This window comes from Gordonia sp. NPDC003504 (assembly GCF_053587995.1).
Genome location: NZ_JBSFPC010000017.1, coordinates 1 through 57,172, shown reverse-complemented (window position 1 = coordinate 57,172; position 57,172 = coordinate 1). Strand labels below are relative to the sequence as shown.

Below are 57,172 nucleotides of genomic sequence, written 5' to 3'. Positions count from 1 at the left end.
GGCGTGCGCTGGCGGGCAACGCCATCGACTACGCCTTCTGGATCGTCGGCATCCTGATCTTCTGGGGGTGCGACGGCTTCGGGCTGGCATCACAACGCAACGCCTCCCCGCCGCCGTCGTCGCCGTTCGGCGGCGTCGGGGGTCACGGCCAGGGTTACGGCACGCAGGGTTACGGCACGCAGTGGCCGGGCCAAGCCGGTCCGACACCGCCCGCGCAGGGGCAGGGATGGCCACCGCCGCAGCAGTCGTGGCCACCGCAGTCCTGAACGACCGCGGCTTGAACCACTGCGGCTTGAACCACTGCGGCTTGAACTAGTACGGCTTGAACTAGTACGGATCGAGTCCCCGCGAACGACGCCGGAGAGGTGATGTGACGATGGCAGCTCCGTACCCCCTCGGGACCGCCACTCCCGGCGATCCCGGCAATTTTGGCACCCGGCGCATCGGAATCACGCTGCTGATCGGCCCCATCACCGGATGGGGTCTCGCACGACACCGGATGCCCGCCGCCTGATCGGCGTTCTACCCGCCGTCGGCGTGGTGTGGCTCGGCGGTTGGCCGCTCACCTTCCAGCCGCGATCTCTGGATTCCCTGGGACGTCGCGGTGTACGCGGCGACGGCGAACTGAGCCGCGTTCCTCGGCCTCGCATTCGGGCTGACGGTCCTGGGCATTCTGCTCGTGTGGGCCTACGACGGCATCGGCCTGCTCCTGCGCCGTGGGATCACCGACCACCAGAAGTCTCCCTCGACGCCGTTGCACGGTACTGTCACGGACCCGGACGGTCACGGACCCCGCTGGTACGGCCATCAACCCGGACCCGGGCCCTGGCCACCACAGCAGCCACAGCAACCACCGGGGTGGCCGTCGCAGCAGTGAACACCGCGCGTCAGCCGACTCCCACCCGCCGCCAGCGCCCCGACGCGATCCGCCACCCGACGGCGGCCAGCCGCAGGATCATGAACACGACGAGGCCGGTCCACACCCCGGCCAGTCCCCAATCGAAAATCAGCGACAGCCAGATCAACGGCAGGAACCCGCACAACGCGGCGATCAGGGTGGCAGTGCGCAGGAACGCCGCGTCGCCCGCACCGAGAAGCACGCCGTCGAAGGCGAACACCACACCCGCGATCGGCAACATCGCGACGAAGAACCACCACGGCACACCGATCGCGTCGAGCACCGCGTCGTCGGAGGTGAACACCCGAGGCAGGACCGACGAGCCGGCGGCGAACACCCCGGCCATGAACACCGCCGCCGCCACCGACATGATCGTCACCCGTCGGGCCACCGAAACGGCCACGGACACCGAACCGGCGCCGAGCGCGGCACCGACCAGCGCCTGCGCGGCGATCGCCACCGAGTCCAGGAACAACGACATGAACTCCCACAGTTGCAGGACCAGTTGATGCGCCGCGACCTGCGCGACGCCGAATCGGGCGGCGACGGCGGCCGCGGAGACGAAGCAGATCTGGAACGAGAGACTGCGCACGATGAGGTCGCGGGCCATGACCAGTTGTGCCCCGATCATGGCGCGATCGGGCCGGAATGCCGCCCAGCTCACCCCCGAATCGCGGGTGTGTTCGCGGATCACCCGCGTCGCGAACAGGACACCGGTGATGGACTGCCCGATGACATTGGCGATCGCGCTACCGACGATGCCCAGACGCGGGAACCCCCACAGTCCATGCACCAGCCCGACCACGAGAACCGCCGAAAGTGACAGTCCGACAAGCACATAGATCACCGGACGACGGGTCTCCTGCACGCCACGCATCCAGCCGTTGCCGGCCATCGACAGCAGGATCAGCGGGACGCCGAACACCGCCACACGCAGCCATTCGGTGGCGTCGGTGGCCACCGTCGCCGACGATGAGGACGCATCACCCACCAATGCCCGCATCACATACGGCGCGATCGGCCAGGTGACGGCGACGATCAGCAGACCTGCGCCGAGCGCGATCCAACTCGCCTGTACGCCTTCGGAAATGGCGCCGGCACGATCACCGGAGCCGAACCGTCGAGCCGAGCGTGCCGTCGTTCCGTACGAGAGGAACGTCAGCTGGGTGCTGATGATCGACAGAACCAGGGTGGCGACGGCGAGCGCGGCGAGTTCGTCACCGCCGAGCCGGCCGACCACGGCCAGGTCGAGCAGTAGGTACAGCGGCGGGGCGATGAGCACCGCAAGCGCCGAGATGGTGAGGGTCCCGACGCGTCGCATCCCGGCATCGATGTCGGGGCCGGTCGTCGTCGGTGATCCGCTCAGAGTGACTCCCGCAGCCGGGCGATCACCTCGTCGGCCGAACCGGTGTCGCTGTAGCCGGAGGCGTTTCGATGGCCGCCGCCGCCGTGCGCTCGCGCGACCGGGACCAGATCGACGGTATTCTTCGACCGCAGCGACACTGTCCAGCTGTCGGCGTCGACTTCCTTGAACACGGCCGCAACCTCGGCCTCGGCGGTGGTGCGCACGATGTCGATGACGCTTTCGGACTCTTCCCAGCTCATCCCGCTCAACGCCGCACGGTCGACCACGGCGTACACCAGTCCCTCGCCGTCACACGCCGCAGCGTCCAACTGAGCCGACGCCAGAACACCGGCGACCATCCCCAGCCAGGCGAAGGGATGCGTGTCGAACAGCCGCCGACTCCAGGTGCGGGAGTCGACGCCGGCGTCGATCAGTCGGGCCGCGATGCGGTATGAGTTCGGGCGCGCCCACCGGAAGGACCCCGTGTCGGTGGTCAGACCCGCATACAGGCACGTCGCGATGTCACTGTCGAGGTCGACACCGAGATCGTCGAGTATCCGCAGCACCAGCACCGCGGTGCAATCTGCTTGCGGATCAATGAAGTTCAGATCGCCGAAACCCTTGTTGGAGGCATGGTGGTCGATGACGAGGGAGGTGGCGGCCGCATCGAAGAGAGGCCCCAGGACGCCCAGCCGCTCGACGCTGGCCGCGTCCACCGAGATCACGAGATCACTTCCCCGGACGCCGGGGGCGTCGACGAGCAATTTCGCGCCGGGAAGTGCACCGAGGGCCGCGGGCAGGGTCTCCGGACCCGGAAAGGCGATCTCGACATCCACGCCGAGACGGTCCAGTGCCAGTCCGAGGGCGAGACCACTGCCGATGGTGTCGGCGTCGGGGCGGACGTGACACAGGATCGTCGCCGCACCGCCACTCTCGGCGGTACGGCGAAGCGTGTCGGCGACGGCCGCACTCGAGGCGTCGACCACTACTGCTCGACTTCGCCGGTCACGGCATCGGATTCGTCGGCGTCCTTGCTGCGGTACGGGTCGGCGTCGCCGGCCGGTTCGGCGCCCGCGGCACGACGTGCGACGAGCTCGTCGTTGGCCCGGGCCCGCGCCACCAGTTCCTCCATCTGCCGCGCGGCATCGGGAACGGTGTCGAGGACGAAGGTCAACGTCGGGGTGAACCGCACCCCGGTGCCCGCGCCCACCTTCGATCGGAGGATGCCGGTCGCCTTGGCCAGGCCGGCCGCGGCGGCGACGAGGTCGGGTTCCTCGTCCAGGGTGGATCCCATCACGGTGTAGAACACCGTGGCGTCGTGCAGGTCATTAGTGACCCGCGCGTCGGTGATCGTGACATGCGCCAGACGCGGGTCCTTGATCTCGTTGGCGATCGCCGACGCGACGATCGACGAGATCCGCTTGGCGAGACGTTGTGCTCGTGCCGGATCGGCCATCGGTGTCCTCCCAGAGGTCAGAAGATACTCCCCTCCCGGCGGGCGGTCCGGGCGAACCCGGACACCGCCCGCGGGAGGGGAGCCTCGATTGTTGCGCTGCGCGTCAGTCGCGCGCCTTCTCCTGCAATTCGTAACTCTCGATGACGTCGTCGACCTTGATGTCGCTATAGGTCAGCGTGAGACCACATTCGTAGCCTTCGCGAACCTCGGTGACATCGTCCTTCTCCCGTCGCAGCGAGGCGATGGTGAGATTCTCGGCCACCACGACGTTGTCGCGGAGCAGACGTGCCTTGGCGTTGCGGCGGACGATGCCCGACTGCACCAGGCAACCGGCGATGTTGCCGACCTTCGACGACTTGAAGATGGCGCGGATCTCGGCGCGGCCGAGTTCCACCTCTTCATAGATCGGCTTGAGCATGCCCTTGAGCGCGCTCTCGATCTCGTCGATGGCCTGGTAGATCACCGAGTAGTACCGGATATCGACGCCCTCGCGGTTGGCCAGCTCGGTGGCCTTGCCCTCCGCGCGGACGTTGAACCCGATGATGATCGCATCCGAGGCGGCCGCCAGGTTGACGTTGGTCTCGGTGACGCCACCGACACCGCGGTCGATGACGCGCAACGACACCTCGTCGCCCATGTCGATACCGAGCAGCGCCTCTTCGAGGGCCTCGACGGTACCGGAGTTGTCGCCCTTGAGGATCAGGTTCAGCTGGCTGGTTTCCTTCAGCGCCGAATCCAGGTCCTCGAGGCTGATCCGCTTGCGGCTGCGTGCGGCCAGCGCGTTGCGCTTGCGCGCATTGCGGCGGTCGGCGATCTGCCGGGCGATGCGGTCCTCCTCGACGACGAGCAGGTTGTCGCCCGCCCCGGGCACCGAGGTGAAACCGATCACCTGAACCGGACGCGACGGCAGGGCCGCCTCGATGTCGTCACCGTGTTCGTCGACCATGCGGCGCACACGTCCGTAGGCGTCGCCGGCGACGATCGAATCGCCGACCCTGAGCGTGCCGCGCTGGATGAGCACGGTCGCCACGGGTCCACGACCACGGTCGAGGTGCGCCTCGATGGCCACACCCTGGGCGTCCATGTCCGGGTTCGCCCGCAGGTCGAGCGACGCGTCGGCGGTCAGCAGCACCGCTTCGAGTAGTTCGTCGATGTTGGTGCCCTGCTTGGCCGAGATGTCGACGAACATGGCGTCGCCGCCGTACTCCTCGGGGATCAAACCGTACTCGGTGAGCTGACCGCGGATCTTCTGCGGATCGGCACCTTCCTTGTCGATCTTGTTGACCGCCACCACGATCGGCACGTCGGCCGCCTGCGCGTGGTTGATGGCCTCCACCGTCTGCGGCATGACGCCGTCGTCGGCGGCGACCACCAGGATCGAGATGTCGGTGGCCTTCGCACCGCGGGCACGCATGGCGGTGAACGCCTCGTGACCCGGGGTGTCGATGAAGGTGATGAGCCGATCATCGCCGTTGAGGTGCGTATTCACCTGGTAGGCACCGATGTGCTGGGTGATGCCGCCGGCCTCGCCCTCGCGGACGCTGGCATTACGGATCGTGTCCAGCAGTCGGGTCTTACCGTGATCGACGTGGCCCATGACGGTGACCACCGGCGGACGCTGCTCGAGGTCTTCCTCGTCGCCCTCGTCCTCGCCGTAGGACAGGTCGAAGCTCTCGAGGAGTTCGCGGTCCTCGTCCTCGGGGCTGACCACCTGGACGGTGTAGTTCATCTCCGAGCCGAGCAGCTCCAGCGTCTCGTCGTTGACCGACTCCGTCGCCGTGACCATCTCGCCGAGGTTGAACAACGCCTGGACCAGCGATGCCGGGTTGGCGTCGATCTTGTCTGCGAAGTCCGACAGCGAGGCGCCACGGGCGAGACGGATGGTCTCACCGTTGCCACGCGGCAGCCGGACACCACCGACCGCTGGTGCCTGCATGTTCTCGTACTCGGCGCGCTTCGCCCGCTTCGACTTGCGGCCCTTGCGGGGCGCACCGCCGGGACGTCCGAACGCACCCGCGGCACCGCCGCGACCACGTCCACCACCGCCGGGGCGGCCGCGGAAACCGCCGCCACCTGCGGGTGCGCCGGCACCGGGAGCACCGCCACCGCCGCCGCGGTAGCCACCGCCGCCACCACCGCGGTTACCGGGACCGCCGCTGCGGCCACCGGGCCGGGCGTCGGGTCGGCTGGCACGGCTGGGCATCGCACCCGGGTTCGGGCGCGGCGGCATGTTGCCGGGGCTGGGACGGGGACCGCCCTGGCCGGGAGCGGGACGTCCGCCACCCTGACCGGGTCGATTCTGCGCGCCGGGACGTCCACCGCCGGGACGGGGACCGCCCTGACCGGGGCCGGGACGCGGACCCTGCGGACGCGGCGCGGGGGCCGGTGCCGAGGAGTACGGGTTGTTCCCGACCCGTGGTGCACGCGGACCGGGCTTCGGTCCGGGGCGCGGACCGGGACTCGGGGCCGACGGCGCTGCGGGCGCGGGTGCCGACGCAGCAGCCGGCTTGGGTGCTGCGGGCTTGGCTGCCGGAGCACTCGGCGCGGGAGCCGGGGCCTGCGGGGCCGGGGCCGCCGGGGTGGCGGCCGCGGGACGGGCCGGGGCTGCCGGCGCGCTCACCTCGGGTGCCGGAGCGGGACCGGGCTTGGGCGCCGACGCATTGCCGCCGGGCTTGGGGCCGGGACGCGGACGCGCACCGGGCTTGGGTGCGCCGCCGTTACCGCTGGGCTTGGGTGCGGCGGAGCCGCCGTCTTTCTTGGGGAATGATTCGCGAAGTCGACGGGCCACGGGGGCCTCGACGGTCGACGACGCGGATTTGACGAACTCACCTTGTTCTTTGAGTCGCTCGAGCACTTGCTTGCTCGTCACGCCCAGTTCCTTGGCCAGTTCGTGCACGCGGGCCTTGCCTGCCACTGCTCTCCTCACTTGGAGGCCGAGCGGGCTGCCCGCTACGGCCTCGGATTATGTCCGATACGTGCTCATCGTGGGGACTTCACGGTGTGCTCATGTCTTCTGCTACCTGTTCCGGCTCGGTGTCGAGCCTGCTGTCGTCCGCGATCGGGAACCGATCCCCGGCTCCGATCGCTTCGGCGAGGTCATCTGGGTTGGCGGCCAGATTCGTCGTCCTCAATGCCACTGCGAATGCCCGTCGTCGCACCGCCGCGGACACACAGTCCACGCTCGGATGCAGCCACGCACCTCGTCCCGGCATGGTCTTCGCGAGATCGACCACGACCGTCGGTCCGTCGGCACCCTCGCGGGCGACCAGACGAACCAGTGCGGTGATCTCGGCGCGTTGCCGACATCCGATGCACATTCGGACGGGACGATCCCGACGGCCATCGTCGGAGGACGTGGTCGACGGCTTTCGCTGAACCATCGCTCAGTCTAGCGTGAGTCGCCGCTAAGAGGACAATCGGCCACCACTCGGTGTGCGGGAGCCGGTCGCGGCCGACCCGTCGGCATCGGATCGGATGTCGATTCGCCACCCGGTCAGCCGTGCGGCCAGCCGCGCATTCTGTCCTTCCTTGCCGATGGCGAGGGACAGTTGATAATCCGGTACCACCACTCGTGCGGCTTTCCCCGCGAGGTCGACGACCTCGACGGAGACAACCTTCGCCGGCGACAGTGCATTCCCGACGAAGGTGGCCGGATCGGTGTCGAAGTCGATGATGTCGATTTTCTCGCCGGCGAGTTCACTCATCACGTTGCGCACGCGCTGACCCATCGGGCCGATGCAGGCCCCCTTGGCGTTGAGGCCGCTGACACCGGTGTGCACCGCGATCTTCGACCGGTGACCCGCCTCACGGGCGACGGCGACGATCTCCACGGAGCCGTCCTCGATCTCCGGGACCTCCAGCGAGAACAGTTTGCGAACCAGGTTCGGGTGCGTGCGCGACAAGGTGATCTGCGGTCCACGCTGTCCTCGGGTGACTCCGACGACGTAGCACTTGATGCGATCGCCATGGGTGTAGGTCTCCCCCGGCACCTGCTCGGCGGGCGGGATGACGCCTTCGGTGGCGTTGGCCTCGCTGCCGATCTGCACCACGACCATGCCGCGGGCGTTGGCGCGGGCGTCCTGCTGGACGACGCCGCCGACGATCTCCCCCTCGTGGGCGACCAGATCGCCGAAGCTCTTCTCGTTCTCGGCGTCACGCAGCCGCTGCAGGATCACCTGGCGTGCGGTGGTCGCCGCGATGCGGCCGAATCCCTCGGGGGTGTCGTCGTATTCGTGGACGACGTCGCCGTGCTCGTCGAGTTCTTGGGCCATCACGCGGACCTCACCGGATTTGCGGTTGACGTCGATGCGCGCGTGCGGGGCGAAGCCGTCGGTGTGGCGGTAGGCGGTGAGCAGGGCCGTCTCGATGGCGGTGATGACGGTGTCGATCGAGATGCCCTTGTCGGCCTCGATCATCCGCAGGGCGTTGATGTCGATGTTCATGTCGTGAGTGCTCCTATTCATTTGTCGGTTTCACTTGTGCCGATATTCAGTTGTGTGTGCCCAGTTGTGTCGAGTCCAGTGTCCGCCGCGGGACCCGTCCTTCACAATTCCGTCGGACCGGGTTCGCGGCGTCGCGCGATCTCGGTGTCGTCGAGGCCGCAGCGTTGCAGTTCGGCCACGCTCGGGCGGGAGAAGTCGACCTCCACCACGGCGCGTTCGATCGCGGTGAGCGGGATCGCTTCGGCACCGATCCGGCCGCGGGTGTTGGTGACGACGGTGACCTCGTCGTCGGTGCTCGCCCCGATGCGTCCCTCGACCTTTCGGCCGTCGTGCAGCGTGATGCCGACCTTGCGGCCCTGCGCCCGTCGCCAGTGCCGCGCCAGGGTGAGCGGACGCCCGATGCCGGGTGAGGTGACCTCGAGTGTGTAGGGGGTGTCGGAGATGTTGGGACCGGCGTCGAGGACCTCGTTGATGTCGCGGGTGAGCGCACCCAGAACGTCGAGATCGGCGCCGCCGTCCCGATCCACGACGAGACGGACCTCGTCGGTGCCGGCCGCGGACGAGATGATCACGTCCTCGAGGTCGAAGCCGTTCTCGACGACCAGATGTTCGACGAGGTCGTGAACCCGTTGCTTCTCGATGGCCACCGCATTCTCCTCGTCTTCAGTTGTCTCTGGCTTCGGTTGCCTGTTCGGTCGGCTCGCCCATGGTAGTGGATGGGCCGAGCGGATCCGACCACCGTGTGCACGGCCGGTGCGGACTCCGACCGGGCTGGCATCATGTGTCGGGTGATGCGTCCACCACCCGCCGACCCCGTTCACGGCGATACGCCCCACGTCCGCACCGGCCCGTCCCGTCGCACCGTTCTGCGCGGCGGTGTGATGCTCGGTGTCGGCGCGACGGTGGTGGCCACCGCCGCGGGATGCGATCGAGGGCCCACGCCAAGTCAGGTGACCGCACAGGCACTGGTGCCCTTGGCCCGGTCGGCGCTGGCCGACGCCGCGGCAGCCCGGGCGCTGGCCCCGCAGGTGACCGACTATTCCGCGGCACTCGGGGTCGTCGCCGATCAACGCGGTCAGCATGCGCAGGCTTTGCGGGAGGAGATCATCCGTCTCGATCAGGACATCGCCGGGCAGATCGATACGCCGGCGTCCGGCACCGCATCGAGTGCACCGACGTCGTCGGGTGCCGGCCCCAGCGCGACAAGCGGTCCGGCGGCGCCGTCGGCGACCACCCTCGACGGGCTGCGATCGGCGCTGGCGGCGTCGGCCAAGGCGGCACGGAGTTCGGCGATCGACCTGAGCGGGTACTCCTCGGGCCTGACCGGTTCGATCAGCGCGTCGGTGACAACCCTGGTGGAGGTGCAGCTCGGATGAGTTCGGTCGATGCGATGTCGGCGGCCGTCGACACCCAGAACGCCGCCATCTTCACCTATGGGGTGGCCACCGCATTCATCTCCTCCGCACGGCGGCCGATGCTCGAGGAGTTCATCGCCGAGCACCGCACCGAACGGGACCGGCTCACCGCGGCGATCACGGCGGCCGGCGGCACTCCCCCCGAGGCCGCGGCCGGCTATACGTTGCCGATCACGGTGAATGACCCGGTCAGCGCGGCGCAGGTGGTGCTCGATTCCGAAATCGACTGCACCGTCGCCTATCGCGCCCTACTCGAGCAGGCCGACGGCGCCCCGGCACGCGCCCTCGGTGTCGACGGACTGACATCGTCGGCATTGCGGGCCGCGCGGTGGCGTGTGGTGCTGGGTGAGCGGCCCGCCACGGTCGCATTTCCCGGTCGTCGGTAGTCTCGCGACACCCGTGAACGGTCGTCACCCGACGCCGGTGGGCGTCACCACCTACGCTTCCGGGGGGCGACACCCGACGCCGCGGTCAGAAGAACGGACAACGCCAGATGACGACACTCGAGAGCGTTCGCGACCTCGCACGTCGCGCACACGCGGGCCAGGTCGACAACATGGGCCGCGACTACTACACCGCCCACCTGGAACCGATCGCGGAACGCCTCGCGCCGCTCGGCCCCGACGCCGAGATGGCCGGACTCCTGCACGACATCCTCGAGGACACCGACGTCACGGTGACGGAGTTGACCGACTTCGGGATTCCGGCACATGTCATCCGGGCCGTCGTCGCGGTGACCAAGAACGACGGTGAGGACTATTCGGCCGCCATCGAGCGCGCCGCGGCCGATCCGCTCGGCCGGCAGGTCAAACTCGCCGACAACGCCCAGAACCTGTCGGGCAACGCCGCACTCGCCGAACGCGATCCGCAGACCGCGGCGCGCCTCAAGCAGAAGTACGAGACGGCGCGCGAACGCCTGCTCGCGGCGGGGCGTGACGATCCGTCCCGCTGATCCGGCGTTTGTCTGATCCGGCCTTTGTCTGATCCGGCCTTTGTCTGATCCGGCCTTTGCCGAACCGTCGGGTCAGCCGCGCACTGCCGCGGTGATCGCCTCGACCGCGTCGTCGACGGGAACCTCGGTGCTCTCGCCGGTGAACCGGTCACGCACCTCGACGACACCGTTGGCATAGCCACGCCCGACGACGACAACCGTTGGCACACCGAGCAGTTCGGCGTCCTTGAACTTCACACCGGGTGAGGCCTTGCGGTCGTCGAGGAGGACCTCCAAACCGGCGGCGTCGAGATCAGCGGCCAGGGTGTTCGCGCCGTCGATCGCGCCCTGGTCCTTGTTGGCGATCACCAGGTGCACGGCGAAGGGCGACACCGCACGCGGCCAGCGCAGCCCCTTGTCGTCGTGGTTCTGCTCGGCGAGCACCGCCACCAGACGCGACACCCCGACGCCGTAGGAGCCCATCGTCAGCCGTACCGGCTTACCACTCTCGCCGAGGACGTCGACCTCGAAGGCGTCGGTGTACTTCTGACCGAGCTGGAAGATATGACCGATCTCGATGCCCTTGGCACTGACCAAGGGGCCCTTGCCATCCGGCGAGGCGTCGCCGTCGCGGACCTCGGCGGCCTCGATGGTGCCGTCGGCGACGAAGTCACGTCCGGCCACCAGGCCGACGACATGCTTGTTCGGCGCGTCGGCGCCGGTGATCCACGATGAGCCGTCACCGATCCGCGGATCGACGAGATAGCGAACCCCGTTGTCCTGCAGACCCTTCGGTCCGATATATCCCTTGGTGAGGAACGGGTTGGCGGCGAAGTCGGCCTCGGTGAGTAGCTCCACCTCGGCCGGCTCGAGGGACGCCTCGAGTCGTTTGAAATCGACCTCGCGGTCACCGGGCACACCGACGCCCAGCAACTCCCAATCCTTGCCCGGCTCACGGACTTTCACCAGGATGTTCTTGAGTGTGTCGGCGGCGGCGTAGCTGCCGTCGAGGGTGTCGTTGGCCCACGCCACAAGGGTGTCGATGGTCGGGGTGTCCGGGGTGTCGTGCACGACGGCGGCGGGCGCGTCGTCGAACGGAATCGGCTCTGCCGCAGGGGTGATCACGGCTTCGACATTGGCGGCGTAACCCGACTCGATGCACCGGACGAAGGTGTCCTCACCGACCTCGCTCTCGGCGAGGAACTCCTCGGAGGCGCTGCCACCCATGGCTCCCGAGGTGGCCGCGACGATTACGTACCGTACGCCGAGGCGCGCGAAGATCTTCTGATACGCCTCCCGGTGGGCCTGGTAACTGACCTTGAGCCCGTCGTCGTCGAGGTCGAAGGAATAGGAGTCCTTCATGACGAATTCACGGCCACGCAGAATGCCGGCGCGGGGGCGTTCCTCGTCGCGGTACTTGGTCTGGATCTGATACAGCACCACCGGCAGATCCTTGTACGAGGAGTACTCCCCCTTGACCAGCTGGGCGAACAGTTCCTCGTGGGTGGGCCCGAGCAGCATGTCGGCGCCCTTGCGGTCCTTGAGCCGGAACAGCGCCGGGCCGTATTCGGTCCACCGGCCGGTCTCCTCGTACGGATCGCGCGGCAGCAGCGCGGGCAACAGGATCTCCTGGGCGCCGATGGCGTTCATCTCGTCGCGGACGACCTGCTCGACGGCCTTGAGGACCTTGAGGCCCAACGGCAACCAGCTGTACACACCGGGCGCTGCGCGTCGCACGTATCCGGCGCGGACGAGCAGCTTGTGGCTGGGAACCTCGGCGTCGGCGGGGTCGTCGCGCAGGGTTCGCAGGAACAGGGTCGACATGCGGGTGATCACGGGAGCCGAGTCTAGTCGGGTGCTGCAACCGCATTGTCGCGCCCGTCGGCGCCGCCGATACAGTGTGGCGGTGCTCGTCATCCTCCCCCCTTCGGAAACCAAGTCCGACGGCGGTTCCGGCGCCCCGCTCGACCTCGACGCGCTGTCCTTCACCGAGCTGAACCCGACCCGTAAGCGCATCGCCGACGCGATCGTCGACCTCGCCGACGACCTGGACGCCAGTCAGAAGGCACTCGGCCTCGGCAAGACCCAACTCGCCGAGGTCGACCGCAACGCCGACCTGTGGCTCTCCCCCACCCGCCCGGCGATCGAGCGCTACACCGGCGTGCTCTACGACGCCCTCGATCACCGCTCGCTGACGAAGGCGGGCAAGAACAAGGCCGCCGAGCGTCTCGCCATCGGCTCGGCACTGTTCGGCGTGGTTCGGGCCACCGACCCGATCCCGGCCTATCGCCTCTCCGGGGGATCCAAACTCCCCAGGCTGCCGCCCCTGACCGCACTGTGGAAACCGGAGCTGTCGGCGGCCCTCGACGCGGTCGACGATTTCGTCGTGGATCTGCGCTCGGGTATCTATCAGCAGCTCGGCCCGGTGTCGGGGGCGGTGACCGCCACCGTGGTCACCGAGGCCGCCGACGGCACCCGCAAGGTGGTCAGCCACTTCAACAAGCATTACAAGGGACTGATGGCGCGCGAACTCGTGCGAACCCGCCGCACCGTGCGCGACATCAACGGACTCGCGTCGGTTCTCGGTGACGCCGGTCAGCGGGTGGAAATCGCGCGCGGTGATGAGATCGTCGTGATCACCGACTGACCGTGAGTCGGGACCCGAACCGATGTCCAGAAGACGCCATTAACTATGGTGAATCGCAATGTCTGAACCGTTGTTCGTCGTCAACCTCGATCCGCGCACCCACGATCTGCGTGACCAGCCGTTCGATCCGTCAGCGCTCGAGGCGTTCGCCGCGCGGCGGCTGACGGACCGCCCCACCGACCGGTCAGCGGAATCCAGTGGCCGCACGCTGGTCGATGCGCCGTGGATCCGGCTGGACCTCGCCCCCGACACCGCGACCTTCGCCGTCACACCCGGGCCGGCGGAGGCCGCCGTCGTCCACGACGTGCTCTCGACTGTGGGAGGCACCGCCCTCGGTGCCGGGATCGGTGTGAACATCACGTGCGACCGGGCCTGGCTGGGTGCCGACCGGGGGCCGACCGACACCGCGCTGATCGTCGTGCGCAGCGAGGCGGAGGTTGCCGAGTGCCTCGTCCTCGACGGTGTGCATCCCGGGATCTACGACGGCCCGCGCGCCGCTGTACGCACCCTGCCCACCTTCGGTTCCGAGGCCCACGTCGCCAGGGCGCTCGGCGATCGGGTGTCGATCACGCTCGATGACGAGGGTGTCCTATTGACCGGAGTGTGGTTCGACCCGCCGATGCGGTTGCGGGACGACGGAACCCTCGTCGACGAAGCCCCGCCGGCGACGATCACCATGCGGTGGGGTGCCGCGACGACGGTGTTGGACGTCGGGCTGCGCTATGCGGCACGCGGTTGGACCCTGCAGGCGGCGGCGAGCCATCTGCGTGTCTGGGGGCACGGTGCGAATCTGATGGTCACCGGCCCGCGTCAGGCCGTCCTGTCCGAGCCGGACTGAGGGCGGCGCGCCACGGCCCGTGTGTCGGGGCCGGTGTGTCAGGGCCGATGTGTGACGGCGTCGTCGACGTCAAGGGTGGTGTTCGCGGCTTCCTGCGCGGCCTGCCCCTCGGCGACCTCCTCGGGGGTGAACCTCATGAACATGACGACGACCGCCGCGATGACGGCGATCCCCGCGCAGCACGCGAACGCCAGGCCGTAACCGTCGGCCTGCGCGGCGAGTTGGGTGGGGTTCATGGTCTCCACCGGCCCGGTGGTGCCGCCCTGCGACAGGGCCCGCGAGGTGACCATCGCGCCGACGGCGACCAGTCCGATGGCGCCACCGAGGTTCTGGGCGACCTGCGCGAGCGCGGTCAGTGGTCCGATCTCGGTGGGCGCGACGCCGGCGACCACCGACAGGGTCAACGGGATCACCGCCAGTCCGACGCCGAAGCCGATGATGATGACCGTCAGTCCGATGCCCGGGAAGTAGTGCGGCGTGTCGGTGGCGATCGAGGACGCGTACAGGCATCCCGCGAGGATGATCGCGCCGCCGACGAGCACCAGCCACCGCGGCTGGATCATCAGCGAGAGCTTGGACGCGATCGCCGCGGCCACCCCCAGCCCCACGGCGAACGGCACCACGGCCAGGCCGCTCTCGATCGGCGAGTACTCCAGAATGCCCTGCAGGTACAGGGAGATGAACACCGCCATGCACATCATGATCATGCTGGCCAGGAAGATCGCGGCGAGGGCGGCGACCCGGCTGGTGTTGTCGAAGAGGACGAACGGCAGGATCGGGTTGGCGGCGCGGCGTTCGACCACGATGAATGCGGCGAGCGCGATCGCGCCGAGGAGGAAGGATCCGACGACGAGGGGCCGTCCCCACCCGTTGGGGCCCTCGCTGACCGCCAGCACCAGCAGCGTGCAGCCGACCGTGGCGAGCACGGCACCACGGACGTCGAGTGCCAGACGTTCACCCTGGGACTCACGCAACGCGAACACGGCGCCGACGGCCACCGCCAGCCCGATCGGCACGTTGATGAGGAACACCAGCCGCCAGGACATCTCGGTGAGCACACCACCGAGGATGAGGCCCGCGACCGACCCGACGCCCGTCATCGCCGCGTAGATGGCGAATGCCTGACTGCGCGGCTTTCCCGGCGCGAAGGTGGTGGCCACCAGGGCCATCGCCGTGGGTGCCGCGACGGCCGCCGACGCGCCCTGCAGGGCTCGTCCGACGATCAGGCTCGCCTCGTTCCAGGCCACCCCGCACAGCAGCGAGGTGAGGGTGAACGCCGTGACACCGACGATGAACATCCGCTTGCGGCCGAAGGTGTCGCCGAGTCTGCCGCCGAGCAGCATCAGACCGCCGAAGGCCAGGACGTAGGCGGTGATGACCCAGTTCGCCGACGATTCGCCGAGATCCAGGTGATCGCGGATGCTCGGGAGTGCGAGGGCGGCGACGGTGCCGTCGAGAACCATCAGCAGCTGCATCCCCGACAGCACCAGGATCGCGAAACCGAAGACCGGTCGGTACTGACCGGGCACCACCGTGGTGCCGTGATCAGACGGAGCTGATAGCGACATAAGGGTCGACGCTACCGTTCGCCTTGATCAATATGCCAATCGTTGTTGGCAATGTTGGCTCAGAAGTGACGGCAAGTTGATACGGCAGTGACCTCGTGAGGCGGCTGTGACGGCGTCGAGACGAGGATTCTGCCGGATCAGGAGCCGACGGTGGTGTCCGCGTCGGTGAACCCGGCGACGTCGCCGATCACCACGATGGCCGGTGGTCGCAGGTTGCCGCGCACCGCCTCCTCGGCGGCGTGGGCCAGATCCGCGCGGATCACCCGCTGGGTGGGCAGCGAACCGTTCTCGATCATCGCCACCGGTGTCTGCGGGCTGCGGCCACCGTCGAGCAACGCCTGGGTGAACCGGTCGATGCGTTCGACGGCCATCATCAGCACCAGGGTGCCGCGCAGCCTGCCCAGTGCCGGCCAGTCGACCAGCGAGTCGGGATGATCGGGCGCCACGTGCCCCGAGACGATCACCACCTCATGGGTGACGCCTCGATGGGTGACAGGGATGCCCGCGGATGCGGGCACCGAGATCGGGCTGGTGATCCCGGGGACCACGGTCACCGGGACACCGGCGGCGACGCAGGCCTGCAGTTCCTCGAAGCCCCGGCCGTACACATAGGGGTCGCCGCCCTTGAACCGCACGACGAACTTGCCCTCCTTGGCGCGGGCGACCAGGACGTCGTTGATGGCCTCCTGCTTCATCGCCCGCCCGTAGGGCACCTTCGCGGCGTCGATGATCTCCACCTGCGGCCCCAACGCGGCCAGCAGTTGCGGCGGCGCGAGCCGATCGGCGACGACGACGTCGGCGGCCATCAGCAGCCGCAGGCCGCGGACGGTGATGAGGTCGGGGTCCCCCGGTCCGCCACCGACCAGCGCCACCCCGGGCGGGTGCGGTGCATCGTCGACGACGAGGTCACCGTCGGCCAGGGCCCGGCCGATGGCGGCCCGCAGCGCGGCGGACAGCTTGTGATCGCCGCCGGCGAGCACGCCGAACTGGACGTCCCGGTGGCGACCCGAGGCCGGGGTGACGGCCGAACCGAAGCGCGCGTCGTCGGCCCGCACACAGAACGTGTGCGACCGTTCCGCCTCGGCCACCACCGCGGCGTTGACGTCGGGATCGTCGGTGCAGGCCATCGCATACCACGCACCGGCCAGATCGCCGTCGGCATAGGCACGGCGATGGATGCTCACCCCCGGGTAGGACTCCACCGCGGGCGTCGGGTCGATCGCCACCACATGCACGTCGGCGCCGGCCGCCACCAGATTGGGCAGCCGGCGCTGTGCGACCGACCCGCCGCCGACCACGACGACCCTGCGGCCGACCAGGTCGAGGCCGGCCAGGTAGTGGCCGGACTCACCGACGGCGGCGTCACGCTCGGGGCTCTCAGGGGTGTCGGACATGAGTGTGGAGCCTACCGGCTCGGGCACGTCGCGCCCGGGCACGCGGGCATGACCGTCGCCACGATGCCCGAGTGCGCCGGAACGTCGTTGTCCGAGTGGACCTTTGACCGGCTACAGCGGCAGCTCACCGGTGCGGCGGATGTAGGACCACACATCCGCGGTCGGCACCCCGAGCCGATGCGCCGACGATTGCAGCAACGCACCGAGGAGCAGCGAACTGCAGTACTCGCCGGCGGCGGTGTCCTCGGCGTGACAGCGCACCTCGTTCCACCAGGTCGGATTGTGGTTCGCGGCGGCCTCGGCCATGGTGATCGCCACGAGGAAGCCGACCGGGACGTCGGGTTCCGGTGCCGGTATCGGGCGTTCGCAACTGCCGCAGCATTCGCCGCAGCCCCCTGCCGGTGCGGACGGCTCGATTCCCAGGTTCATCGGTAGGTCCGCGATCGTCATGCGCCCGCCATTGCCCTTCGGGACTCGCGCTCCAGCGCGCGCTCGCGGGCCCGCTGGAACTTCTCCACCTTGACGTTCATCTCCTCGAGGAAGTCGGCGAGCTTGTCGCGGTACATGTCTCCGAGTGGGCCGAAGTCGTCACGCTCGAAGATCCGCCACTTCCGCAGCACCGGCATCACCACCTCCGAAAGATGTTGCGGCAGATCGTAGATCCCACCCTTGGCGATGAGCACCGCGTTGCGCCGGAAGTTCGGCATCGAGGCACCGGGCATCTGGAAGTTCGAGACGATCCCGTAGATCGCGGCCATCGCCTGATCGGGCACCAGGTCGAGCGCACCGGCGACGATGTTGCGGTAGAAGAGCATGTGCAGGTTCTCGTCCGCCGCGACACGCTGCAGCATCTTGTCGGCAATGGGATCCCCGCACGCCTTGCCGGTGTTGCGGTGACTGACGCGGGTGGCCAGTTCCTGGAAGCTGACGTAGCTGACGGCGTAGAGCATGTCGAAGCTGTGATCGCGCTGACCGTCGTCCTCGGGCAACGGATTGAATCCGTGCGTCATGTGCAGCATGCGGGTTTCCTCGAGTTCCACCGGGTCCACCCCACGGGTGACGACGAGGTAGTCGCGCATCACCGTCGAGTGGCGCATCTCCTCGGCGGTCCACCGGCCGACCCAGAAACCCCAGGCGTCGTCGAGGGTGAAGTTGTCGGCGATCACGCGGTGATACGACGGCAGGTTGTCCTCGGTGAGCAGGTTGGTGATCATCGCCGCCTTCGCGACCTCCGACAGCTGCGACTGCTCGGGATCCCAGTCCACGCCACCGAGAGCGGCGAAGTTTCGCCCGTCGTCCCACGGGACGTAGTCATGCGGGTGCCAGTCTTTGGTCATCTTCATGTGGCGTTCGACTTCGGTCTCGCAGACCGGCAACAGTTCACGCAGCAAGTCGGAGCCGGTCATTCCGGCATCACTGGTGGCTGGTCCGATGAGGGTGCTCACGCGTCGCTCCTAGTGCTCTTCGTGTCGGATCGTTACGACCGCGGCGGGATGTGCGTCGTTGCCACACCCGCTCGACGGTCCTCCAGGCGCGCGGCCCGACACGCGCTCCCGGTTCTCCACACTCTCCGCCACGTCCCACCCGTCACACGTGAGCCAAAGGTCCCCTGTCGGTGGGGACCGACGTCGCGATCTGGGCGGCCCGGTGCGGTAACTTCGTGTCATGTCCTCCGACGTCCATCCCGCTTCTGCCGACGATTCCGGTGGTGAGCTCGGCCACGAGGGTGCGCCGAGGACACCGGTTCGGGTGTACCTCGTCGACGACCACGAACTCGTCCGGCGCGGTCTGCGTGACCTGCTCGGAACCGCCGGCGACATCGAGGTGGTCGGAGAGGCGGCGAGCGTCGGAGAGGCCCGCGTCGGCGTCCTGGCGGCCAAGCCCGACGTGGCGGTGCTCGATGTCCGGTTGCCCGACGGCAACGGTGTCGAATTGTGCCGCGACATCCGCGCCGCCGATCCGTCCATCCACTGCCTGATGCTCACCAGCTACGCCGACGACGATGCCCTGCTCGCCGCCGTGTTGGCCGGTGCCTCCGGATTCGTGCTCAAGCAGATCCTCGGACACAACCTGGTGGCGGCCGTGCGCACCGTCGGTAAGGGTGGCTCGCTGCTCGACGATCGCAGCACGGCGGCGCTTCTGGCGAAGTTGCGCGACGGTAAGCAGCACACCGATCCACTCGCCGACCTGACCCACCAGGAGCGCGAGGTCTTCAACCTGATCGGCGACGGCATGACGAACCGCCAGATCGCCGAACGAATGTTCTTGGCGGAGAAGACAATCAAGAACTACGTCTCCCGCATCCTCGCCAAACTCGACATGCAGCGCCGCACCCAGGTCGCGGTGATGGCGACCAAACTGCGCGACGGGAAGGCGTAGCCAACCGAGTCGATGATTCTTCCGGCCGTGCGGGATCCCCGTCTCATCACCGTCCGTCGGGGTGGAACCCTCAGCGACGAGAATCATCATCTGCTCGCGCTGTGGTCGGCGACGTGCGCCGAGCACGTCCTGGGCGCATTTGAGGCGGCCTCTCCCGACGACCGTCGACCCCGTGACGCCATCGATCACGCCCGGCTGTGGGCTCGTGGCCAGATCGCGATGATGACGGCGCGGGCCGCGGGTGGTCACGCCATGGGAGCTGCGCGTCCGCTGACCGGCGCCGCCCGCTTCGCCGCCTACGCGGCGGGACAGGCGGCCGTGGTCGCGCACGTTGCCGAACACAACCTCGGCGCAGCTGCTTACGCCATCAAGTCCGCGCGGGCGATGGCGCCGGAGAACGATCGGGAGGCAGTGCGTGCCGCCGAGTGCGAGTGGCAGCGAGCGCAGCTGCCACCCCAGATCCGCGATCTCGTCCTCGACGATCAACGTCGCCGCAACGGCATCTGCTGGGACATGTTCACCTGAGCCGGCGTCGTATGCGGCTCAGGTGTCGCGTCACCCCTCGGCCAGCGGCACCGACCAGGTCAGCGTCGTGCCACCGCCGCGCCCGTCGCGCCGGCGTGGTGCGGTGTGGATGTCGAAGACGCCGTCGCACTCTTCGGCGCGACGGGTCAGATTGTCCAGCCCCCGGTAGTTGACGTCCTTGGCGATTCCGACGCCGTCATCCTCGATCTCCACGGTCAGCACGTCGTCGGCGCTCACCGACACCGAGATGTGCTCGGCGTGCGCGTGCCGGAGCGCGTTGGAAAGCCCTTCGCGCAGAACGGCATCGATATGTGGTCCGAGCGCATCGGGTACCACGGTGTCGACCGGGCCGATGAACTGCACGCTCGGCGCGATCGGCGCGTGCACCGACAACTCCGAGACGATGTCGAGCACTCGACGACGCAACGTCGAGGTGTCGTGATGATCCGACACCGTCTGCAGATCGAAGATCGAGGTCCGGATCTGCGCGATCGTCCGGTCCAGATCGGTCATCACCTGCTCGAGACGCGCGGTGGTCGCCTCGTCGGTTGTCCCCGGCTGCGCGGCCGAACGTGCCTGCATCGTCTGGATCGACATACCGATCGCGAAAAGGCGCTGAATCACATGGTCGTGTAGATCACGGGCGATGCGATGCCGATCCTCGAGCACCTCCAGATCGCGGGCGACCTGCTGCTGCTCGGCGTAGACGATGGCCAGCGACGCCACCTCGGCGACACCGGCCAGACCGGCGATCTCCTCGTCCTCCCAGAACTTCTTCTCGCGGGCGGTGATCAGCAACCAGCCGAACGCCCCCGACGCGCGATGCAGCGGCTGCACCGTCGCCCACCCGGCCCCCGAACGTGACAGTTCCGAGTCGATCTCCTCGATCGGCACCACCGACAACCCGGTGCCGGCGGGCAGTGTCAACCGCGACAGGTCCAACCCGGTGCGGGTGGCCCCGGCGACCGACCGATGTCCCTGCTCGCCGGTGATCAAGTACACGTCCACCGCGTTGACCAACTCGGCCACGTCCGAACACATCCGGGACAGGGTGTCCGACAACGCGATCCCGGCCAGTGGCTCCGATCCGCGACGGGCGAGGATCTGCATCCACCGGTGTCGGGTGCGCGCACGCTCGAAGAGTTGAGCGTTGTCCACGGCGATGCCCGCGGCCACCGCCAGGACGGCGATCAACGTCTCGTCGAGCTCGGAAAACTGTGCACCGCCCCGCTTCTCGGTCAGGTAAATCCGCCCGAAGATCGAACCGCGAATGATGATCGGCGCGCCGAGGAAGGTGGTCATCGGCGGGTGATTCGGCGGGAATCCCACCGACGCCGGATGTTTGGCGAGATCGGGAATCCGCAGAACGTGCGGATCGTCCATCAGCACACCGAGCACGCCGCGACCGACGGGCAGCGCACCCATCCGTGCTCGCTCAACGGATGTGATGCCGGTGTAGACGAACTCGCTGAGACCGCCGTCCGGTCCGCGCACGCCAAGTGCGCCGTAGCGGGCGTCGACGACGCCGACGGCCACCTCGACGATCCGTTGCAGAGCCCGGTCGAGTTCGAGTCCCTGCCCCACCACGAGGACAGCTTCGAGCAGGTCCCGAAGGATGTCGGGGTCGTCGACACCGTACTCGAGCAGAGCGTCGAGCACGGCCCGCAGTTCAGTTCCGGACATGGTCATCGCGGTCACCACCGATCGTCGTAGCCGTCGTTGCCGCGTCGACGAATCGTGCGATCGCATATGGCGTCGCCACCGGGTGTACGTGCAGGTAGGACGCGTGCACGCCATCACCGATGGCCCCATCGGTGACGGGCACCCCACTGACGCCACGCCATCCCCAGGCGGGAGCTCCCTGGTCGATGTCGACGTAGGAGCGGTGGAATTCGTGACCGGTGACCCGCTCACCGGCCCTGTACAAGACCGAATCGGCGATGGCGACGGCATCCCGATAGCCGAGGTTCAGTCGTGGACCGAAGACGCCGACACCGTCGATGACACCGGTCATCGGATGCCCGTCGAGTTCGCGGCACAGGTAGAGCAGGCCGGCGCACTCGCCGTGAATCGCGCCCCCGGCGCGAGCATGGTCGGCAATGTCGTTGCGTAGCAGTGTGTTGGCCGACAGTTCGGCGGCGTGCTCCTCGGGGAACCCACCTCCGATGACGACGGCGGCGGTACCGTCGGGCAGACGGTCGGTCAGCGGATCGAACTCGGCGATGTCGGCCCCCGCGGCCCTCAGCAGCTCCGTGTGCTCGGCATACCCGAACGTGAACGCCGCCCCGGCGGCGACCGCCACCACCGGGCGGGCCCGGCGAGGTGACGTGTCCGGGCCGACGGCCTCCGCGATCGCCTCCGCCGCACTCCACGGTCGATCTGGGACGGCACGCGCGCCGTGTGCCGCCGCGACGATGGCGGGCAGGTCGAGTCCGACGCCCACCGTCGCCGTCATCGCGGCCACCGCGGTCACCGCATCCGCGCTGCGTTCGGCGGCGGGGATCAGGCCGAGATGACGCGACGGGACCGCCAGCTCGGGATTGCGGTGCAGCACACCGAAAACGGGGACACCGACCCGCGCACACGCCTGACGCAGGACCGCCTCGTGCCGCGGTGAACCGACACGATTGAGGATCACTCCGGCGATCCGCACCGACGGCGAGTATCCGAGGAAGCCGTGGAGCAGTGCGGCCAATGACTGGCTGTGGCCGCCGGCGTCGACGACGAGGATCACCGGCGCACCGATCAGCGATGCCACATGCGCGGTCGATCCCATGCCGATGGGGTCGGCCTCCGAGATGTCCGCGTCGTCGCCGATCCCGGTGATCCGCCCGTCGAACAGGCCCATCACCCCCTCCACGACGGCGATGTCGGCTCCGGTGCATCCCGCGGCGAACAGTGGGGCGATCATCTCCGCCCCAACGAGATTCGGGTCCAGATTGCGTCCCACCCGACCGGCCGCCACCGCGTGGTATCCGGGGTCGATGTAGTCGGGCCCCACCTTGAACGGCGCAACCCGGTGGCCGGCGGCGCGCAACGCGCCGAGCAGTCCGGTGGTCACCGTCGTCTTGCCGCTACCCGACGCGGGCGCGGCGATGACGACGGTGGGGATGCCGGTGGCCGGCGGCGACGTCACGGCCTCACCACTCGATACCCTTCTGCCCCTTACGGCCCGAGTCCATCGGATGGGAGATCTTGCGCATCTCGGTGACCAGGTCGGCGGCGTCGATGAGCGCCTGCGGGGCGCGGCGTCCGGTGATGACGACGTGTTGCCGGCCGGGCCGCGCGGCCAGTGCCTCGACCACCTCGTCGACGCCCACCCAGCCCCAGTCCAGCGGGTAGGTGAATTCGTCGAGGACGTAGAAGTCGTGTTCGTTCGCCGCGAGACGCCGCGCGATCTCCGCCCACCCGGCGCGGGCCGCGGCGGCGTGGTCGTCGGCGTCATCGGCGTTGGCGCGCAACCACGACCAGCCCTGGCCCATCTTGTGCCACTCGACCGGTCCGCCCTGCCCGGTCCTCTCGTGCAGTTCGCCGAGGGCGGTCATGGCCGACTCCTCGCCCACCTTCCACTTGGCGCTCTTGACGAACTGGAACACCGCCACCCGCATACCGGAGTTCCACGCCCGCATCGCCATACCGAACGCGGCGGTGGATTTCCCTTTTCCGTCGCCAGTGTGCACGGCGAGCACCGGGAGATTCCGGCGCTGCCGGGTGGTCAGGCCGTCGTCGGGAATGGTGGTCGGAACACCTTGCGGCACAGAATCTCTCCTCGAATACTCGTTATGCGGCCGAATGGGCGGGGCGGGCCAGAGCGGCCAGGCTCAGGTGCTCCATGGGCAACAGTTCCGCGTTGAGGTGCACCGCGAGCTCCGCCGCGAGACCCAGACGCACCATGCCCTGCTCGCAGTCGACGACGACGCCGTCGATGCCTTTGCGGCCGATCATCTCGGCGGCCGCGCGGGCCCGGGGTGCGGCGTCGGCCCCCGCGGTGGCCCGGCCGTCGGTCAGGACCACCAGCAAGGGGCGTCGATGCGGATCGGCACGTCGGGCTCGGGTGATGACCTCGTCGGCGGCGAGCAACCCCTCGGCCAGCGGGGTGCGGCCACCGGTACGGACCGAGGCCATCCGACGCACCGCGATGTCGACCGACTTCGTCGGCGGCACAGCGACTTCGGCGCGCGAGCCACGCGCGATCACCACGGCCACCCGATCCCGGCGGGTATAGGAATCGCGGAGCAGATCGACGCACAGTTCACTGACGGCGGCCAGTCGGCGGCGTGCGGTCATCGATCCGCTCAGATCGACGACGAAGACCACCAGGTTTGCTTCCTGACCGATCCGCGCGGCCCCACGGAGATCTCTTTCGGCGACCCGTACCCGCCCGGCGTCGTCGACGCCGCGGCCGGCGGCGGATATAACCGTGCCGAACAGATGCATCGGTGTGCCGGGGCCGAAGTCGGTGGCGCCGACTGTCTGGCCACGTCGACTCCGAGCGCGGGATCGTCGGCCGGGTTCGCCATCGCCGATGCCGTCGACACGCAGGCGACGCATCCGGCGGGCGGTCGCCGCGGCGGGCCGGCCGAACAGTGCCCCCGGCGCCGGACCGGCCGGCGTCGTCGACTCGGCACCCTCCTCGTCGTTGGGTAGGGCGGCGTCGTTGTTGGATGGGGCGCCATCGGGCGTGGAGGGCTCGGTGGAATCGCGGGGCGCCTCGCGCGTCGCTTCTCCCCCATCGGATCCTGGGTCACCGGGTTCACGATCTCCCGACGCGGGGTCATCCGGTGGTTCCGGGGACTCATCATCACCGGCAGCCTCATCGCCGGCCGCCATCGCATCGTCGAGTTGCTGATCGCTGAGACCGGATTCGTCGAACGGGTTGCGTCGACGCCGATGCGGCAGTGCCAGTTCGACGGCGACGCGCACGTCCTCGGCATCGACCTCGGTGGCACCACGCAACGCGGCGTGGGCCGTCGCTGTCCGTGCCACGACGATGTCACCGCGCAGTCCGTCCACCTGCAGGTGAGCACAGATCCCGGCAATCCGGCGCAGCTGCGAGGTCGGTAGCGCGACGGTGTCGATACTTGCCCTCGCGGACGAAATACGTTGCGCGAGTTCGTCTTCAGAATCTGCGTAGCGCGCCGCGAAACCCACCGGATCGGCGTCGAAGTCGATGCGACGGCGGACGATCTCGACCCGTTCGTCGACATCGCGTCCGGCGATCACATCGACGGCCAGACCGAAACGGTCGAGGAGTTGCGGACGTAGCTCTCCCTCTTCGGGATTCATGGTGCCAACGAGCACGAAGTCGGCAGATTGGGTGTGCGACACCCCGTCACGTTCAATCGTCACCCGCCCACTCGCCGCGGCGTCCAGGAGAACGTCGACGAGGTGATCGGCAAGCAGATTGACCTCGTCGATGTAGAGCACTCCCCCGTCGGCCTGCGCCAGCAATCCGGGAGTGAAGTCGGCCCGACCGTCGCGCAGGACACCGGTGAGATCGAGCGATCCGATCACCCGGTCCTCGGTGGCACCGATGGGTAGTTCGACGACGCGGGCACCGTGACCCTCCGCGCGTGCGTCATGAATGAGTGGACCGAGCGCACGCACAATCGTCGACTTCGCGGTGCCCTTCTCGCCCCGGATGAGAACACCGCCGATCCCGGGTGCGATCGCACTGAGAACGAGGGCGAGTTTGAGGCGGTCCTGTCCGACGACCGCGGTGAACGGATACCTCACCGGGCCGGCGACGTGGTCGCGAGAACCCCGTCCCGACCGGAGATCTGCAGTCATCTCAGCTCATGTCCGTCTCTGCCGGGCGAGCACCGTCACGCACCATCGACACGTGGGGTATCCCGTCCTCGAGGTATTCGTCACTGTTGACCCGGAAGCCGAACTTCGCATACATCTGCCTCAGGTAGGTCTGCGCCTCGATCCGGCACACGTGTTCTCCGATGTCCTCGAGTGCGGCGGTCAACAATTGTGCGGTCAGACCCATGCCACGGTGGGCCCGTTCGGTGCACACCCGTCCGATCCGGAACTCGGGCCTGCCGTCGGGACCGAGACCGTCCTGCATCACGCGCAGCGTCGCCGCCACCGGAGATCCCATGCCGTCCACCTCGTCCGATGCCGACGTCGACTCGGTGAACCACCAGTGATGGGTGGTGGGCTCGAGGTCCCGGCCATCGAGTTCGGGATAGGGGCAGGCCTGCTCCACGACGAAGACATCGACCCGCAACCGCAGAATCCGATACAGCGTGGCGGGATCGAGGTCGGCGGCAGCGCTGTCATGCAGCCGGTACGTGTTCGACGTCGCTGAGCTCATGATGTCGTGACTATCACAGGACCCCCGGGCCGTGCACCTTCCCGCACATCACGGCGTCGCGGTCAGCCGGCCGAGGTCGCACCCGCGTCGGCGGACTGGGTGGCGCCGCCCTTGAGTTGCAGGCTGGCGCTGGTCCAATCCCACACCTGCCGGAACAGGTCACGATTGCCCGACAGTTTTTGACCGAAGGACGGAATCATCTCGGTCAGCTTGGACGTCCACCCCTGATACTGCGTGGGGAAGCACTGCTCGAGCACGTTGAGCATCGCCGGAACGGCCGTGGACGCGCCGGGCGAGGCACCGAGCAGACCCGCGATGGTGCCGTCACCGGCGGCGACCACCGCGGTTCCGAACTCCAGCGAGCCACCGACGCCGGTCTTCCGGATCACCTGCACACGCTGGCCTGCGGTGATCAACTCCCAGTCGTGCCCGAGGGCGCGGGGTACGAACTCCGACAGCGTCTTCACGCGGTCGGCGGGGCTCGCGGCGAGCTCCCCGATCAGGTACTTGAGCAGACCGAACTCCTGCGGCGCGATCGACATCATCGGCAGCAGGTTGCCGGGCTTGATGGTCGCGGGCAGGTCGGTGACCTTGCCGCTCTTGAGGAACTTCGGCGACCAGCCGGCGTACGGGCCGAACAGCAGTCCCTTGGAGTGATTGATGACGCGGGTGTCGAGGTGCGGCACCGACATCGGCGGGGCGCCGACCGCGGCCTGCCCATACACCTTGGCCGCGTGCTGTTCGATCAGGTCGGGGTTGGTGCAGCGGAAGAACTCACCCGACACCGGGAATCCGCCGAAGCCCTTCGCCTCGGCGATACCCGACTTCTGCAGCAGGCTCAACGCGCCGCCACCGGCGCCCACGAAGACGAACTTGGCGTGCACCTGGGTCTTCTCGCCGGTGCGACGGTTCTTTACCTTGACGATCCAGCTGCCGTCGGATTGCTTGTTCAGGTTGGTCACCGAGTGACCGAAGTAGATGTCGCCGCCCTGGCTGACGAAGTTCAGCAATTGCTGGGTGAGGGCGCCGAAGTCGACATCGGTGCCGTCGGTGAACCAGTTGAGCGCCACCGGATCGCTGAAATCCCGGCCCTGGGCCATCAGAGGCAGCCGTGCGCTGAACTCGGCCGGGTCGTCGATGAACTCCATGCCCTCGAACAGCACCTGTCCGGAGAGACGGTCGTAACGCTTGCGCAGGTAGTCGGCGCCGGCCTGACCGTGGGTGAAGCTGACGTGCGGGATCGGGTTGATGAACTCGCTGGGCGAGCCGAGGATGCCGTTGTCGACGGCGTGGGCCCAGAACTGACGAGAGACCTGGAACTGCTCGTTGATGTTGATGGCCTTGTCGATGTTGACGTCACCATCGGCGGTCTTCGGTGTGTAGTTCAGCTCGCACAGTGCCGAGTGACCGGTACCGGCGTTGTTCCACGGGTCGCTGCTTTCGGCGGCGGCGGCGTCGAGCCGTTCGAACAGGCTGATCGACCAATTGGGCTCGAGCTGCCGCAGCAGCGCTCCCAGAGTGGCACTCATGATGCCCGCGCCCACCAACGCCACATCTGTCTTGATCACCGTTTCAGACACCTGGACCCCAATTCACGCAGCCGGGACGACCGTCGTCCCTTCTCGATAGCCCATTGTCCCCTATCGCGGCGCTCCGGCAGCATCGACTCCTGTCAAGTGTGGGCTGGGCGACACTGCACCCCGACTTTCGCACGCCGAGCGCTGGTCGGTGCCGCCGGTGCCGCTTCACTACAGTGGTGGCGTGACGTCTCAGCAGGGCCTCGTCAACGCCACCAGCAGCACCGGTGCCGTCGTCCACGACTGGCAACCCGACCACTTCCTCGACCGCTACGAAACCTGCACCATCGACCTCGGACCCGACCCCGACGGCGAGGATCCCATCACCGCGACCCTCGTCCGCCGCCCGGCCGGTCAGGCCGATGCCGAACGCGGAGCCGTGCTGTACGTGCACGGCCTGACCGACTACTTCTTCCATGAACCCCTCGCCGACCACTTCGCCGAACTCGGCTATGCGTTCTATGCGATCGATCTGCGTAAGTGCGGGCGTTCACTGCTGCCCCAGCACACCCCGCACTACACCGCCGATCTCGCGGTGTACGACGAGGAGTTGCGCGCCGCGATCGACATCATCGGCGCCGATGTGGGCGCCGACGCCGAGATCCTGGTTGCCGGCCACTCCACCGGCGGGTTGGTCGCCGCGCTCTGGCTCGACCGACTCCGCCGAACCGACCCGACCCGCCACGATCGCATCCACGGATTGGTACTCAACAGTCCATGGCTCGATCTGCAGGGCGCGCCGTTCCTCCGTTCATACCCGGTGACCCTCTTGTTCCGGATCGTGGCCGCGGTGCGGCCGAAAACCGTGATACCGCAGGAGTTCTCATCCGCATACGGCGACAGCATCCACGTGAGCAAGTTCGGCGAGTGGAGTTACGACCTGGCAAAGAAGCCCCTCGGGGGGTTTCCCAAGACCTTCGGCTTCCTCGATGCCGCCCGAACTGCTCAGCGTCACCTACACCACGGCATCGACGTCGGCGTTCCATCACTCGTCTTACGCTCTGACAAAACACATTTCAGCCCGCACTATTCTTCGGCGACCGACACCGCGGACGCCGTTCTCGATGTCGGGCAGATCGCCCAGTGGAGTGGCTGCCTCGGTAATCGAGTCACCACCGTCCCGATCACCGACGCCCGGCACGACGTGTTCTTGTCGGTACGTCACGCCCGTGAGCAGGCCTACCTCGAGGTCGACCGATGGCTCGCGGCCCTGCACGAACAACAGACTGCGAAAGGTCACTAACCCGTGGGAACAACCACATCTGTCGATCTGGCCATCATCGGATCGGGCAGTGGAAACTCCATTCCCGACGATCGCTTCGCCGGGAAGAGCATCGCCATCTTCGAGGAGAGCATCTACGGGGGCACCTGCCTCAACGTCGGCTGTATCCCGACCAAGATGTTCGTCTACGCCTCCGAAGTCGCCGACATCGCCTCTCACGGTGAGAAGTACGGCGTTCATTCGCGTGTCGACGGGGTCGACTGGCCGTCGATCGTATCGCGTGTCTTCGGGCGGATCGACCCGATCTCGGTGGGCGGCAAACGTTATCGCGTCGAGGACTGTGACAACATCACCGTCTTCGATACCCATGTCGAGTTCGACGGTCGCGATGATTCCGGCCGCTATCGGCTCGTCACCGGGGATTCTGTGGTTCTCGCCGACGAGGTGGTCATCGCTGCAGGGTCGCGTGCCACCATCCCCACCCCGATCGCAGAGAGCGGCGTCCGCTACTACACCAACAATGACGTGATGCGGCTGGAGAAGCTGCCGCAACGGATGATCATCGTGGGCAGCGGGTACATCGCCGCCGAGTTCGCGCATGTCTTCGGCGCATTGGGTACCGACGTGTCCATCGTGGCCCGCGGACCGCGACTGCTCCGCAAGCTGGACGACGATGTCTCGGAGCGGTTCACCGAGATCGCCCGGGACCGCTGGGATGTGCATCTCGACACGCAGGTGTCGGGGGCGGCAAACCTTCCCGGGGGCGGAGTTCGTATCGACCTCGAGGACGGGAGCCATCTCGATGCCGACGTGCTCCTGGTGGCCGTCGGCCGAGTGTCCAACGCGGATCGGCTGGGGTTGAACACAATCGGACTCACCCTCTCTGATGACGGCCGGGTGATCGTCGACGAGCATGGCCGAACCGACGCCCGCGGCGTGTGGGCGCTTGGCGACGTCAGTTCGCCGTACCAGCTCAAGCATGTCGCCAATCATGAACAGCGTGTCGTGCAGGCCAACCTGTGCAAGGGTTGGGACGCCGACGATCTCGAGTCCTTTGATCATCGATACGTTCCTGCTGCCGTCTTCACCCACCCCCAGATCGCCTGCGTCGGCATGTCGGAGACGCAGGCCCGCGCGGCCGGCCACGACATCACGGCGAAGGTCCAGGCATACGGTGACGTCGCCTACGGCTGGGCGATGGAGGACTCCACCGGGTTCTGCAAACTGATCGCCGAGAAGGGTACCGGCACCCTGTTGGGCGCCCACATCATCGGTCCGCAGGCTCCGACCGTCATCCAACCCGTCATCCAGGCGATGTCCTTCGGGCTCACCGCCCACGAGATGGCACGCGGGCAGTACTGGATTCACCCGGCAATGCCGGAGGTCCTGGAAAATGCCCTTCTCGGCCTGGACATCTGACCCGCCCCGTTGGTCGATCCGAACGGCCCCATCTCGCCGGTCGAGACGGTCGAAGCGAAGCTGAGTCCGTGACCGCCGCGCCCACGGCCACAACGATTCTGCGGCAGTGCGGCCCGGACGGTCCGGTGGGGTGGTTCAGGAGGTGTCGTCGAGCCGGTAGTGGAGTCTGGCGGCCAAGACACGTTCGATTCGGCTGTTGCGTGGGTTGCTGCCGATGGCGGCCAGTTCCTCAAGCTCACGTTCGCGGTCGGCCGCCGAAATCGGGCTCCGTCGAAACGGAGCCCGAGTCGAGACCACGCAAGACGACGCTGGAAACTCAACCACCCTAACCCCATTCAAGCCTCCTCCCGGCTCGACCACGGCTCGACCAAAGGAACGAGGCCTCACGCTCGGCCCGGCGAATGAGGGTGCTCGACGAGGCCGTTGGGACGGCTCAGGAGGTGGGGTTGGTCGAGCGTCGCCTGACCGATGACGCTCAGAAAACTGCTGAGCGCAAGGAGATCTCGCTGGCCAGTTCGGCCGGCGCGTGTTGCGGAATCCAGTGGTCGACGCCGGACAGTACGCAGAAGCGGAAGTCCGAGTAGGCATACCGTCCGCTCTGCTCGGCCTGCTCACGCCCGAGCGCAGAGTCGGCGTCGCTCCACACCATGGTGGTGGGAATCTCGACGGGTCGGCACGACATCGTCTTGGCGATGTCGGTGGTGAAGTTCGCCCGGTACCAGTTCAACGCGGCGGTCATCGCCCCCGGTTCCTTCAGTGGGACAAGCTCTTCCGCAGTGACACCCGCCCGACGCAGCAACACACCGTTGCGCGCGAGGAGCTTCTCCTCCGCACCTTCGGCAATGAAATCCTTGATGTAGGAGGATCTTTCCCGTTGATCACTGGTGTTCAGTGAATCTCGGGTCGCCGACGGGTGACCCGTGCTGACCGCAACGAATCCGGTGAACCTGTCGGGATGCTTGGCGGCGAGGTGCCAGGCAACCAGCCCTCCCCAGTCGTGTCCGACCAACAACGCGTAGTGCACGCCGAGCGCATCGAGGATGCCGATCGCGTCGTCGACGAGATGATCGATCCGGTAATCCTCGACCTTGTCGGGACGGGCACCCGGGCTGTAGCCACGCTGGTTGGGCACGATGGTCCGCAATCCCGCCTCATGAAGACGTGGGACGACGGCGTCGTAGCACGAACCGTTCACTGGAAAGCCGTGAAGGAGTAGCACCCAGGGGCCCTTGTCCGGGCCCCCGGTGGTGACCTCGAAACTCAGATCCCCCACATCGACCGTGCGCTGTTGTGTGTCCACTCGGTCCAGCCTAGGTGATCGCCAACACGTCAGAGGTCAACACGGGCGCGGAATCAGCGCGCTGGCGACGATCGGCAGGTCCGCGCGAGCTCCGGCGGCGAGGATGTCCACGACGGCATCGAGATCGAGATGCTCGACCACCAGATCCGCGATGCGGTCGACCTGCTCGGCGCGCACGTCGGCGAAGGTGACCGTTTCGTCGGGCTCGAACTCGCTATGACCCGATTCTCTTGCGGCCCAACGGAGGAAGTCCCGGCGAAACCCGTCCGAGGCAAGTAGGCCGTGCCAGTGTGTCCCCCGTACCGATCCGCGAGCCGCGCCTTCGTCGCCGAAACGGTCGTCACGCAGCCAGGGTTCCTCGGCGGAACGCGTCACCCGTCCGTGATGGATCTCATATCCGCTGATCGGGAGACCCCCACCGGTGCCACTGACCTCGCGAAGAATCTTCTGCTGATCGAACTCCACGTCGATGTCGAGGAGGCCGAGACCGTCCACCCGTTCGCGTCCCGTCGCCGATTCCACATCGTCGACGATGACTCGGCCGAGCATCTGGAATCCTCCGCAGATCCCGACGATCGGCCGGCCGGCAGCGGCCCTCGCCTGCACGGCGCTGTCGATCCCCCGTGACCGCAGCCACGCGAGGTCGGACACGGTGGCCCGAGTGCCCGGGAGTACCACCAGATCAGCGGAGGCGACGCTCCCCGGATCGTCAACCCACGTGACATCCACCCCCGGATCGCACGCCAAGGCCTCCACGTCGGTGGAGTTGGAGATCCGAGGTAGCCGGATCGCGGCCACCGTGAGGTTGTGGTCCGACCGGCCCGACGTGGCCGGCGGCCCCACCCGGCGTCCGACCGGAGACGACAACGAATCCTCGGCGTCGATCCACAGGCCGGTGTCGAACGGCAACACGCCCAGCGTCGGCCGTCCGGTGAGCGCCTGCAGCTGCATCAGTCCCGGTTCGAGGATCGACACATCGCCACGGAACTTGTTGATGATGTATCCGGCGATGCGCGTCTGATCCGCGCTGTCCAGGATGGCGGTGGTCCCGAAGAGGTGCGCCAGCGATCCGCCGCGGTCGATGTCGGTGACGAGGAGCACCGGAAGGTCCGCAGCCTGCGCCAATCCCATGTTCGCGATGTCGGTGTCACGCAGGTTGATCTCGGCGACCGAACCGGCACCCTCACAGATAACGACATCGAATTCATCACGCAGCGAAGACAATTCATCGGCGACGACCTCGAGTAGATGGGACCGGCGCGTGATGTAGTCGCGAGCACCCACGTCTCCGGCCGGCTGTCCACGCACGATCACGTGCGACCGTCGATCACCGCCCGGCTTGAGCAGCACGGGATTGAATCGGGTCGACGGTTCCAGACCACAGGCGTACGCCTGCAACGCCTGCGCACGACCGATCTCGCCGCCGTCGATCGTGACCACCGAATTGTTGGACATGTTCTGTGCCTTGAACGGCGCGACCCGCACGCCACGTCGCGCCAAAGCCCGGCACAGCCCGGCGACCACCAGGCTCTTGCCGGCGTCCGAGCTCGTCCCTCCGATCAGTACGGCACCACGAATCCCGGTCACGTCGGTCACCCTATCGGTGCGTTCGTCGTTCGGGTGCTTTCCGCGCCGTCGATCAGAGCCCGCCTCCGCGATCCGCGTCGACGCGAGGGCCCCCGGGGTTTGATACCTCACCCGAGAACGTCGGGGTGAGGAGATATCGATGGCACTGGCCGCCGGTGCGACCTTTGCCGTTTATCGCGTCATCGAACAACTGGCTGCCGGGGCGCATGGGCGAGGTCTATCTCGTCGAACACCCGCATCGCCGACGTCGTGAAGCACTGAAGGTGATGTCGGTTCGGCCTGTGCGCTTTCGAAGGCCGATGTGTACTGCTGGGCGACAATCAATCGGGCCAGGCAGGCGTCAACGAATCGGGCGAGCGAGGTGCGCCGAATCTGCTGTCCCCTCGGCAGGTGCACGGAGTCGACGATGTGACATCGATCAGCGTCGGCGATGCCCACACGTGCGCCATCTCGAACGCCCGGGCGCTGCGCTGGGGCCGATAGCGCCGACGGACAGGTCACCGGGACCGCAGTGAGGCCACCTGAACGGTCGAGCCGGGAGACCTGTGCTGCTGGGGTAACGGCCCGGCGCGATAGGCACACGCGGTGCAACGTCTTGCCTCACAGGCGCACCACCGTCCACATGAGCGCCGACCGAGCGCTCCTGATCACGGTGCGCTTCGCTAATATGCTGCAGACTTGTCGAAGAAGTTGGGGGAATCGACGCGTGATGCTGCTCCAGCCGGGCGCGACGTTCGCCGGCTACCGCGTCATCCGCAGACTCGGTGCCGGCGGCATGGGCCAGGTCTACCTCGTCGAACATCCCTCGCTGCATCGCCGCGAGGCGCTCAAGATCATTTCTGCCAACACCGACGACCCCGACTTCTTTCATCGTTTCGCCAACGAAGCCCGAGTGGCGGCGTCCCTCGATCACCCCGGCATCGTCACCGTCCATGCGCATGGCGTCGACAACGGCACACCGTGGTTCACCATGAGCTATCTGGAGGGGAGCGACCTTTATCACAGCCCGGCGCTGCCGATCGAGGATGTCTCACACATCATCGGCAGAGTCGCCGATGCCCTCGACTACGCCCACGCCCGCCGCATCATCCACCGCGACATCAAACCCGACAACATCGTCATCACCACCGACCCCCACGGCCACCCCGACCGCGTCACCGTCCTCGACTTCGGCATCGCCCGACTCATCGACGCCCCCAAGATGACCGCCACCAGCGCCTTCATCGGCACCCTCGCCTACGCCGCACCCGAGGTCCTGAACGGCGCACCCGCCACCCCCGCCTCCGACCAATACGCCCTGGCCTGCACCGCCTTCACCCTCCTCACCGGCACCCCGCCCTTCCCCGCCACCAACCCCGGCCACCTCATCGCCGGCCACCTCAACGCCGCCGTACCCCGACTCTCCGAACGCATCCCCACACCTCCGGCAGCCGACACGGTCGTCGCACGAGCCATGGCCAAAAACCCCGCCGACCGCTATCCCACCTGCCGCGACTTCACCACCGACCTCCGGCAGGCGTTGCTGTCCTCGGGTGCTGCGCCGACGCTGCCCCCGGCCGCGGCGCCGATGCCGTCGCCGATGCCGTCTCAGCATCCCGGCACACCGGGCGCACCTCGCACCCCTGAGACCCCTCGGACATCGGTCGGTGGGCCGCCACGTGACTCATCCGCGCGACGAACCGCTCTGCTGGTGACGGCGGTGGTGAGTGTGATGCTCCTCGTCGCGGCCGTCGCGAGTGTCGCCATCTGGTTGTCGGCGGGTGACGAACCGTCCACGCCGCCGGCCGCCGCGTCGGGAACCGGTGCGCCGGCGGCCACGAGCGCGCCGGACACGAGCGGTGACTGGACCGCGGTCAGCACCTCGACGACCGTCAGCTGTGGGATCAAGGGGCGTGCGCTGTTGTGTTGGGGTGACAACGATTACGGCGCCGTCGGTGACGGCACGACCACCGACCGCGCGGTCCCGACGCCGGTCACGGGCATCAGTGATGTCTCGTCGGTGTCGGTGGCGTTCGGTCAGGCCCGGGTCTGTGCGGTGAGCAAGGGCTACCTCTACTGCTGGGGTCAGGACCTCGCGGGCGGCGACATGCAGCGAACCCCCACTCGCGTCGACGGCATCTCCGATGTCAGTGGGGTTTCCTCCGGGATCGCCACATGTGTGGTGCGTCGGGGTGAGGTGTACTGCTGGGGCAACAACGTGTACGGAAGTGCCGGCGTCGGAACGACATCCACGTCGGTGGCCGATCCGACGAAGGTGGCCGGTCTGGAGAACGTGGCGTCGATCGCGAGTGGGGTCGCCACCACCTGTGCCATCACCCGCGGGGCCGAACTGTACTGCTGGGGCCAGAACAATACCGGCCAGGTGGGCGACGGCACCCGGGAGAACCGCGCAACCCCGGTAAAGGTGCCCGGACTACGTTCAGTGACCTCGGTCAGTCCCGGCACCAGCAACACCTGCGCCGTCGCCGAGGGACAGGTCTACTGCTGGGGGTACGGTCCCGGCCAGTATCCCGCGGGCACCGAGAACGAGCATGTGCGCCCCGAGCCGATCGGCCTCGACGGCGCACGATACGTCGCCAACACCGGGACCGGTGGATGCGCCGCGGTCGTCAGCGGTCGTGTCTCATGCTGGCGCAGTAGTGGCGACGTGGCGCCGACGCCCGCCGACGTGGCGGGCATCGATCAGGTGACGGCGCTGGACGGCAACATCAACGTCTGCGCGATCTCGGCCGGTCGACTGTACTGCTGGGGACTCAACAATGCCGGGCAACTCGGCGACGGCACGACGACGACCTCGATCGATCAGCCGGTGGGGGTCCGCGATCCGGCGTGAGGCCGGTCAGGCGTCAGGCCCGGTCAAGCGTCAGGCCCGGTCAAGCGTCAGGCACCGTGAGGATCTCCGCGCCCGTGTCGGTGACGACGAGCGTGTGCTCGAACTGGGCCGTCCACTTGCGGTCGACGGTCACCACGGTCCATCCGTCGTCCCACATCTCCCACGGCAGCCCACCGAGATTGATCATCGGCTCGATGGTGAAGACCATGCCGGGCTCGATGATGGTGTCAACGTTGGGCTGGTCGTAGTGCAGGACGACGAGCCCGTTGTGGAAGGTCTCGCCGATGCCGTGGCCGGTGAAGTCGCGGACCACGGTGTAGCCGAATCGGTTGGCATAGGCCTCGATGACCCGGCCGATCACGTTGAGTTCACGTCCCGGTTTGACCGCCTTGATGGCGCGTTCGGTGGCGATGCGGGTGCGCTCGACGAGGTCGCGTGCCTCCTGCGACACATCGCCGGCGAGGAAGGTGGCGTTGGTGTCGCCGTGGACCCCGTCGATGTAGGCGGTGACGTCGATGTTGACGATGTCGCCGTCGGCGATGACGGTCGAATCCGGGATGCCGTGGCAGATGACCTCGTTCAGCGAGGTGCAGCAGGATTTCGGGAAGTCCTTGTAGCCCAACGTCGACGGGTAGGCACCGTGGTCGATCATGTACTCGTGCGCGATGCGGTCGAGTTCGTCGGTGGTCACTCCGGGGGCGACGGCCTTGCCGGCCTCGGCGAGGGCGTTCGCGGCGATCTTGCCGGCCACCCGGACCTTCTCGATCACCTCGGGAGTCTGCACCCAGGGCTCGTGTCCCTCGTTGACCTTGTCCTTCCAGACGTACTCCGGCCGTGCAATCGAGTCGGGCACCTCGCGGATGGGTGAGAGTTTGCCGGGGTGAAGCGGGGCACGAACGGTCATGGCCCCAGCTTAGTGAACGCCGATGAGCGCCCCGGACCGGCCGGAGGTACATCGCCGACCTCTCACCATCCGTGATTAAGGTGAGCCTGTGCAACAGATGGAGACGGCCACGCCCGTCATCGGCGGCGACCTGATCGGGAAGCGGGCTCGGTATCGTCGACCGTCGGGGCGGCCCGCGGTTCTCGCCGCGCTGGTGGCTCTGGCCGCCACTCTGATGCTGACCACCGGGTGCAGCACCGCGCCGATCGAACAGGCATCGCCGTCGGACGCGGCCGCGCACCTGCGCAGTGGCCCGCAAACGGCCACTCTGCCCGATGCGGACGTCGTGCCGGTGACCTCGAATCCGACGATCACCCTGCCGGTCACCGTCGGGTCGGCATCGGGGGGCAGCGTGACCGTGACCGATACCAGCCGGATCATCGCGATCGACCGCAACGGCACCCTGAGCAACATCGTGTTCTCCCTGGGACTGGGCTCCCGCGTCGTCGGACGCGATCAGTCGACGACGTTCCCGTCGGCGGCCGACCTGCCGGTGGTCACCGGCAACGGGCACCAACTCAACGCCGAGGCCGTGCTGGCGCTGAACCCGTCGGTGGTCCTCGTCGACAAGACGACCACCCCGCCACAGGCGGTCGAAGCGTTGCGTGCCTCGCAGATCCCGGTGGTGGCGTTCACCGACACGCGGTCGGTGTCCACCACACCCGATCTCATCCGGGCGGTGGCGGCCGCACTCGGCGTCACGCCCGCGGGCGACGCCCTGGTGGCACGAACCCAGGCGCAGATCGCCGACGCGCAGGCAACGATCCCCGACCCGTCCGGCGACCCCACGATGGCGTTCCTGTACATCCGCGGACCGAACCTGGTGTTGCTGGCCGGCCCGAACTCCGGCGCCGACGATCTCATCGAGGCGCTCGGCGGCAAGGACGCCGGCACCGCGGCGGGTCTGAGCGCAGCCTTCACCGCCGTCACCCCGGAGGCGCTGCTGCGCGCCGACCCCGACGTCATCCTGGTGATGACCCAGGGCGCGGACTCGGTAGGTGGACTCGACGGTGTCCTGGCACTGCCCGGCGTCGCCGACACCGATGCCGGGCGGGCACGCCGCGTGGTGCAGATGGACGAGACCGAGATCCTCGCCTTCGGACCCGACGTCGGGAGGGTCCTCGGCGCACTGTCCCACGCGATCTACACGTGAGCACAACATGAGCATTCCCACGGAGTCACCGTCGACGTCGCGGCCGGGGGCGCGGGCGGCCGGACGAGTCTCGGCACCGGTGGTCATCGCGACACTGATCGTGGCGACGATCGTCGTCGTCGTCGCGTCGGCCGCCATCGGTCAGATTCCGGTGGCGCCGAGCGAGGTACTCGGCAGCATCGCCCACCATTTCGGCCTGAACATCGGATCGCTGCCGTCGCATCCGCAGGGTGAGCACGCGTTGTGGGTGGTGCGATTCCCACGAATCGTGTTGGGCCTCATCGTCGGCGCCGCGCTCGGAGCGGGCGGATGCCTACTACAGGGGGTGCTGGCCAACCCACTGGCCGAACCCGGTGTGATCGGGGTGTCGTCGGGAGCGGCGGTCGGCGCCTGCCTGATGATCGTGATCGGCGGGGTCGGTGTGAACGGCTGGGCACTGGCCGGGGCGGCCTTCGTGGCAGCGTTGATCACCACCGCCGCGGTGTACGTGCTGTCCCTGCGGGACGGGTCGTCGTCGGCGATCATGTTGGTGCTCACCGGCATTGCGATCAACGCGTTCGCCCTGGGCATCATCTCCTACCTCACCTTCGTCGCCACCACCGCCGCCCGCGAACAGATCGTGTTCTGGCAGTTGGGTTCTCTCGCCGGGGCAAACTGGAACGCGGTGTGGGTGACGCTGCCCCTGGTGGTCGCGGGCGTGGCGGCGGCGATGCTTCTGGTGCACAAGCTCGACCTGCTCGCGCTCGGCGAGATCCAGGCCGCGTCGCTGGGTGTGAACGTCGAGACCGTGCGCCGGCAGGTCGTCGTGCTCGTCGCGATCCTCACCGCCGCCGCCGTCGCCTTCACCGGCATCGTGATGTTCATCGGTCTGGTCGTGCCGCATGTGATGCGCCTGATCGTCGGTCCGCGTCACGCGGTGCTGTTGCCGGCGAGCGTGATCGGCGGCGCACTGGTCCTCGCGGCGGCCGACCTGGCGTCACGCACCGTACTCGGCGGGGCCGACCTGCCGTTGGGCGTGTTCACCTCGTTGGTGGGTGGCCCGGTGTTCTTCATCCTGTTGCGCCGCAGCCGCCACGCCGGGGCCGGGTGGTGACGATGGCCGACCCCCACGCCGGGATCGAGGCCACCGACATCGTCGTCGAACTCGGTGGCCGCGACGTGGTGTCCGGGGTGTCGCTGTCGGTGCGTCCCGGCGAGCTCGTCGCGCTGGTGGGCCCCAACGGTTGTGGCAAGTCCACCCTGCTGTCGGTGCTGTCGGGAGTACGCCGCCCCCGACGCGGGCAGGTGTTCATCGACGGTCACGACGTCGCCCACACCTCCCATCGCGATCTCGCGCGCCGCCGCTCGATGGTCACCCAGCACAACCGCGTCGACACCCCGTTCACCGTCGGGGAGGTCGTGGAGATGGGACGTTTCCCGTGGCTGCGCACCCCACGTGCGGCCGATTCCCCCGCCGTGATCGCCGACGCGATCGCCCGGTGCGACCTGTCCGACATCGTGGCGCGGCCGTTTCCGCAGCTGTCCGGCGGTCAGCAGGCGCGGGTGTCGCTGGCCCGGGCGATCGCGCAGGATACCCCGGTGATGATGCTCGACGAGCCCACCGCGTCCCTCGACATCCGGCATCAGGAGCAGGTCCTCGACATCCTCTGCGAGCACCGAGATTCCGGCGCTGCGGTCCTCCTCGTGGTCCACGACCTGACACTCGCGGCCGCCTACGCCGACAAAGTGGCGGTGATGAAGGACGGTCACCTTCGCGCCTTCGGCGCGACCCGTGCGGTGATGACCACCGAATTGCTGTCGGAGACCTACGATTACCCGGTCGAGATCCTCGACCGCGGCGGTCGGCTGATCGTCATACCGCGTCGCAGGTGAACGCTGTGATCAGACTCCGAAACCGGCCGGCAGGAACGAGAAGAAGTCACGGGTGACGCCCACGGCGTTGTTCGAATCACCGCCGCGCACAACGAGAGTCGCGAATGCGAGATCTCCGCGGTAACCGGCGAACCAGGCGTGCGACCCACCATCGAACTCCGCCTCACCGGTCTTGCCGTACACCTCACCCTGCCCCGCGATGGCGGTGCCGGTGCCGGAGACCACGACCTCGCGCATCATCGGCCGCAATTGGCCCACGACGTCGGGGTTGAGTTCCGCCGACGGCCCGCTCACCTGTGTGGTGCGGCCCAGGATCAATTGCGGGACAGGCAGTGTGCCGTTGTTGGCGACGGTCGCCGCGACGAGCGCCATGCCGAACGGGCTGACCAGGTCCCGACCCTGCCCGAAGCCGTCCTCGGTCCGCGCCACCAGATCGCTCTCGATCGGTACCGACCCGGTGGCCGTGGCCAGGCCGGGGATGTCGTAGTTGCGTCCGATACCCATCGCCGCGGCCGCATGCGGCAGATCCGACGGCCCCATCTCGCTCGCGAGTTTGGCGAAGGTGGTGTTACACGATTGCGCGAAGGCGCGCAGCAGACTGACCGGCCCCAACGCGAACCGGTCGTAGTTGGGGATGGTGCGCGGCCCGATGGTCACCTCGCCGGGGCACCCCACCGTCGAATCCGGGTGCACCATTCCGGCATTGAACGCCGCCGCCGAGGTCACCATCTTGAAGGTGGAGCCCGGTGGGTACAGGCCGGTGGTCGCGATCGGTCCGTGGGCATCGGCGGCCGGGTTCTGCGCGACCGCCAGGATACGGCCGGACGACGGCTGGATGACGACCATGGCGATCTGGAAGGCGTTGGTGGCGTTGACCGCTCGTTGCGCCGCGTCCTGCACCTGACGGGACAGACTCAGCGACACCGCAGGCGACGGCTCGGCCGCGTGGTCGGTGAGGGTGTCGGCGTCCAGGCCGTTCGGATTGACGGTGACGATCTGCCAGCCGGACCGCCCGGCGAGTTCGCCGTCGACGACGCTGCGCACCCCGGTCAGGAGTGCGGGCGCGAAGGCGGGGTTGGTGGGGACCAGTTCGGCCTGCTCGTTGTGGACCACGCCGGGGATCGCCAACTGGTCGCGCAACCGGTCGAAGTCGGCGGTGGACAGGCGGGTGATCGGGTACTGCCCGTCGTCGGCGGTCGATTCCTCCGCGATCTTCTGCGCGTTGAGGGTCGGGTCGATGGGTGCCAGCACGTCGACGAGGCGGGTCACCGAATCACCGACGGACCCTTGGGCCGCTGCGGCTTTCGCGTCGAAGTTGATGCCGACGACGGTGCCGTTGACCATCACTTCCGAACCGTCGGCCTCGTTCACGGTGGCCCGCGGCGCGGCGGTGGTGCGCAGGACGAGCCGTTGATCCGCACCGAGGTTCGGGTGGATGTCGGTGGAGGTCCACCGCACCTGCCAGCCGCGTGAATCCGACCGGACCGCCTTGATGGTCGCGTCGTAGCGCCACTCCCTCGCATCGGCCAACCGCCACGTGTAGGCGACGTCGATGTCGGCGGTGTCCTGCGTGACGTCGGCCCGGCCGGTCCGCCCGGTCACCGACTCGGCGGCCAGCCCATCCCACGCCGAACGCAACGCGGCCGCCGCCGACTGCGGATTGTCGGTCTGTGCGGCGGCGCCGGCGATGTCGCCGCGGCTGTAGGCGGACAGGAAGTCGTCGACGGCACCACGCGGTCCGTCGTCGGCCGAACTGCAGGCCGTCGCCGCGCCGACGACGAGCACAGCGCTGATCAGCATGGCCAGGATCAAGGCCGCTCTGCGCGTCGGGAATTCCATCGCTGCCGATCCTAGGGTCGGCGGCACCCGGAATCCGGGAGCCACGCGGCGCCAAAGGCTGTGACTCTGCGATCTTCTCGGCCCACCGACGTGCCGAACGGGCACCGCGGCCGATCAGTCGATGAGCACCGTGGCGAACGTGCCCACCTGGGTGAACCCGACGCGGTGGTAGACGGCCTGGGCCGGCAGGTTGAAGCTGTTGACGTAGAGGCTGGGAATGCGCCCGTAGGCGGCGACCGCGGCGGCCACGGCGGCGGTACCGGCGGCGCCGTACCCACGCCCACGCATCTGCGGGTCCACCCAGACACCCTGGATCTGGCCGACCGCCCGTGACATCGACCCGATCTCGGCCTTGAACACGACCTCACCGTCGTCGAAGCGCGCGAACACCCGGCGCGCCGCGATCAGCGACGCGAGACGACGGCGATAGGACCGGCCACCGTCGCCGGCACGCGGATCCACGCCGACCTCACCGATGAACATGTCGACGGCCGCCGGCAGGTAGGCCTCGAGGTCGTCGGGGGTGACCAGCCGAACCGCGGGGTCGGGTTCGACGGCGGGCGGGCCGTAGAGCGCCATCAGCGGCTGGGTGGGACGGACCTCACGGGCCTGCCCCCAGACCGGCGTGATGTTCTCCCACAGGGTCAACGCCAGATCGGTGTCCCCGACGATCGAGGAGCAGACGCGGGCCCCCGAAGTCACACGGTCGGCGAAGTACGCCATGTCGGCCAGCGATCCCCGGATCGGGATGAGGTTGGCACCGGAGAAACACAGCGACGATTCGGGATGACCGGCCGACCACATCTCCCCACCGAGCATCCGGGGTTCGATGCCGTGGGACTCGAAGCGCGCGGCGACCATGCAGTTGGCGACCGGGTCGGCGTTGAGGACACGACTGACCGCGGGTGCGTCCCGCGCTCCGAGCGGCTTGTCGCCCAGCAGCTTCAGCACCGCTGCTCCTTCGCTCCCGTAGCCCTGCGCGACCCTACGAGACGGTCACGACCGGCGGCCCGACCGGCGCGCCCTCACCAGTGTCCCCTGATTCCTCGGCAATTCGCAGCGCTTCTTCGATCAGTGTCTCGACGATGTCGGCCTCGGGGACGGTCTTGATGACCTCCCCCTTGACGAAGATCTGACCCTTGCCGTTGCCCGACGCCACGCCCAGGTCGGCTTCGCGTGCCTCGCCCGGACCGTTGACGACGCAGCCCATCACCGCCACCCGCAGGGGTACCTCCATACCCTCGAGTCCGGCGGTCACCGCGTCGGCGAGCTTGTAGACGTCGACCTGGGCGCGCCCGCACGACGGGCAGGAGACGATCTCCAGCTTACGGGGACGCAGGTTGAGCGACTGCAGGATCTGATCGCCGACCTTGATCTCCTCGGCGGGCGGCGCCGACAGCGACACCCGGATGGTGTCGCCGATGCCCTGGCTCAGCAGCGCCCCGAACGCGACCGCGGACTTGATGGTGCCCTGGAATGCGGGACCGGCCTCGGTGACGCCGAGGTGCAGCGGGTAGTCGCATTGGGCCGCGAGTTGGCGGTAGGCCTCGACCATGATGACCGGGTCGTTGTGCTTCACCGAGATCTTGATGTCGCCGAAGCCGTGCTCCTCGAACAGGCCCGCTTCCCACAGCGCCGACTCCACCAGCGCCTCCGGGGTGGCCTTGCCGTACTTCTGCATGATGCGTTTGTCCAGCGATCCGGCGTTGACGCCGATGCGGATCGGGATGCCGGCATCCCCGGCGGCCTTGGCGACCTCCTTGACCCGGCCGTCGAATTCCTTGATGTTGCCCGGGTTCACGCGCACCGCCGCACACCCGGCGTCGATGGCGGCGAAGATGTACTTCGGCTGGAAGTGGATGTCGGCGATCACCGGGATCTTGGACTTCTTGGCGATGATCGGCAGGGCGTCGGCGTCCTCCTGACGCGGACACGCCACGCGGACGATGTCACAACCCGACGCGGTCAGTTCGGCGATCTGCTGCAGTGTCGCGTTGATGTCATGGGTCTTGGTGGTGGTCATCGACTGCACCGAAATGGGGTGATCGCTGCCGACGCCGACCGAGCCGACCTGGATCTGGCGGGTCGTGCGTCGGGGGGCCAGCACCGGCGGCGGCGCCTCGGGCATGCCGAGGCCGATCGCGATCGGGCCGGACGAGTTCGGGTCAGGGGCGGACATCGCGTTCTCCTGCGGGCGTGTCGAGGGGTGCGAGGCGGGCTCGCTGGGCTGGGAGGGCAACCATCAGTTGGGGATGGTGATCGGATTGATGATGTCGGCGGTCAGCGTCAGCACCATGAATCCGGCCATCACGACCACCACCGCGTAGGTCAGGGGCAGCAGCTTGTAGTAGTCGACCGGACCGCCCGGGGCCCGGCCGAACCACCGACGCACCGTGTCACGTCCCTTCTCGTACCCGACGATGGCCATGTGTCCACCATCCAAGGGTAATAGCGGGACGAGGTTGAACAGTCCGAGGAAGAAGTTGATGCTGATCAGCAGCAACAGGAAGGTGTCCCACAGGCCCCGTTCGGCGGCCTGACCGCCCAGCACGGTGGCGCCGTACACGCTGACCGGGGTGTCCGGGTCGCGTTCACCACCGGTGACCGCGATCCACAGATTGTGCACCTTCGTCGGCATCGACAGCAGCGCATTCCAGGTCTGATGTGCCAGTTCGGCGGTGAACACCGCGGATCCGGGCAGGATCGTCAGCACGTTGTAGTGCTTCCACAGCGGGGGCTGCTCGAAGGTGATCCCGACCCGGTTGATGGATCGGCTCGTCGTGGCACCGGCCTTGTCGGTGGTGTTGATCGTCACCGGCTGCGGGGTCATCACGGCGGTGAAGTCGCTGCCGTCGCGACGCACTGTGAGTTCGACCGGACCGACGCTCTGCTGGATCTTCGGGGTCAGGTCCGATGCGGTGTCCACCGGAGTGCCGTTGACGGCGACGATCTGGTCACCGGTGCGCAGTCCAGCCGCACCGGCCGGCCCGCTGCCCGCGCAGGGCGCTTCGGTGGCGGAGTTGCCGGCATCGACCGTGATGGTCGGGGTGACGCAGGAGATCTTGGCGACGGTGGTGCCGGTGGCCGGCGGCGACAGATCGGGCAGACCCCAGACCAGGCCGGCGATCACGATCAGGACGAATCCGAGGATGAAGTTCTGCGCGGGACCGGCGAACAGCACGACGAGCCGTTTCCACGGCTTCTGCCGGTACATCGCGCGCTCACGCTCGTCGGCGGTCAGTTCCTCATGCGGGGTCATGCCGGCGATGTCGCAGAACCCGCCGAACGGCAGGGCCTTCACGCCGTACTCGGTCTCGCCGCGGCGCGTTGACCACAAGGTGGGGCCGAAGCCGACGAAGTAGCGTCGGACCTTCATCCCGGTCCTCTGTGCGGCCCACATGTGACCGCACTCATGCCACGCGATCGACGCGAGCAACGCGAGGGCGAACAGCACCACCCCGATCGCAAAAACCACTTCTCGACTCTCCTGTTGATTACTGATCCCTGTGCCGGGCCTCAAGCCCGGCGCGGTGCCGCGACCAGCTCCGCCGCACGGACCCGCGCCCAGGTGTCTGCGGCGAGGACCTCGTCCACAGTACCCGGGGTCGCACGCCACTGATCGGCGCCGTCGAGCACACGACCGATCACCTCGACGATGCGGGGAAAGGCGATCTCACCGGCGAAGAAGCCGGCCGCCGCGGCCTCGTTGGCGGCGTTGTACACCGCAGTCAGGCTGCCACCGGCCCTACCGGCACGCCGGGCCAGCTCGATCGCCGGGAACACCTCGTTGTCGACGGGTTCGAAGGTCCACGCCGAGGCCGTGGAGAAGTCACAGGCCTGCGACGATCCGGGCACCCGGTCCGGCCAGCCCAGAGCCAGCGCGATGGGCAGTTTCATCGACGGCGGGGACGCCTTGGCGATGGTCGCACCGTCGACGAAGGTCACCATGGAATGCACGATCGACTGGGGGTGGACGGTGACGTCGATGCGGTCGTAGGGCACGTCGAACAGCAGGTGCGCCTCGATCACCTCGAGGGCCTTGTTGACCAGCGTCGCCGAGTTGAGGGTGATCATCGGCCCCATTGACCACGTCGGATGCCGACCGGCTTGCTCGGGGGTGACATCCTCGAGTTGCGCGGCGCTCCACCCGCGGAACGGCCCACCGGAGGCGGTGAGCACCAACCGATCCACCTCGTCCGCGGTCCCCGCCCGCAGGCACTGGGCGATCGCGGAATGCTCCGAATCGACCGGCACGATCTGGCCGGGTGCGGCGGCCCGCAGCACCAGCGCACCACCGGCGACCAGCGATTCCTTGTTGGCCAACGCGAGTCGCGCACCCGATTCGAGTGCGGCGAGGCTCGGCCGCAGTCCGATCGATCCGACGACGGCATTGAGGACGACATCGGCCTCGACTGTCTCGATGAGCCGGCACATCGCATCCGCGCCGCCGAGGACGCCGTCACCGAGTTCGGCGCTCAGCGCCTGGGCCGCCGCCGGATCGGCGACCGCGACCGCCGCCGCGGGTACGCCGTGCTCCCGCGCCTGACGTGCGAGGATGTCACGATTGCCACCCCCGGCGCCGAGCCCGACCACCGAGAACCGGTCGGGATGTTCGGTGATCACGTCGAGGGCCTGGACCCCGATCGATCCGGTGGAACCGAGGATGAGCACGCGCGTCGTCACACGTTCATTGTGGCCGACGGCCGCGACGGGTCACTGCCACCCTTGCCGACGATGCGGGCTCGAGGTCAGCCGCGGACGCCGCCCGGCGCCGGATGCACCGTGCGCCAGTGTTCGGCGATGTCGATGCGGCGGGTGATCCAGACATCGTCGTGGGATTGGACGTGATCGAGGAAGCGCTCCAGGCTCGCCAGCCGGGCGGGCCGCCCGACGAGCCGACAATGCAGACCCACCGAGAGCATCTTGGGTGACCCCTCGACGCCTTCGCGGTAGAGCACGTCGAACGCGTCGCGGAGATGGGCGAAGAACTGCTCCCCCGACGGAAATCCGCCGGGCGAGGCGAACCGCATGTCGTTGGTGTCGAGGGTGTAGGGCACCACCAGGTGATCGACCGCCCCGGTGACCGACCCGTCGGTGCGCGGAACCTTCACCCAGTAGGGCAGATCGTCGGCGTAACTGTCGGAGTCGTAGACGAAACCACCCTGTTCGACCACGAGGGACCGGGTGTTGGGCGAATCGCGACCGGTATACCAGCCGAGCGGCCGCGCCCCGGTGATCTCGGTCAGGACGTCGATCGCGGTGCGCATGTGCTCGCGTTCGACGTGTTCGTCGACCATCTGATAACTCAGCCACCGGTAGCCGTGGCAGGCGATCTCGTCGCCGCGTTCGACGAAGGCCGCGGCCGCCTCCGGGTTGCGGGCCATCGCCTGGGCGACCGCGAAGATCGTCAACGGAAGACCACGACTCTCGAAGGTCCGCAGGATGCGCCACACCCCGGCCCGCGACCCGTATTCGTAGAGCGATTCCATACTCATGTGCCGGTTCGGAAAGGATTGGGCACCAATCATTTCCGAGAGGAATGTCTCGCTGCCGCGATCGTTCTCGAGGACATTGTTCTCGCTGCCCTCCTCGTAGTTGAGGACGAACTGCACCGCGATCTTCGCGCCACCCGGCCACTGCGGGTCCGGCGGCGTCGGACCGTATCCCACCATGTCGCGTGGGTAGTCCTCGGAGCGATGGTCGGCGAGTGAGCGAGACGGTGGATGCATGGCCAGATTCTTACACCGATCCGACGTCGGCACCCGTCGGCGTGGGGAGTGCAACACCGCGTGGGTCGGGCCGCTATGCTTTCCCAGAGCAGAACTACTACCGACCGTCGAAGATCCCGCCGGAGGGCTTCGGCGCCCGCAGTGAAGGAGCCAGGCGTGGCAAGCACCGATGTGGAGCACAGCGACGACATCGACACCGGTTGGGTGCACGAACCCGCCGATGCGCCGTCGGCGCGGTTCGGGTGGCACGGCACCGCGACCAAGACCTTCTACATCGCCGGATGGCTGAGCGTGATCCTGCTTCTGCTCATGTTCTTCGGCAATCACGTGGGGCACGTCGAGGACATCTGGCTGGCCGTCGCCGCAGCGGTGCTGGCGGTCTTCCTGCTGCGTGCGATGTTCGCCAAGAAGAAGTGGAGCTAGTCCCCTCCTCCAGACGTCACAGAGCCCGGCCGGTGATCACCGGCCGGGCTCTGATCGTTTATCCGGTCGTGTCGCCCGGGCCCGGAGGTTCTATTTCTCCTCGGCGGCGAGCTGACCGCAGGCTGCCGCGATCTCCTGCCCGCGGGTGTCGCGCACCGTGCAGGAGACACCCTGCTCGCGGACCCGTCGCACGAACTCCCGTTCCACCGGTTTGGGACTGGCGTCCCACTCCGAGCCCGGGGTCGGGTTCAGCGGGATGAGATTGACGTGGACCAGCGAACCGAGCGCCTTGTGCAGCTTCTTCCCCAGCATGTCGGCGCGCCACGGCTGGTCGTTGACATCCCGGATGAGGGCGTACTCGATCGACACGCGACGACCGCTCGAGTCGGCGTAGTACCGCGCGGCGTCGAGGACCTCGGCCACCGACCAACGGTTGTTCACCGGGACCAGGGTGTCGCGCAGTTCGTCGTCGGGGGTGTGCAGGGACACGGCGAGCGTGACCGAGAGTTTCTCGTCGGCCAGGCGCCGGATGGCCGGCGCCAGACCGACCGTCGACACCGTCACCGATCGCGCCGAGATCCCCAGCCCGGCGGGCGCCGGCGAGGTGATCTGGCGGACCGCGCTGACCACGCGTTTGTAGTTCGCGAGGGGCTCACCCATTCCCATGAACACGACGTTGGACAGTCGGCCCGGTTCGCCGAACTCGCCGTCGCGCAGCGCCCGGGCGGCGGCGCGCACCTGGTCGACGATCTCGCCGGTGGACAGGTTGCGGTCGAGGCCACCCTGCCCGGTCGCGCAGAACGGGCAGGCCATACCGCAGCCGGCCTGACTGGAGATGCACAACGTGTTGCGGTCGGGATAGCGCATCAGCACGCTCTCCAGCAGGGTGCCGTCGTGCAGCCGCCACAGGGTCTTGCGGGTGCTGTCGTAGTCGCAGGAGATGTGCCGGACCGGGGTGAGGAGCTGCGGGAACAGTGCCGCACCGACCTTCTCACGAGCGGCGGCGGGCAGGTCGGTCATCTCGTCGACGGCGCCGTTGAGGCGGCCGTAGTACTGGCGGGCGAGCTGATCGGCGCGGAATCGCGGGAGCCCGATCTCGCCGAGGGCCGCCACACGGTCCGCCGGGTCGAGATCGGCGAAGTGTGTCGGCGGACGCCCACGCTTGGGCGCGTCGAACACGAGTGGCAATGACGTCATACCGCCATTGTCGCATGTCATGATGGGTGCATGACGAGTCCCGATCCGCAAGGTCCGGCGGCGCCGGATAGCTCTGCCGGAACCACCGACCCCGCCACCCCCGATGTGGACAGCCACGCACTGATCGACGAGCGCGACGCGCTGCGCAGACAAGTGAAGAAGGTCGAGCACACGCGGACCCGCGCCACCTTCATCGGCCTGGTGATCGGGGCCGTCATCACCGTCCTGCTGTTGGTATTCATCCTGCAGAATCTCGAAAAGCAGCAGATCACGTTCCTCGCGTGGCATGTCACGCTACCGATGGGCGTGAGTCTGCTGATCGCCGCCATCGCCGGTGCGTTGATCGTCGCGCTGGTCGGCGGACTCCGGATGATTCAGCTCACCCGGGCACTGAAGAAGGCCAAGAAGTAAAGGCCGAGAAGTAACCGTCGAGACGGCGTCATCCACAGCAGGGTCGTCTACAGCAGGGCGGTGAGCACCGCCCACACGATGAACGCCGACGGCAACAGCGAGTCGAGGCGATCCATGATGCCGCCGTGGCCGGGGAGCAGGGTTCCCATGTCCTTGATCGCGAGATCGCGTTTGATCTGCGATTCGACGAGGTCACCGAGGGTTGCGCAGATCACCAGGACCGGCCCCAGGATGACGCCCACCCACCAGGCGTTGTCGAGCAACAGCATCACGCATCCGACCGCGCCCGCGGTCCCCACCACGAACGAGCCGACGAGGCCCTCCCACGACTTCTTCGGACTGATCGCCGGCGCCATCGGATGTTTGCCGAAGAGCACTCCCGCGGCGTAGCCGCCCACGTCGGAGCACACCACCACGACCATCAGGGTGGCGACGCGGGCGGCCCCGTGATCCTGGGTGACCATCACGACGCCGAACGAGGCCAACAGTGGGAGCCACGCCAGCACCAGGATCGACACGGCGAGGTTGCGCAGATAGTTTTCCGGCGCGTGAGTGATGCCCTGCGACAACAGTTTCCACACCATCAGCACGAGCACGGTCGCGACGAATGCCACCAGGATGCCGGTCGTTCCCCACGGCCAGCTCGACCACACGATGGCCTGCCCACCGATCAGCAGCGGCCAGAACGCGACGTCATAGCCGCCGCCGCGGAGCCGTTTGGTGACCTCCCAGGTGGCGATCGCGAAGGCCACCGAGACGACGCCGTACCAGACCATGGGTGCGAACAGCAGGATGAGGATGATGGAGACACCCAGGGTCACACCGACCCCGATGGCCGCCGGCAGATCCCGACCGGCGCGTGACTTCTTCGGGGCCGATGCCGACGGATCCGCAGGTGATCCGGCCTCCCGACCCTCCGAAGATCCGTCCGTCCCCGACGGCTGCGCCGACGATTCGTGTGGCATTGCTGTGGTGTCCGCCTGTCATCTCCGTTGAGTCGAGGTGCGTCGCGAGGTTGAGGTGTTGGGTTCGAGGTCGTCGGGTCCCCGGGTCCCGACTCACCAGGGGTTCGCGATCCTCACACCTCGAGGAGTTCGGACTCCTTGTGCTTGACCAGCTCGTCGACCTGATGAACGTAGTCGGCGGTGGTCTTGTCGATTTCCTTCTCGGCCCGCACGACCTCGTCCTCGCCGGCCTCGCCGTCCTTCTGGATGCGCTTGAGCTCGTCGACGGCCTTGCGCCGGACGTTGCGGATGGCGACCTTCGCGTCCTCACCCTTGCCCTTGGCCTGCTTGACGAGGTCCTTGCGCCGATCCTCGGTGAGCTGCGGGATCGACACCCGGATCAGCGAACCGTCGTTGGTCGGGTTGACCCCGAGATCGGAGTTGCGGATCGCGGTCTCGATGTCGCGGAGGGTCGACGCCTCGTAGGGCTTGATGACCACCAGTCGGGCCTCGGGGGTGGTGATGCCGGCCACCTGCGTGATCGGGGTGATGGCGCCGTAGTACTCGATGGTGACCTTGTTGAACATCGCCGGATTGGCTCGGCCGGTCCGGATGGAGCCCATGTCGTCCTTGGCGACGGCAACGGCCTTCTCCATCTTCTCTTCGGCATCGAGCAAGGTGTCGTCGATCATGTGTTGAGTTCCCTGGTTCTGGTGTGTGGTGGGTGGTCGCGAAGGTGTGTGGGGCTCAGGTGCTCACGAGTGTCCCGATCGGTTCACCGGCCACCGCCCGGGCGATGTTGCCCCGCTCCAGCAGATTGAACACCAGGATCGGCATCTTGTTGTCCATGCAGAGGCTGAACGCGGTCGCGTCGGCGACCTTGAGTTCGCGGTCGAGGACCTCGCGGTGACTGATCTCGCGGAACAGGGTCGCGTCGGGATCGACCTTCGGGTCGGCGCTGTAGACACCGTCGACGGCCTTGGCCATCAGCACCACCTCGGCCTTGATCTCGAGGGCGCGCTGCGCGGCGGTGGTGTCGGTGGAGAAGTACGGCATGCCCATACCGGCGCCGAAGATGACGACCCGGCCCTTCTCGAGGTGACGCTGTGCCCGCAACGGCAGGTACGGCTCGGCGACCTGACCCATCGTGATGGCCGTCTGGACTCGCGTGGTGACCCCGCGCTTCTCCAGGAAGTCCTGCAGCGCAAGGCAATTCATGACGGTCCCGAGCATGCCCATGTAGTCCGAGCGGGCCCGGTCCAGGCCGCGCTGCTGCAGTTCGGCGCCGCGGAAGAAGTTGCCGCCGCCGATGACGACGGCCACCTGCGCCCCGGATTCCACCACTTCGGCGATCTGATCGGCGACGGTGGCCACCACATCGGGATCCAGTCCGACCTCTCCCCCGCCGAACATCTCACCGCCGAGCTTGAGGAGCACCCGGTGGAAACCGGAACGCTCGGACTGCTGGGGATCAGGGGATTGCATCATCTACTTCCTCACTGACAGCCGACGGTGGTGGGCCGCATGCGATCCGCGCGGGCGGTGCACACGACCTTCTCGAATCATCTTAGGGCGTGCCCGATTGCCGCTCTGACGCGACGACCCCGTGTCCACGAGAAGTGCGGACACGGGGTCGTCGTGCGATCAGGGCCGATCAGGCCTGGCCGACCTCGAAGCGGGCAAAACCGTTGACGGTCACACCGGCCTCGTCGAGGAGTGCCTTGACGGTCTTCTTGGAGTCCTGCACCGACGGCTGGTCGAGCAGCACGACATCCTTGTAGAAGCCGTTGACGCGACCTTCGACGATCTTGGGCAGCGCCTTCTCCGGCTTGCCCTCGGCCTTCGCGGTCTCCTCGGCGATGCGACGCTCGTTCTCGATGATGTCGGCGGGGACCTCATCGCGGGTGGCGTAGCGCGCCTTGAGCGCGGCTACCTGCATGGCGGCGGCACGCGCGGCCTCGGCCGCAGCGTCGCCCTCACCGGTGTAGGACACCAGCACACCAACGGCCGGCGGAAGATCCGAGGCACGCTTGTGCAGGTAGATCGCGACCGGGCCGTCGTAGTAGGCGACGCGACGCAGTTCGAGCTTTTCGCCGATCTTGGCCGAGAGTGCCTGGACGGCGTCGGCGACGGTCCCGTCGCCGAGCTTGGCGGCCTTGAGTTCGTCGACATCGCTGGTCTTGGCGGCGATCGCGGCCTCGACGACCTGGTCGGCAAGCGCCTGGAACTCGGCGTTCTTGGCGACGAAGTCGGTCTCGGCGTTGATCTCGACCATGACGCCGTCACGAGCGGCGACGAGGCCCTCGGCGGTGGACCGCTCGGCACGCTTGCCGACGTCCTTGGCGCCCTTGATGCGCAGTTCCTCGACGGCCTTGTCGAAGTCACCGTCGTTGTTCTCGAGGGCCTTCTTGCAGTCCATCATTCCGGAGCCGGTGAGCTCGCGGAGACGCTTCACGTCCGCTGCGGTGTAGTTCGCCATCGTTGGCGAGCCTCCTTTAGGAAAAGAGTGTCGATGTGTCTGGTGACCTGCGCGCCCGGGATACCGGGCGCGCAGGTCGACGACGTGGACCCGATCAGGTCAGGACGCCGGGGTGGCGCCACCCTCGGCGGGTGCAGCCGCCTGGGTCAGCAGTTCCTGCTCCCACTCGGCGAGCGGCTCGCCGCCACCGGCCTCCGGCTTGGAGTCGTCGGAGGACTGGCCGGCGCGGGCCTGGACGCCTTCGGCGACGGCCGAGGCGACCACGCGGGTGAGCAGGGCGGCGCTGCGGATGGCGTCGTCGTTGCCCGGGATCGGGTAGTCGACGAGGTCGGGGTCGCAGTTGGTGTCGAGGATCGCGATGACCGGGATGTTGAGCTTGCGTGCCTCACCGACAGCAATGTGCTCCTTGTTGGTGTCCACCACCCAAATGGCGGACGGCACCTTGGCCATATCGCGGATACCACCGAGTGTCCGCTCGAGCTTGTTCTTCTCGCGGGTCAGCATCAGGATTTCCTTCTTGGTGCGACCCTCGAAGCCACCGGTCTGCTCCATGGTCTCGAGTTCCTTGAGACGCTGCAGACGCTTGTGCACGGTCTGGAAGTTGGTGAGCATGCCACCGAGCCAACGCTGGTTGACGTACGGCATGCCGACGCGGGTGGCCTCGGCGGCGATGGATTCCTGGGCCTGCTTCTTGGTGCCGACGAACAGGATGGTGCCGCCGTGGGCGACGGTCTCCTTGACGAACTCGTACGCCTTGTCGATGTAGGTCAGCGTCTGCTGCAGGTCGATGATGTAGATGCCGTTACGGTCGGTGAAGATGAATCGCTTCATCTTCGGGTTCCAACGGCGGGTCTGATGCCCGAAGTGTGCGCCGCTGTCCAGCAGCTGCTTCATGGTTACGACAGCCATGAGTGTGTTCATTCCTTTGTGCGCAGTTGACGTCGACACCGGGTGGCGTCGACCCTGGCGTCTGCGTCCACGCGGACCCGGGAGGCCGGGACCGCCGCGCGGAGGTGTTCGGGGCCGCAGTGCGGCGAACGGGTGCAGACGCGCGAAGTCACCCCGCCGAAGCGAGGTGCTCTGGCAAGTCTACGCGCGCGCATGCCGGTCTCCAAAAAGCCCGAAATCTCCCCGAAATTTCTCGGCCGGCGATGGAGCCGAATGCCCCCGGCGTGCGTCTGATCTGTTGTGACCCGTTCTGCAGATTCTGCGACATACAACGACGCAGCGCATCTCGGCGCCGACGACGACGATGCCGTGACGCCGCCACGGCCATCACGAGCGGTGGTCGTGATCCGGCATCTGACGGCGGTGCTCGTCGAGCTGCTGGTCGTCGCGTCGATGATGCTGCTGATGCCCGGCGTCGTCGGTGCCGCCCCGACCCCGGTGTCCCCGATCCCGGTGTCCCCGCGCGGTTACTCGGCGCCGCTGTCGCCGCGGCCGACGGTGGTCCGCGGCTTCGACAATCCCCCGCAGCGGTGGCAAGCCGGTCACCGTGGGGTCGACCTGGCGGCATCGACGGGTGCGGTGATCCTGGCGGCCGGCGACGGTGTCATCCGGTTCGCCGGGATCGTGGCGGGCAAACCGTCGGTGTCGATCGAGCACGATGACGGGGTGATCACCACCTACGAACCGGTCCACGCGAGCGTGCGACGCGGCACCCTGGTGCAACGCGGCGAGCCGATCGGCAACGTCGAGGCCGGTCATCCGGGCTGCGACGCGGCCGCCTGTCTGCACTGGGGCGCGCGCCGCGGAGCCGGTCACGCGGCCCAGTATCTCGATCCCCTGGCGTTGTTGGGTGCGGTCCGGGTGCGGCTCAAGCCACTCGGCGGGTGAGACCACGTTTGTTGGGCGACCAGGATTTTGCTGCGCGACCAGGGTTTTGCTGCGCGACCAGGGTTTGTTCGGCGACCGGGCTTGTTGAGCTAGGCCCGCGGATGTGCCTGCCGGTGCGCGGCACGCAGGCGTTCGACGCTGACGTGGGTGTAGACCTGGGTCGTCGCCAGCGACGAATGTCCCAGAAGTTCCTGGACGACTCGCAGGTCCGCACCGCCTTCGAGGAGATGCGTCGCGGCGCTGTGGCGCAGACCGTGGGGTCCCATGTGCGGGCCGCCGGCCGCGGCGACCGCCGAGGAGACGACCGCCCGCGCGACCCGCTGGTTGAGTCGGCCGCCCCGGGCGCCGAGCAGCAGGGCCGATCCGGAGGCGGCGGTGGCCAGCGCGGGCCGTCCGACGGTTAGCCACCGCTGCAACGCGTGCGCCGCGGGCGCACCGTAGGGCACGCTGCGCTGCTTGTCCCCCTTGCCGATGACCCGCAGCACCGCTCGCGCGTCGTCGACGTCGGCGAGGTCGAGACCGCACAACTCACCCACCCGGATTCCGCTGGCGTAGAGCAGTTCGGTGATCGCGCGGTCACGCAGCACGATCGGATCGTCGGGGTCGGCGTCGTCCACGGCATTCTCGGCACCCGGGGCAGCGGTGCCGGCGGCGACCGTCGCCGCCTGTTCGGCGGTGAGCACGGCAGGCAACCTCCGATGCGCCTTCGGTGCCTGCAGCCGGGTGGCCGGATCCGCGCCGAGAATCCCTTCGCGAACGGCCCACGCGCAGAACGTCTTTGCCGAGGACACCTGTCGGGCGACCGTTGTCCGCGCGGCTCCCCGACGGGTGTGGTCGGCCAGCCAGGCGCGTAACAGGGCCAGATCGATGTCGCCGACGGGCACGCCGCGCACGCCTGCAAAGCTGATCAGGCCGCGCAGATCACCGGTGTACGCACGGATCGTGTGCTCGCTGAGTCCACGCTCGAAACGCAGATACCGCGCGAACTCCGACACCACCGACTCGGTCATCACCCCAGCACACCCACCGCGCCGCACTCACGCAACCGCACACGCGACGCCGTTGCCGGATCGGTACGACCGCCCGATCCCCCTCGCGCCCGGTGCAGCGCACCAGATTGCGGAGGCGCTGCCCGACGCCGACCTTCTGCTCCCCCTCTTCGGTGGCGCGCAGGTCGGCCTTCCATTCGCGGAAGCCCTCCTCGGTGCGGCCGCGGCGCCAGTATCCGGAAATGGACGCATTCTTCGCACCCACACCACGTTCCTTGCGGATGTAGGCACGCAGATTGTGCATCACCGCCTGCGCCTCGCCGTGGATGAAGACCTGCGGCTCACCGTCGAGCCACTGTGCGCCGCGAACCGCGGCGATCAGCGGAGCGTTGTCCCCGGCACGATCGTCGCCGACCTCACCGGCGCCGCCACCCCGATGCACCCAGGTGATCTGCGCCCCGGCGGGGGCGACGAGATCGATCTCGTCCTCGGGACCGGCGACCTCGATGAACACCTGCGCGGTCGCGTCTGCCGGCAGGGCTTCCAGCGCTGCGGCCACAGCGGGCAATCCCGCCTCGTCGCAGGCGAGCAGATGCCAGGGTGCGGCCGGGTTCGGGTGATAGCCGCTGCCCGGCCCGAGGAACCGCACGGTGGTTCCCGGCTCGACCCAGGCCGCCCACGGTCCGGCGAGCCCCTCGTCGCCGTGCACCACGAAGTCCACGAGCAGTTCCCGGCGTTCGGCGTCGACCTTGCGAATCGTGTAGGTGCGCAACGTCGGCTGCTGCTCGGGGGGCAACGACCGCGATGCCCGCGGGTCGAAGTCCTCCGGGAACTCCACGCCCTCCGGCATGAAGATCAGCTTGATGTACATGTCGGTCTCGGGCAGACCGTCCTTGCCGAGGGCCGGCACGAAGTCGTCGAACCCTTCCCCACCGAAGACCAGCCGCACCATGTGTGGGGTCACCTGCTCACGTCGCAGGACGGTCATCGTATTCACTCGCTTGGCCATGCAGACCTCCTTCTCCCGAACCAGCGTACGCCGAGTTAGGTTCACCTAACTGGGCGGCGGTTGGCTTCTCAGAGAGTGCACGCACCGAACACCCACACCCGTTGGCGCGGCCTCACGCCAGTCGCCACGTACTGCCGTCGGTGCTGACCAGTCCTCCGAGTTCCATCATCACCAGGGCCACCCGGGTGGAATCGATCTCGACACCCGCGGAGAATGCGATCTCCTCCAGGGTGGCCCCGCCACGACCGGG

53 protein-coding genes and 1 pseudogene (1 of these 54 cut by a window edge) are annotated in these 57,172 nt (G+C 67.9%); 19 read left to right on the top strand and 35 right to left on the bottom strand.

Annotated elements, in window-relative coordinates:
* Both ACWDPV_RS22230 and ACWDPV_RS22225 read left to right on the top strand, forming a co-directional pair.
* A protein-coding gene (locus ACWDPV_RS22230) for a hypothetical protein (protein ID WP_449744706.1) crosses the window boundary here: on the top strand, nt 1-266 show its 3' portion. Its footprint begins 535 nt before the window's first position; the window shows 266 of its 801 coding nt (coding positions 536-801); its start codon lies beyond the left edge, outside the window; it ends in the stop codon at nt 264-266.
* A gap of 110 nt (nt 267-376) precedes the next feature.
* Nucleotides 377-514, top strand: coding sequence for a hypothetical protein (locus ACWDPV_RS22225; RefSeq protein WP_449744705.1), 138 nt, complete (start codon nt 377-379; stop codon nt 512-514).
* Nucleotides 515-887: 373 nt separating this feature from the next.
* Here the strand turns inward: ACWDPV_RS22225 and ACWDPV_RS22220 are convergent, their stop codons facing one another.
* The 7 genes from ACWDPV_RS22220 to rimP form a co-directional block, all read right to left on the bottom strand.
* A complete protein-coding gene (locus ACWDPV_RS22220; protein WP_348808136.1) occupies nt 888-2,219 on the bottom strand; it encodes an MATE family efflux transporter in 1,332 nt (443 codons plus the stop codon).
* A 41-nt stretch (nt 2,220-2,260) separates the two neighbouring features.
* On the bottom strand, nt 2,261-3,229 hold the full coding sequence (locus ACWDPV_RS22215) for a DHH family phosphoesterase (protein ID WP_348808137.1): 969 nt from the start codon (nt 3,227-3,229) through the stop codon (nt 2,261-2,263).
* Nucleotides 3,229-3,699 carry a 30S ribosome-binding factor RbfA gene (rbfA, locus tag ACWDPV_RS22210; protein ID WP_348808138.1) on the bottom strand — a complete coding sequence of 157 codons (471 nt, stop codon included), beginning with the start codon at nt 3,697-3,699 and terminating at the stop codon, nt 3,229-3,231. The genes ACWDPV_RS22215 and rbfA overlap by 1 nt, the downstream gene beginning before the upstream one ends.
* A gap of 103 nt (nt 3,700-3,802) precedes the next feature.
* Nucleotides 3,803-6,613, bottom strand: coding sequence for a translation initiation factor IF-2 (gene infB, locus ACWDPV_RS22205; protein WP_449744704.1), 2,811 nt, complete (start codon nt 6,611-6,613; stop codon nt 3,803-3,805).
* Nucleotides 6,614-6,692: 79 nt separating this feature from the next.
* Nucleotides 6,693-7,079 carry a YlxR family protein gene (locus ACWDPV_RS22200; RefSeq protein ID WP_348808140.1) on the bottom strand — a complete coding sequence of 129 codons (387 nt, stop codon included), beginning with the start codon at nt 7,077-7,079 and terminating at the stop codon, nt 6,693-6,695.
* A gap of 24 nt (nt 7,080-7,103) precedes the next feature.
* On the bottom strand, nt 7,104-8,141 hold the full coding sequence (gene nusA, locus ACWDPV_RS22195) for a transcription termination factor NusA (protein WP_348808141.1): 1,038 nt from the start codon (nt 8,139-8,141) through the stop codon (nt 7,104-7,106).
* A gap of 101 nt (nt 8,142-8,242) precedes the next feature.
* Complete coding sequence (rimP, locus tag ACWDPV_RS22190; protein ID WP_449744703.1) at nt 8,243-8,788, bottom strand: ribosome maturation factor RimP; 546 nt, start codon at nt 8,786-8,788, stop codon at nt 8,243-8,245.
* A 144-nt stretch (nt 8,789-8,932) separates the two neighbouring features.
* Between rimP and ACWDPV_RS22185 the strand changes: the two genes are divergently transcribed.
* From ACWDPV_RS22185 to ACWDPV_RS22175, 3 genes are all read left to right on the top strand, one after another.
* The gene (locus tag ACWDPV_RS22185) at nt 8,933-9,517 is read left to right on the top strand and encodes a hypothetical protein (protein WP_449744725.1); all 585 of its coding nucleotides are present in this window, start codon (nt 8,933-8,935) and stop codon (nt 9,515-9,517) included.
* Complete coding sequence (locus ACWDPV_RS22180; protein ID WP_449744702.1) at nt 9,514-9,942, top strand: ferritin-like domain-containing protein; 429 nt, start codon at nt 9,514-9,516, stop codon at nt 9,940-9,942. Before ACWDPV_RS22185 ends, ACWDPV_RS22180 begins: the two co-directional genes overlap by 4 nt.
* Before the next feature lie 107 nt (nt 9,943-10,049).
* Nucleotides 10,050-10,508: an HD domain-containing protein gene (locus ACWDPV_RS22175; protein WP_449744701.1), complete on the top strand. Its 459-nt coding sequence runs from the start codon at nt 10,050-10,052 to the stop codon at nt 10,506-10,508.
* Between the two features lie 72 nt (nt 10,509-10,580).
* On the opposite strand, the gene ACWDPV_RS22170 is transcribed toward ACWDPV_RS22175, so the two are convergent.
* The gene (locus tag ACWDPV_RS22170; protein ID WP_449744724.1) at nt 10,581-12,311 is read right to left on the bottom strand and encodes a proline--tRNA ligase; all 1,731 of its coding nucleotides are present in this window, start codon (nt 12,309-12,311) and stop codon (nt 10,581-10,583) included.
* 82 nt (nt 12,312-12,393) lie between these two features.
* On the opposite strand from ACWDPV_RS22170, the gene yaaA reads away from it, so the two are divergent.
* Nucleotides 12,394-13,134: a peroxide stress protein YaaA gene (yaaA, locus tag ACWDPV_RS22165; protein WP_449744700.1), complete on the top strand. Its 741-nt coding sequence runs from the start codon at nt 12,394-12,396 to the stop codon at nt 13,132-13,134.
* Between the two features lie 58 nt (nt 13,135-13,192).
* Nucleotides 13,193-13,972 (top strand): hypothetical protein, encoded by a 780-nt coding sequence (locus ACWDPV_RS22160; protein WP_449744699.1) that lies wholly within the window; start codon nt 13,193-13,195, stop codon nt 13,970-13,972.
* A 38-nt stretch (nt 13,973-14,010) separates the two neighbouring features.
* On the opposite strand, the gene ACWDPV_RS22155 is transcribed toward ACWDPV_RS22160, so the two are convergent.
* The 4 genes from ACWDPV_RS22155 to ACWDPV_RS22140 form a co-directional block, all read right to left on the bottom strand.
* Nucleotides 14,011-15,540, bottom strand: a complete 1,530-nt coding sequence (locus ACWDPV_RS22155; RefSeq protein WP_449744698.1) for a DHA2 family efflux MFS transporter permease subunit — start codon at nt 15,538-15,540, stop codon at nt 14,011-14,013.
* Nucleotides 15,541-15,677: 137 nt separating this feature from the next.
* Nucleotides 15,678-16,934 carry a uroporphyrinogen-III C-methyltransferase gene (gene cobA, locus ACWDPV_RS22150; RefSeq protein ID WP_348803462.1) on the bottom strand — a complete coding sequence of 419 codons (1,257 nt, stop codon included), beginning with the start codon at nt 16,932-16,934 and terminating at the stop codon, nt 15,678-15,680.
* A 111-nt stretch (nt 16,935-17,045) separates the two neighbouring features.
* Nucleotides 17,046-17,384 carry a hypothetical protein gene (locus ACWDPV_RS22145; RefSeq protein ID WP_449744697.1) on the bottom strand — a complete coding sequence of 113 codons (339 nt, stop codon included), beginning with the start codon at nt 17,382-17,384 and terminating at the stop codon, nt 17,046-17,048.
* On the bottom strand, nt 17,381-18,379 hold the full coding sequence (locus ACWDPV_RS22140) for an acyl-ACP desaturase (RefSeq protein ID WP_348803460.1): 999 nt from the start codon (nt 18,377-18,379) through the stop codon (nt 17,381-17,383). Before ACWDPV_RS22140 ends, ACWDPV_RS22145 begins: the two co-directional genes overlap by 4 nt.
* 220 nt (nt 18,380-18,599) lie before the next feature.
* Here ACWDPV_RS22140 and ACWDPV_RS22135 point away from each other — a divergent pair, with 220 nt between their 5' ends.
* A complete protein-coding gene (locus ACWDPV_RS22135) occupies nt 18,600-19,313 on the top strand; it encodes a response regulator transcription factor (protein WP_449744696.1) in 714 nt (237 codons plus the stop codon).
* A 12-nt stretch (nt 19,314-19,325) separates the two neighbouring features.
* The gene (locus ACWDPV_RS22130) at nt 19,326-19,838 is read left to right on the top strand and encodes a putative immunity protein (protein ID WP_449744695.1); all 513 of its coding nucleotides are present in this window, start codon (nt 19,326-19,328) and stop codon (nt 19,836-19,838) included.
* A 30-nt stretch (nt 19,839-19,868) separates the two neighbouring features.
* On the opposite strand, the gene ACWDPV_RS22125 is transcribed toward ACWDPV_RS22130, so the two are convergent.
* The 6 genes from ACWDPV_RS22125 to mqo form a co-directional block, all read right to left on the bottom strand.
* Nucleotides 19,869-21,521, bottom strand: a complete 1,653-nt coding sequence (locus ACWDPV_RS22125; RefSeq protein WP_449744694.1) for a GAF domain-containing protein — start codon at nt 21,519-21,521, stop codon at nt 19,869-19,871.
* A complete protein-coding gene (locus tag ACWDPV_RS22120; RefSeq protein WP_449744693.1) occupies nt 21,508-22,974 on the bottom strand; it encodes a cobyrinate a,c-diamide synthase in 1,467 nt (488 codons plus the stop codon). The genes ACWDPV_RS22125 and ACWDPV_RS22120 overlap by 14 nt, the downstream gene beginning before the upstream one ends.
* A 4-nt stretch (nt 22,975-22,978) precedes the next feature.
* Nucleotides 22,979-23,596, bottom strand: coding sequence for a cob(I)yrinic acid a,c-diamide adenosyltransferase (cobO, locus tag ACWDPV_RS22115; RefSeq protein ID WP_449744692.1), 618 nt, complete (start codon nt 23,594-23,596; stop codon nt 22,979-22,981).
* Between the two features lie 22 nt (nt 23,597-23,618).
* Entirely contained in the window at nt 23,619-25,628 is a 2,010-nt protein-coding gene (locus ACWDPV_RS22110; RefSeq protein WP_449744691.1) for a VWA domain-containing protein, read from the bottom strand.
* Between the two features lies 1 nt (nt 25,629).
* Nucleotides 25,630-26,160 carry a GNAT family N-acetyltransferase gene (locus ACWDPV_RS22105; RefSeq protein WP_449744690.1) on the bottom strand — a complete coding sequence of 177 codons (531 nt, stop codon included), beginning with the start codon at nt 26,158-26,160 and terminating at the stop codon, nt 25,630-25,632.
* A gap of 62 nt (nt 26,161-26,222) precedes the next feature.
* Nucleotides 26,223-27,740, bottom strand: a complete 1,518-nt coding sequence (mqo, locus tag ACWDPV_RS22100; protein ID WP_449744689.1) for a malate dehydrogenase (quinone) — start codon at nt 27,738-27,740, stop codon at nt 26,223-26,225.
* Nucleotides 27,741-27,921: 181 nt separating this feature from the next.
* Between mqo and ACWDPV_RS22095 the strand changes: the two genes are divergently transcribed.
* Complete coding sequence (locus tag ACWDPV_RS22095) at nt 27,922-28,980, top strand: alpha/beta hydrolase (protein WP_449744688.1); 1,059 nt, start codon at nt 27,922-27,924, stop codon at nt 28,978-28,980.
* A gap of 3 nt (nt 28,981-28,983) precedes the next feature.
* Nucleotides 28,984-30,378, top strand: coding sequence for a mycothione reductase (locus ACWDPV_RS22090; protein WP_449744687.1), 1,395 nt, complete (start codon nt 28,984-28,986; stop codon nt 30,376-30,378).
* 475 nt (nt 30,379-30,853) lie between these two features.
* Here ACWDPV_RS22090 and ACWDPV_RS22085 read toward each other — a convergent pair whose 3' ends face one another.
* On the bottom strand, nt 30,854-31,678 hold the full coding sequence (locus ACWDPV_RS22085; protein WP_449744686.1) for an alpha/beta fold hydrolase: 825 nt from the start codon (nt 31,676-31,678) through the stop codon (nt 30,854-30,856).
* 36 nt (nt 31,679-31,714) lie between these two features.
* Complete coding sequence (locus ACWDPV_RS22080; protein ID WP_449744685.1) at nt 31,715-33,265, bottom strand: cobyric acid synthase; 1,551 nt, start codon at nt 33,263-33,265, stop codon at nt 31,715-31,717.
* 279 nt (nt 33,266-33,544) lie between these two features.
* On the opposite strand from ACWDPV_RS22080, the gene ACWDPV_RS22075 reads away from it, so the two are divergent.
* Both ACWDPV_RS22075 and ACWDPV_RS22070 read left to right on the top strand, forming a co-directional pair.
* On the top strand, nt 33,545-33,748 hold the full coding sequence (locus tag ACWDPV_RS22075) for a hypothetical protein (protein ID WP_449744723.1): 204 nt from the start codon (nt 33,545-33,547) through the stop codon (nt 33,746-33,748).
* 226 nt (nt 33,749-33,974) lie between these two features.
* Nucleotides 33,975-36,098 (top strand): protein kinase domain-containing protein, encoded by a 2,124-nt coding sequence (locus tag ACWDPV_RS22070; RefSeq protein WP_449744722.1) that lies wholly within the window; start codon nt 33,975-33,977, stop codon nt 36,096-36,098.
* 40 nt (nt 36,099-36,138) lie between these two features.
* Here the strand turns inward: ACWDPV_RS22070 and map are convergent, their stop codons facing one another.
* On the bottom strand, nt 36,139-37,002 hold the full coding sequence (gene map, locus ACWDPV_RS22065) for a type I methionyl aminopeptidase (protein ID WP_449744684.1): 864 nt from the start codon (nt 37,000-37,002) through the stop codon (nt 36,139-36,141).
* A gap of 214 nt (nt 37,003-37,216) precedes the next feature.
* On the opposite strand from map, the gene ACWDPV_RS22060 reads away from it, so the two are divergent.
* From ACWDPV_RS22060 to ACWDPV_RS22050, 3 genes are read left to right on the top strand one after another with little or no spacing between them, the layout of a single operon-like run.
* Nucleotides 37,217-38,194, top strand: coding sequence for a heme/hemin ABC transporter substrate-binding protein (locus ACWDPV_RS22060; RefSeq protein ID WP_449744721.1), 978 nt, complete (start codon nt 37,217-37,219; stop codon nt 38,192-38,194).
* 7 nt (nt 38,195-38,201) lie between these two features.
* Nucleotides 38,202-39,287: a FecCD family ABC transporter permease gene (locus ACWDPV_RS22055; RefSeq protein ID WP_348808163.1), complete on the top strand. Its 1,086-nt coding sequence runs from the start codon at nt 38,202-38,204 to the stop codon at nt 39,285-39,287.
* 2 nt (nt 39,288-39,289) lie between these two features.
* Complete coding sequence (locus ACWDPV_RS22050; RefSeq protein ID WP_449744683.1) at nt 39,290-40,066, top strand: heme ABC transporter ATP-binding protein; 777 nt, start codon at nt 39,290-39,292, stop codon at nt 40,064-40,066.
* A 9-nt stretch (nt 40,067-40,075) separates the two neighbouring features.
* On the opposite strand, the gene ACWDPV_RS22045 is transcribed toward ACWDPV_RS22050, so the two are convergent.
* From ACWDPV_RS22045 to puuE, 6 genes are all read right to left on the bottom strand, one after another.
* A complete protein-coding gene (locus tag ACWDPV_RS22045; RefSeq protein ID WP_449744682.1) occupies nt 40,076-41,905 on the bottom strand; it encodes a penicillin-binding transpeptidase domain-containing protein in 1,830 nt (609 codons plus the stop codon).
* Nucleotides 41,906-42,019: 114 nt separating this feature from the next.
* A complete protein-coding gene (locus tag ACWDPV_RS22040) occupies nt 42,020-42,856 on the bottom strand; it encodes a GNAT family N-acetyltransferase (protein ID WP_449744681.1) in 837 nt (278 codons plus the stop codon).
* A 34-nt stretch (nt 42,857-42,890) separates the two neighbouring features.
* Entirely contained in the window at nt 42,891-44,084 is a 1,194-nt protein-coding gene (gene ispG / locus ACWDPV_RS22035; RefSeq protein WP_449744680.1) for a flavodoxin-dependent (E)-4-hydroxy-3-methylbut-2-enyl-diphosphate synthase, read from the bottom strand.
* 63 nt (nt 44,085-44,147) lie between these two features.
* The gene (locus tag ACWDPV_RS22030) at nt 44,148-45,380 is read right to left on the bottom strand and encodes a M50 family metallopeptidase (RefSeq protein WP_449744679.1); all 1,233 of its coding nucleotides are present in this window, start codon (nt 45,378-45,380) and stop codon (nt 44,148-44,150) included.
* A 41-nt stretch (nt 45,381-45,421) separates the two neighbouring features.
* The gene (gene dxr, locus ACWDPV_RS22025) at nt 45,422-46,588 is read right to left on the bottom strand and encodes a 1-deoxy-D-xylulose-5-phosphate reductoisomerase (protein WP_449744678.1); all 1,167 of its coding nucleotides are present in this window, start codon (nt 46,586-46,588) and stop codon (nt 45,422-45,424) included.
* 65 nt (nt 46,589-46,653) lie between these two features.
* On the bottom strand, nt 46,654-47,634 hold the full coding sequence (gene puuE / locus ACWDPV_RS22020) for an allantoinase PuuE (RefSeq protein WP_449744677.1): 981 nt from the start codon (nt 47,632-47,634) through the stop codon (nt 46,654-46,656).
* A gap of 156 nt (nt 47,635-47,790) precedes the next feature.
* Between puuE and ACWDPV_RS22015 the strand changes: the two genes are divergently transcribed.
* Nucleotides 47,791-48,057 carry a DUF2631 domain-containing protein gene (locus tag ACWDPV_RS22015; RefSeq protein ID WP_449744676.1) on the top strand — a complete coding sequence of 89 codons (267 nt, stop codon included), beginning with the start codon at nt 47,791-47,793 and terminating at the stop codon, nt 48,055-48,057.
* A gap of 90 nt (nt 48,058-48,147) precedes the next feature.
* Here the strand turns inward: ACWDPV_RS22015 and rlmN are convergent, their stop codons facing one another.
* A complete protein-coding gene (rlmN, locus tag ACWDPV_RS22010; RefSeq protein WP_449744675.1) occupies nt 48,148-49,254 on the bottom strand; it encodes a 23S rRNA (adenine(2503)-C(2))-methyltransferase RlmN in 1,107 nt (368 codons plus the stop codon).
* 30 nt (nt 49,255-49,284) lie between these two features.
* Here rlmN and ACWDPV_RS22005 point away from each other — a divergent pair, with 30 nt between their 5' ends.
* Nucleotides 49,285-49,665, top strand: coding sequence for a LapA family protein (locus tag ACWDPV_RS22005; protein ID WP_449744674.1), 381 nt, complete (start codon nt 49,285-49,287; stop codon nt 49,663-49,665).
* A 47-nt stretch (nt 49,666-49,712) separates the two neighbouring features.
* On the opposite strand, the gene ACWDPV_RS22000 is transcribed toward ACWDPV_RS22005, so the two are convergent.
* From ACWDPV_RS22000 to rpsB, 5 genes are all read right to left on the bottom strand, one after another.
* Nucleotides 49,713-50,630, bottom strand: a complete 918-nt coding sequence (locus ACWDPV_RS22000; RefSeq protein WP_348803421.1) for a phosphatidate cytidylyltransferase — start codon at nt 50,628-50,630, stop codon at nt 49,713-49,715.
* A gap of 113 nt (nt 50,631-50,743) precedes the next feature.
* A complete protein-coding gene (gene frr / locus ACWDPV_RS21995; protein WP_348803420.1) occupies nt 50,744-51,301 on the bottom strand; it encodes a ribosome recycling factor in 558 nt (185 codons plus the stop codon).
* 55 nt (nt 51,302-51,356) lie between these two features.
* Nucleotides 51,357-52,097: a UMP kinase gene (gene pyrH, locus ACWDPV_RS21990; protein WP_348803418.1), complete on the bottom strand. Its 741-nt coding sequence runs from the start codon at nt 52,095-52,097 to the stop codon at nt 51,357-51,359.
* Between the two features lie 166 nt (nt 52,098-52,263).
* Nucleotides 52,264-53,088 carry a translation elongation factor Ts gene (tsf, locus tag ACWDPV_RS21985; RefSeq protein WP_449744673.1) on the bottom strand — a complete coding sequence of 275 codons (825 nt, stop codon included), beginning with the start codon at nt 53,086-53,088 and terminating at the stop codon, nt 52,264-52,266.
* Nucleotides 53,089-53,187: 99 nt separating this feature from the next.
* Complete coding sequence (gene rpsB / locus ACWDPV_RS21980; protein ID WP_348803415.1) at nt 53,188-53,997, bottom strand: 30S ribosomal protein S2; 810 nt, start codon at nt 53,995-53,997, stop codon at nt 53,188-53,190.
* A 444-nt stretch (nt 53,998-54,441) separates the two neighbouring features.
* On the opposite strand from rpsB, the gene ACWDPV_RS21975 reads away from it, so the two are divergent.
* The gene (locus ACWDPV_RS21975) at nt 54,442-54,924 is read left to right on the top strand and encodes a M23 family metallopeptidase (RefSeq protein WP_449744720.1); all 483 of its coding nucleotides are present in this window, start codon (nt 54,442-54,444) and stop codon (nt 54,922-54,924) included.
* Between the two features lie 89 nt (nt 54,925-55,013).
* Here the strand turns inward: ACWDPV_RS21975 and ACWDPV_RS21970 are convergent, their stop codons facing one another.
* Both ACWDPV_RS21970 and ACWDPV_RS21965 read right to left on the bottom strand, forming a co-directional pair.
* On the bottom strand, nt 55,014-55,934 hold the full coding sequence (locus tag ACWDPV_RS21970) for a tyrosine recombinase XerC (RefSeq protein ID WP_449744672.1): 921 nt from the start codon (nt 55,932-55,934) through the stop codon (nt 55,014-55,016).
* Nucleotides 55,935-56,076: 142 nt separating this feature from the next.
* Nucleotides 56,077-56,922: pseudogene (locus tag ACWDPV_RS21965) on the bottom strand (siderophore-interacting protein); the annotation flags it as partial.
* Nucleotides 56,923-57,172: the final 250 nt, after the last annotated feature.

What these genes read in the sequence shown, in the direction of transcription:
- ACWDPV_RS22225 (WP_449744705.1), top strand. Translation starts at nt 377, where the DNA reads ATGGCAGCTCCGTACCCCCTCGGGACCGCCACTCCCGGCGATCCCGGC.
- ACWDPV_RS22220 (WP_348808136.1), bottom strand. Translation starts at nt 2,219, where the DNA reads ATGCGACGCGTCGGGACCCTCACCATCTCGGCGCTTGCGGTGCTCATC.
- rbfA (WP_348808138.1), bottom strand. Translation starts at nt 3,699, where the DNA reads ATGGCCGATCCGGCACGAGCACAACGTCTCGCCAAGCGGATCTCGTCG.
- ACWDPV_RS22200 (WP_348808140.1), bottom strand. Translation starts at nt 7,079, where the DNA reads ATGGTTCAGCGAAAGCCGTCGACCACGTCCTCCGACGATGGCCGTCGG.
- nusA (WP_348808141.1), bottom strand. Translation starts at nt 8,141, where the DNA reads ATGAACATCGACATCAACGCCCTGCGGATGATCGAGGCCGACAAGGGC.
- ACWDPV_RS22185 (WP_449744725.1), top strand. Translation starts at nt 8,933, where the DNA reads ATGCGTCCACCACCCGCCGACCCCGTTCACGGCGATACGCCCCACGTC.
- ACWDPV_RS22180 (WP_449744702.1), top strand. Translation starts at nt 9,514, where the DNA reads ATGAGTTCGGTCGATGCGATGTCGGCGGCCGTCGACACCCAGAACGCC.
- ACWDPV_RS22175 (WP_449744701.1), top strand. Translation starts at nt 10,050, where the DNA reads ATGACGACACTCGAGAGCGTTCGCGACCTCGCACGTCGCGCACACGCG.
- ACWDPV_RS22170 (WP_449744724.1), bottom strand. Translation starts at nt 12,311, where the DNA reads ATGTCGACCCTGTTCCTGCGAACCCTGCGCGACGACCCCGCCGACGCC.
- ACWDPV_RS22160 (WP_449744699.1), top strand. Translation starts at nt 13,193, where the DNA reads ATGTCTGAACCGTTGTTCGTCGTCAACCTCGATCCGCGCACCCACGAT.
- ACWDPV_RS22155 (WP_449744698.1), bottom strand. Translation starts at nt 15,540, where the DNA reads ATGTCGCTATCAGCTCCGTCTGATCACGGCACCACGGTGGTGCCCGGT.
- cobA (WP_348803462.1), bottom strand. Translation starts at nt 16,934, where the DNA reads ATGTCCGACACCCCTGAGAGCCCCGAGCGTGACGCCGCCGTCGGTGAG.
- ACWDPV_RS22145 (WP_449744697.1), bottom strand. Translation starts at nt 17,384, where the DNA reads ATGACGATCGCGGACCTACCGATGAACCTGGGAATCGAGCCGTCCGCA.
- ACWDPV_RS22135 (WP_449744696.1), top strand. Translation starts at nt 18,600, where the DNA reads ATGTCCTCCGACGTCCATCCCGCTTCTGCCGACGATTCCGGTGGTGAG.
- ACWDPV_RS22130 (WP_449744695.1), top strand. Translation starts at nt 19,326, where the DNA reads ATGATTCTTCCGGCCGTGCGGGATCCCCGTCTCATCACCGTCCGTCGG.
- ACWDPV_RS22125 (WP_449744694.1), bottom strand. Translation starts at nt 21,521, where the DNA reads ATGTCCGGAACTGAACTGCGGGCCGTGCTCGACGCTCTGCTCGAGTAC.
- ACWDPV_RS22110 (WP_449744691.1), bottom strand. Translation starts at nt 25,628, where the DNA reads ATGACTGCAGATCTCCGGTCGGGACGGGGTTCTCGCGACCACGTCGCC.
- ACWDPV_RS22105 (WP_449744690.1), bottom strand. Translation starts at nt 26,160, where the DNA reads ATGAGCTCAGCGACGTCGAACACGTACCGGCTGCATGACAGCGCTGCC.
- ACWDPV_RS22070 (WP_449744722.1), top strand. Translation starts at nt 33,975, where the DNA reads ATGCTGCTCCAGCCGGGCGCGACGTTCGCCGGCTACCGCGTCATCCGC.
- map (WP_449744684.1), bottom strand. Translation starts at nt 37,002, where the DNA reads ATGACCGTTCGTGCCCCGCTTCACCCCGGCAAACTCTCACCCATCCGC.
- ACWDPV_RS22060 (WP_449744721.1), top strand. Translation starts at nt 37,217, where the DNA reads ATGCTGACCACCGGGTGCAGCACCGCGCCGATCGAACAGGCATCGCCG.
- ACWDPV_RS22055 (WP_348808163.1), top strand. Translation starts at nt 38,202, where the DNA reads ATGAGCATTCCCACGGAGTCACCGTCGACGTCGCGGCCGGGGGCGCGG.
- ACWDPV_RS22050 (WP_449744683.1), top strand. Translation starts at nt 39,290, where the DNA reads ATGGCCGACCCCCACGCCGGGATCGAGGCCACCGACATCGTCGTCGAA.
- ACWDPV_RS22045 (WP_449744682.1), bottom strand. Translation starts at nt 41,905, where the DNA reads ATGGAATTCCCGACGCGCAGAGCGGCCTTGATCCTGGCCATGCTGATC.
- ispG (WP_449744680.1), bottom strand. Translation starts at nt 44,084, where the DNA reads ATGTCCGCCCCTGACCCGAACTCGTCCGGCCCGATCGCGATCGGCCTC.
- puuE (WP_449744677.1), bottom strand. Translation starts at nt 47,634, where the DNA reads ATGCATCCACCGTCTCGCTCACTCGCCGACCATCGCTCCGAGGACTAC.
- rlmN (WP_449744675.1), bottom strand. Translation starts at nt 49,254, where the DNA reads ATGACGTCATTGCCACTCGTGTTCGACGCGCCCAAGCGTGGGCGTCCG.
- ACWDPV_RS22005 (WP_449744674.1), top strand. Translation starts at nt 49,285, where the DNA reads ATGACGAGTCCCGATCCGCAAGGTCCGGCGGCGCCGGATAGCTCTGCC.
- ACWDPV_RS22000 (WP_348803421.1), bottom strand. Translation starts at nt 50,630, where the DNA reads ATGCCACACGAATCGTCGGCGCAGCCGTCGGGGACGGACGGATCTTCG.
- frr (WP_348803420.1), bottom strand. Translation starts at nt 51,301, where the DNA reads ATGATCGACGACACCTTGCTCGATGCCGAAGAGAAGATGGAGAAGGCC.
- pyrH (WP_348803418.1), bottom strand. Translation starts at nt 52,097, where the DNA reads ATGATGCAATCCCCTGATCCCCAGCAGTCCGAGCGTTCCGGTTTCCAC.
- tsf (WP_449744673.1), bottom strand. Translation starts at nt 53,088, where the DNA reads ATGGCGAACTACACCGCAGCGGACGTGAAGCGTCTCCGCGAGCTCACC.
- rpsB (WP_348803415.1), bottom strand. Translation starts at nt 53,997, where the DNA reads ATGGCTGTCGTAACCATGAAGCAGCTGCTGGACAGCGGCGCACACTTC.
- ACWDPV_RS21975 (WP_449744720.1), top strand. Translation starts at nt 54,442, where the DNA reads ATGCCCGGCGTCGTCGGTGCCGCCCCGACCCCGGTGTCCCCGATCCCG.
- ACWDPV_RS21970 (WP_449744672.1), bottom strand. Translation starts at nt 55,934, where the DNA reads ATGACCGAGTCGGTGGTGTCGGAGTTCGCGCGGTATCTGCGTTTCGAG.